Source organism: Weissella muntiaci (assembly GCF_008107635.1).
Lineage (GTDB): Bacteria > Bacillota > Bacilli > Lactobacillales > Lactobacillaceae > Weissella > Weissella muntiaci.
The window spans coordinates 17,721-69,652 of the sequence record NZ_SDGZ01000026.1; the positions used below are offsets into that span (position 1 = coordinate 17,721).

The window sequence follows — 51,932 nt, forward strand, 5'->3', positions numbered from 1 at the left end:
GCTGTTGTATCAGAAGCACCCGCAGCATCATCAGTTGCAACACAAACAGTGACAACTAATGATAATTCAGCAACGCAAACGACCACGAATACAGTCAGTGAAGGATCAGTTTATGATCAGTTCATTAGTGCTGGTGGAACACAGTCATTGTGGACAAGCATCGTGATGCCTGAGTCAGGTGGAAATCCGAATGCCTCAAATGGAATCTATCACGGTTTGGGACAAACTAATCAAAGTTGGGGTTATGGTTCAGTTGCATCACAGACGGCTGGAATGATTAACTATGCTGTGACCCGCTATGGTTCAATTGACGCAGCGGTTGCCTTCCGTTTGTCAAACGGTTGGTGGTAAAAACTAGGTAGTAGAAGAGCAATTAAATTAAGCTGAAATGGATTTTAAATAAATTCGTTTCAGCTTTTTTTTGAATTTACATGCATGAAAACGCTGACAGTTGTATAATAAGATTATGATTGTATCTTATTGCACAAGATAAGGCGTTTTATTGAACTGACGAGCGATAAATGTCAAGAAAGTGTAGCGGATATATATATAAATTGTGAATTTTGGTCAAAGGCTACTAAAATAAGTTATTATTTATATATTGAAATAAGGAAAACCTACATGGAGTGAGGAATATAGATGAATATTTTAATGATTGAAGATAATACATCAGTATCAGAGATGATGGGCATGTTCTTTAAAAAAGAAGGCTGGGATGTAACTTTCTCTTATGATGGTAATGAAGCTGTTGCGACATTTAATGAAAAGCCAGAATTCTGGGATTTGATCATTTTGGATCTGAATCTGCCCGGCTTAGATGGAATGCAAGTGGCTGTTAAAATTCGAGAAATCACTAAAACAACTCCGATTATCATGCTAACAGCTCGCGATTCAGAGTCTGATCAAGTGCTTGGCCTTGAGATGGGGGCTGATGATTATGTAACAAAGCCATTTAGTCCAATCACCTTGATTGCACGAATTAAGGCCTTACATCGTCGCGCAGAAGTTTCGACTGGGGCAACCCCTAACGTACAAAATTCCGAGATTCATGAAGACTTTGATGTGATAACACGGACGTTCAAGTTGAATTCAAATACACGTGAAGCTTACTTGAATGAAAAGTTGATCAAGGATCTAACACCAAAGGAATTCGATCTGCTACGTGTGTTGGCAAATAAGCAACGTCAAGTCTTTTCACGTGAACAACTTTTGCAACTTGTTTGGGATTATGAGTATTTTGGTGACGAGCGGACGGTTGATGCGCACGTTAAAAAGCTACGACAAAAGATTGAAAAGGTTGGACCACAAGTGATTCAGACGGTCTGGGGTGTTGGTTACAAGTTTGACGACTCAAATGTAGTTGAAGAGTAGGTCTGCATGCAAATTAGAATAATAATTAGTTTTTCAATGGACGGGCTGCGTGATTTAACGCGGCCCATTTGGTGTTAATAATGAAATTGATGTATCAACAAATGCTGGCCTTTTTGACAGTAACGATTACCGCTTTGGCGATCGTGGGTGTATTGTTTACTCAATTTACAACGAAAATGGTTGAGGATAATGCCTATTCACAGTTGAATCGTTTTGCGATTGCTGTTGCAGAAGAAACAATGCGTTTTGAGGAGTCGGATGGCAGTTTTGCCTACTTCGAAACGACAGAACTGGATACGGATTCCTCATTGCTTAAAGTTCAAGGAATTGACTTTACACTGTACGGAGCTGATCAACAGGCAGTTTATCCACATAAGGGTAAGGTTGCAACGGCTAAGATTACAGATGCCGAATGGCAGAGCTTAAAAAATCATAAGATTATTCAAAAGCGGAGTGCAGATAGTGATAGTGCACGAACGTTAGATGTCATTAAGCCGTTTTTTGATAAAAATAATAAATTAATTGCGGTTGTAGTTGCAAGAGAGGCTACATCATCGGTCTCTGATAATTTGATCATGCTACGGAAGAATCTGTTGGTTGCCTTTTTGATTTCAACGTTGGCAGTGATCATGCTTAGTTTTATTTTCTCTAGGCTGATTGTTAATCGCTTACGATTGATTCAAATTGTCACGCGACGAGTGGCGGACGGCGATTATACAGCTCGAGTGCATTTGAAGGGACGCGATGAGATTGTTTCATTGGCGGATGACGTTAACACGATGACGCTATCATTGCGTAGTCAAGAAGACGAGATTGAAGCGCAAGAGGAACGTCGAAAAGAGTTTATGGCAAATGCAAGCCATGAAATGCGAACACCGCTGACAACAATCTCGGGTATTATTGAGGGGCTACAATACGATGTGATTCCTGACGATGATAAGCAACACTCGTACGATTTGATTAAAACAGAAGCAGATCGTTTGTCGCGACTGGTGAAGGATAATCTTGACTACGAGCGATTGCGACAAAATAAACTGGTCTTGAAAAAAGAACATTTTGATGCGGTTTCTTTGTTAGAGGGCTTATTGGATCAGTTACGCAGTAAGGCGGATTTGGCAGGTGACACGTTGAAGTTTGATGGTTACGGGCAAGTGATGACCTATGCTGATCGTGATCGCTTTATTCAAATTATCTTTAACATCGTCAATAACGCAATTCAATTTACTGAAAATGGTGTGATTACGGTAGATGCTTGGCGCGAGACTGATCGCTCAGTGTTCACGGTAGCTGATACTGGGATCGGTATGTCAGATGATCAAGTTTCCAAAATTTGGGAACGTTACTATAAAGCAGATGAATCACGGACCAAGCGTGGTGAAACCGGTCTAGGAATGGCGATCATTCGCCAACTGGTGGAAGTACACGATGGTACGATTCAAGTTGAATCAACGCTTGGCGTAGGGACAACCTTTACGGTTACTTTGCCTGATCGGCCACAACGATAGGTTAGACATGCAATATAGATGAACCAGCGGATAGAATTTTATTCGCTGGTTTTTACTTTGGATAAGAAATCCTTTCTTTTCTAAAAAAAATGAGATATAATTGGTCTATACCAAAACTAAAAAAAGAGGTTCTTAAAATGACAACGCTGACGTTTGATACTTCTAAACTGAATGATTTTGTGCGTGATTACGAATTAGGCATGATGCAACCAATGGTTGATACTGCAGATAAGATGTTACGCGAAGGAACTGGGGCTGGAACTGAATATAGTGACTGGCTACACCTTCCTTCAAATTATGATCGAGATGAGTTTGCACGAATTCAAAAAGCCGCTAAGAAGATTCAAGGTAATTCGAAGGTCTTAGTTGTGATTGGAATTGGTGGTTCTTATCTTGGAGCACGAGCAGCGATTGATTTTTTGAATGACTACTTTAGTAATTTATATCCCGAAGAGCAACGTGATTTTCCACAAGTGTTGTTTGCTGGAAATTCAATTTCACCACAGTATTTGAACTCATTGATTAAGGTGATTGGCGACCGTGATTTCTCGGTTAATATTATTTCAAAGTCAGGTACAACAACTGAGCCAGCAATTGCCTTCCGTGTCTTCAAGGAGATGTTAGAGAAGAAATATGGCACAGAGGGAGCACGTGAGCGGATTTATGCGACGACTGATGCAAAGCGTGGTGCATTGAAAACACTTGCTGATGAAGAAGGTTATGAAGAGTTTATTGTTCCTGATGGAGTTGGCGGTCGGTTCTCAGTTTTGACAGCTGTAGGATTATTGCCAATTGCTGCTTCGGGTGCCGATATCGAACAATTAATGGCTGGTGCTGCGGCTGGTGAAGTTGCATATGCCTCCGCCGATTTGTCAGAAAATATGGCTTACCAATATGCCGCCTATCGGAATATTTTGTACCGTAAGGGCTATACAACAGAATTGTTAATCAACTACGAACCAACACTAGTACAGTTTGGTGAATGGTGGAAGCAACTTCAAGGTGAATCAGAAGGTAAGGATGGCAAGGGTATTTTCCCGGCAACTGGTAACTTCTCAACTGATTTGCATTCATTTGGACAATACATCCAGGATGGTCGTCGAAACTTGTTCGAGACTTTGGTCCGAGTGACTGAGCCTGTTACAGATGTTGTGATCCCTGAGGCAGAAGCTGATGATGGTTTGGCTTATCTCGAAGGTAAAACAATGGGTTACGTTAATCGTCGTGCATCAGAAGGCACAATGCTAGCGCACGTTGATGGTGGAGTTCCAAATATGATTGTGGAACTTGATCAGCAAAACGAATTTGCGCTAGGGCAAATGATCTACTTCTTTGAGGCCGCAGTTGCAATTTCTGGTTATCTAAACGGAATTAATCCGTTTGATCAACCAGGTGTTGAGGGCTACAAGCGTAATATGTTTGGCTTGTTGGGGAAGCCTGGCTATGAAGCTTTGACCACTGAACTTGAGGCACGTTTGTAAAATATTAAGGGCCAGCTAGTTGATCGTATATTAACTAGCTGGTTTTTACCTGTAATAAAATAATGATTTTCAATGGGCAAGACTAGTCAGCCCTGCTTCATTCTGTTATTATTACTTGAAGAAGATAAATCATAGGAGAATTAGATTCATGGCTACTATTGGTATGAACGATTTAAAGACTGGTTTGACAATTTTGTACAACCAATCAATCTGGCGTGTTTTGGAATTCCAACACGTTAAGCCTGGTAAAGGTGCTGCCTTTGTACGTTCAAAGTTGAAGAACTTGCGTACTGGTGCAGTTAACGAAGTTACTTTCCGACCTGGTGACAAGTTTGAGACAGCAAATATTGCACAAACAAGCATGCAATATTTGTATGAAGATGCTGGTAACCACGTGTTTATGGATACAGAGACTTACGATCAAGTTGAGATTCCAGCCGATAAGATTCAAGATTCATTGAAGTTCTTGTTGGAGAACATGGAAGTTAAGATTACGACCTATGAAGGCGAAATCTTAGACGTTGAATTGCCCAAGACAGTTACCTTGACGGTTGCCGAGACGCAACCAGGAATTAAGGGTGCAACTGCTAATGGTGGTGGAAAGCCTGCAACTATGGAGACAGGATTGGTTATTACTGTACCTGACTTCATTAATGCTGGTGACAAGCTAATTGTTAACACAGACGATGGTGGATCATACACGTCACGTGCCTAGTAGCAACGAATGATTAAGAGGAGCGTCGACCGGCTACCGGCCGGCGCTCTTTGATTACAATGCTCTGTGGCAAGATACAAAGGATGGGAGAATATCAAAATGGCTGAAGAAACAATTGTTTTAAATCATGCAAGTGATATTGCAGGCGAAACACGGATTAATACACGTGTCCTTGAACTTATTGCAGCATTGGCAACTAGCGAAGTAGACGGTGTTGCACGTTTACGTGAATCATTAACTAATTGGGCACAAGAGGCATTGGGGCGCAAGGTTCATGGTAAAGGTGTTGAACTGAAGCAAACTGAACATGGACTAGAAGCGGATGTATTCGTGTTTATCAGTTATGGTGTCAGTGTGCCGAAGGTAGCACGCAAAATTCAAGAGCATGTTACAACGCAAATTGCAGCGATGACAGAACTTAACCTAGCAATGGTGAATGTTCATGTGCAAGGGATGGTATCAAACAAACCAACTTTGTCTGTTGATCCCAATAATTTGTTTGGCGAAACAACCGAGCAAAAAGGAGCAGAAGAATAATGGTAGAACTTAACCGGCATCAGATTCGGCAAGCCGCTTTTCAAACGTTGTTTGGTTTAGCTGCCAACCCTGACGCAAAGGCAGCGCAAGTTGCAGAACAAGTCCTAGCGGGTGATCCAGAGATTGCCTGGGAGGGAGCAGTTCCAGCCGATTTAATGGCGTTTGTTGATGGAGTAACTGCTCATCTTGATGAGCTTGATTTAACGATCAGCGAGTACCTACAGACAGGATGGACGATCGATCGAATTAGTCGAACTGACTTAGTATTGATGCGTTTGGCGATTTACGAGGCGAAGCATACTGATGTCGATCCTAAGATTGCAGTAAATGAAGCCATGGAACTAGCTAAGAGTTTTACTGACGACAAGGGACGTAAGTTTATTAACGGCGTATTAAACAAGGCCTTGACCTTTTAATACTGCTTGTGTATAATAATTAATTGTTAAAGAAACTAAGTAATGGCACCCGCCATTCACCTCAGATAACGATTGTGTTATCGGGTTAATAACATTTACTATTGATGTTAAATGGCGGGTTCACGTGTGTCGCGTGAATTCGCCATTATTTGTTTCAAGTTTTATCGGAGGTAAGGACCATAGCAAACGCGCGCCAACCACAACAACAACAAGATTTGATTAATGATCGTATCCGTGCTCACGAAGTTCGTTTGATTACTGAGGACGGCGATCGTGGCATTATGTCTAAGGCTGATGCCCAACAGATTGCTGACGAAGCAGAGTTGGATTTGGTCTTGGTCCAGGCAAATGCTAAGCCACCGGTTGCTAAGATTATGGACTATGGTAAGTTCAAGTTTGATAATCAAAAAAAGCAACGTGAGCAACGCAAGAATCAAAAGATTGTAAGTATCAAAGAGATTCGCTTGAGTCCAACGATTGATGACAATGATTTTAATACTAAAAAGAACAATGCAATTAAGTTCTTGGAAAAGGGTAATAAAATTAAGGTTTCAATTCGTTTCCGTGGGCGTGCTATCACGCACAAGGAAATCGGACGAGAGGTAATGGAACGCTTAGCAACAGATCTAGAAGAAATCGCAAAGGTTGAAGCTAGAGCTAAGATGGAGGGTCGCAGCATGTTTATGGTGCTTGCACCCAAAGAAACTAAGTAATTAATACAGTTTGGGAGGATATATCAATGCCAAAGTTTAAGACACACCGCGCTTCAGCAAAGCGTTTTAAGAAGACTGCCAATGGTGGTTTGAAGTCAGGAAATGCTTACACATCTCACCGTTTCCACGGTAAGACAAAGAAGCAACGTCGCCAATTGCGTGGAACTTCAATGATGAACCACACGACTTTGAAGACATACGTTCACATGATGAGCCGTTAATCTAAAATTAACGAGTCTAGAATTTACAAAAACGAATTATTGGAGGATTAACCCATGCGAGTAAAGGGTACTAATACTACACGCGCACGTCGCAAGAAAATGATCAAGTTGGCCAAGGGATACCGTGGACAACGTCATATTAACTATAAGGTTGCTAAGCAACAAGTTTGGAAGTCATGGTTCTACGCTTTCCGTGATCGTAAGACTACTAAGCGTAACTTCCGTAAGTTGTGGATTGCGCGTATTAACGCCGCTGCACGTATGAACGGTTTGTCATACTCACGCTTCATGAACGGTTTGTCATTGATGGGTTCAACTTTGAACCGTAAGATGTTGGCTGACTTGGCGATTTCTGATGCTGCTGCATTTGCTTCATTGGCAACTGCTGCAAAGAAGGCTTTGGCTGATAACAACCAAATCGTTCACGAAATCACTCCTGCAACTACTGAGAAGGAAATTACAATTAACGTTGCTTCTCCAAAGGCTGCAAAGAAGGCTTCATCTGTAAAGCCAACTGACAAGAACACTGTTGCTGAAATTAAGGCATACTTGTCAGAAAATGGAATTGAATTCTCAGCTTCTGCAAAGAAGGCCGAGCTATTGGCATTGGTATAATTTAAATCTATTTTGGAAACAGTCGCTTATGGCGGCTGTTTTTTTGTTTTAAAATAGCTGGCAAAGATAGCCGAGAGTTAAAAATGGAACGAAAGCAATGCGTTTTTGATTAATTAACAAGCTCCAGATCATGGCTGTCGAGCTTGCGATTAATAAACCGCTCATCATTGCGGGTATCCCGAAATAACAGAAGCCTAAATAAGCAATATCGATATCGCCATTACCAAGCCAGGCTTCGTGATTTAAAATGTTAATTAATGAAACTAGCAGATAGAGGAAAAAATAACTCCAATTAAATGATGACGACAAAATGTGCATTAGTAGAGCTGGAAAGAGGAGTGGGTAAGTAATCGATTGATCGTAGATGTCTTGAACAGATAAGATTATGACGGTCAGGAAGAAAACAAGGCAAGCTTGGGGCATAAAAAACCTCCGTATGATAGTAGGAGTCAAATGGAAGTATAATAGCGAAAAATTAATGAAAACAAGGAATGATACGCCCGGAATTGTGGTTTAAAGCTTTGCGATTAAATCAGCATTTATCTTCATGAAAAGACTTGCATTAAAAATATAAGGCTGTTATACTAATCTTTGTGCTTTTGGAGAGCAACTGTTCGTATGGTTCATACGACGTGCTGAACTGCGAACCTGAGCGCCAATCTAGCCACATACCGGTTATTAAATGATACACCTGGATATGTGGACTAAAATAAATTATAGAAAATTTGAAAGGAGACTCTTAGACAATGCCTACTATTAACCAATTGGTTCGTAAGCCTCGTAAGTCAAAGAGCACGAAGTCAAAGTCACCTGCTTTGAACTTCGGTTATAACTCACAATCAAAGAAGACGACTAGTTTGTCATCACCACAAAAGCGTGGTGTTGCAACTCGTGTCGGAACTATGACACCTAAGAAGCCTAATTCAGCTTTGCGTAAGTACGCCCGTGTACGTTTGTCAAACTTGATTGAAGTTACTGCATATATCCCTGGAATCGGTCACAACTTGCAAGAACACTCAGTTGTTCTTATCCGTGGTGGTCGTGTTAAGGATTTGCCTGGTGTACGTTACCACATCATTCGTGGTGCTTTGGATACAGCCGGTGTCGATGGACGTATGCAATCACGTTCAAAGTACGGTGCAAAGCGCCCTAAGAAGAAGTAATTAAGGGAGGACATTAAGAATGCCACGTAAGGGTTACACTAAGCAGGCTGAAGTTCTGCCTGATCCAATTTATAACTCAAAGCTAGTTTCACGTTTAATCAATCGCTTGATGCTTGATGGTAAGCGTGGAACTGCTTCAACAATCTTGTACGATGCTTTTGATCGTATCAAGGAATCTACTGGTCAAGAGCCATTGACAGTTTTCGAAGAGGCATTGAACAACATCATGCCTGTTTTGGAAGTACGCGCACGTCGTGTTGGTGGATCTAACTATCAAGTTCCAGTCGAAGTTCGTCCAGAGCGTCGTGTGACTTTGGGATTGCGCTGGTTGGTGCAATACTCACGTCAACGCGGTGAGCATACAATGAACGAGCGTTTGGCTAAGGAAATCATGGATGCAGCCAATAACACTGGTTCAGCTGTGAAGAAGCGTGAAGACACACATAAGATGGCTGAAGCCAACCGTGCCTTTGCACATTACCGTTGGTAATAAATTTAGTGGCTATTGCTTTGTTGCACTAGCCACTTTTCTGTAATATACGGTATAATTATTTGTAGCATAGTCTTTTTAGACTAAAATTTATTCAAGGAGACAATTCACATGGCTAACAAGCGTGAATACCCATTGAACCGTACTCGTAATATTGGTATCATGGCGCACATTGATGCAGGTAAGACAACTGCAACTGAGCGTATCTTGTACTATACGGGTAAGATTCACAAGATTGGTGAGACTCACGATGGTGCATCTCAAATGGACTTTATGGATCAAGAAAAGGAACGTGGAATCACGATCCAGTCAGCTGCAACTACTGCGGTTTGGCATGGTTTCCATGATCAGTTCGCTAAGGAACCAATCCGTATTAACATCATTGATACACCAGGACACGTGGACTTCACAATCGAAGTTGAGCGTTCATTGCGTGTTTTGGATGGTGCCGTAGCTGTTTTGGATGGTGCCGCTGGTGTTGAGCCTCAAACAGAAACTGTTTGGCGCCAAGCTGAAACATATGAAGTACCTCGTATCGTTTTCGTTAACAAGATGGACAAGATGGGTGCTGACTTCCAAATGTCAGTTGACTCATTGAAGTCTCGTTTGGACGCAAACGCAAAGGCTATTCAATGGCCAATCGGTGCCGAAGATGATTTCGAAGCAATTATTGATTTGATCACTAAAGAAGCTTTGTACCCCGTTGATGAATTGGGTGAGAAGTGGGAGCCACGCGCAATCCCTGCTGATTATGTCGAATTAGCTGAAGAAAAGTACAACGAATTGGTTGAAGCCATCGCTGATGTTGATGACGATATCATGGAGAAGTACTTGGGCGGAGAAGAGATCTCTCAAGAGGACTTGAAGGCTGCCATTCGTCGTGCAACGATTTCATTGCAATTCTATCCTGTATTAGCTGGTTCAGCTTACAAGGATAAGGGTGTGCAAATGATGTTGGATGCAGTTGTTAACTACTTGCCATCACCACTAGACGTTAAGCCTTATGTTGCTAACGATCCAGATACTGATGAAGAAGTTGACTTGATGGCAAATGATGAAGATCCATTTGCTGCCTTGGCCTTTAAGGTTATGACTGATCCTTTCGTTGGTCGTTTGACATTTATGCGTGTCTATACTGGTGTCTTGGAAGCCGGTTCATACGTTTTGAACACATCACGTAACAAGCGTGAGCGTGTTGGTCGTTTGCTACAAATGCACGCCACAAACCGTACTGAAATCGAAGAAGTATTCTCAGGTGATATCGCTGCTGCGATCGGTTTGAAGGATACAACTACTGGTGACTCTTTGACAGCAATCGAGCGTCCATTGATTTTGGAATCAATGGAGTTCCCAGAGCCAGTTATCCAATTGGCAATTGAGCCAAAGACGAAGGCTGATCAAGATAAGATGTCAACAGCTTTGCAAAAGTTGGCTGAAGAAGATCCTTCATTCCGTGCTGAGACTAACCCTGAAACTGGTGATACTTTGATTTCTGGTATGGGTGAGTTGCACTTGGATATCATCGTTGACCGTTTGCGTCGTGAGTTTAACGTTGATGCCACTGTTGGTGCTCCACAAGTTGCCTACCGTGAGGCGTTCACTAAGACTGTTCAAGCTCGTGGATACTTCAAGCGTCAATCTGGTGGTAAGGGTCAATATGGTGATGTTTGGATTGAATTCTCACCAAATGATGAAGGAGCTGGTTACGAATTTGAGGATGCCATCGTTGGTGGTGTCGTTCCTCGTGAGTACATCCCTTCAGTTGATGCTGGATTGAAAGACTCAATGAATGCTGGTCCTTTGGCTGGCTTCCCATTGGTTGACTTGAAGGCCAAGTTGTATGATGGATCATATCATGATGTCGATTCTTCTGAAGCTGCCTTTAAGATCGCTGCTTCATTAGCTTTGCGTGAGGCTGCCAAGACTGCTGGTGCAGTTATCTTGGAACCAATCATGAAGGTTGATATCGTTGTTCCTGAGGATAACTTAGGTGATGCAATGGGTCACGTTTCAGCTCGTCGTGGTTTGCTAGAAGGTCAAGAGCAACGCGGAAACGCAATGACAGTGCACGCTAAGGTGCCACTATCAGAAATGTTTGGATATGCAACTACTTTGCGTTCATCAACGCAAGGTCGTGGTACTTTCCAAATGTCATTCGATCACTATGAAGCCGTTCCAAAGAACGTGCAAGAAGAGATCGTTAAGAAGTATGGTCGTTCAGACGCTGAATAAGCTCTGAATAAAGATTATATTGTAAAAGACGGACTTCCCATTTTTTGAGAAGTCCGTCTTTTTTTATTTTGTAATGCAAGCGCTTTCCTTTGGCGAAATTTTGTTCTATACTAAAAACACGGAAGGCGGGTATGTGATGATGGCAGAATATTATATTCAACTGAATGAGAATGATGAAATTCCATTGGAATTTAACCCAGCATATTTTGCAGGGTTCAATGTGTACCACCGCTTGAATGTCAGTCAATCTCCAGACGAAGCATTAGGCTATAGTGAACGACAGGAAGCCGAAAAGGTTGCTGCACAATTGACGGAAGTAGGTTTTTCCGTGGAAATTAAGCAGTAGAGAAACAGCCGAGTTAATAACTTGGCTATTTTTTTGCAAAGATTCTAGTTCTTGCTTATTGAGAGCATACATCACTATGTTAATTTGAAGGATTATGTAAAAAATGGGCTGACAAGCGGAGTATTGCAGTCTTTATCGCTCAGAATTCACTTTATTTTGCTAGATAATGACTATATAATTAAAGTTACTGTTAAGAAAGGTGGTATCCGTGATTGACGCAGCCAATTATTGAATTTAAGCACGTCGCTAAAAGTTTTGGCGATACACTTGTTTTGAAAAATGTGGATCTCGAAATTGAGGCGGGTAAATTCTATACCCTATTAGGGCCTTCTGGTTCAGGAAAAACAACTATTCTCCGTTTGATTTCGGGAATGATTGATGCAACAGAAGGCGATATTATGTTTGCCGGACGGCGGATTAATGATGTTCCTGCGGAGAAACGCCCAGTGAATACGGTTTTCCAAAACTACGCGCTTTTTCCAAATATGAATGTTTTTGACAACGTTGCTTTTGGAATGTCGATTAAAGGGAAACCTAAAAATGAAATAACTGCAAAGGTCACGGAAATGCTCGGCTTGGTAAAGTTATCCGGCTTAGAAAATCGTGAGATCAGTGAGTTGTCTGGTGGACAACAGCAACGAGTCGCGATTGCGCGGGCTTTGGCAAATGAACCCCAGGTTCTTTTGCTGGATGAGCCGTTATCCGCACTTGATTATAAGTTACGTAAACAAATGCAATATGAATTACGTGAGATTCAGCAGCGACTGGGAATCACATTCATCTTCGTAACACATGATCAAGAAGAAGCCCTGGCAATGTCTGATTGGATCTTTTTAACAAATGACGGTGAGATCGCTCAAAATGGAACTCCTGTCGATATCTACGATGAACCAATTAATCGTTTTGTTGCAGACTTCATTGGTGAGTCAAATATTATCCCTGGGATCATGAAGGCAGACTATCTGGTTCATTTTGTCGGCAAGGATTTTGAAAATGTCGATGGTGGTATGCGCCCAAATGAGCCGGTTGAAGTTGTACTACGACCTGAGGATCTTGATTTAGTCGAGGTTAGCGCTGGAAAACTAGTAGTTACGATCGACGATCAGTCATTTAGAGGCGATTATTATGAAATTACAGCCCATGATGATGATCAAAATGAGTGGCAAGTTCAAGCGACCAATCCGGCTGTAATTGGTGAACGTCGTGGTCTTTTCTTCGACCCAGAAGATATTCATATTATGCGATTAAATGAATCGGAAGATGAATTTGACGCACGGCTAGAGAAGTACGAAGAGGAGACAGAGGACGATGACCAATAAACGTCTAACAAGTTATACCTTGCCGTATTACTTGTGGGTGATGCTATTTGTTATTGCCCCGTTGATTTTATTGCTGATTCAGAGTTTTAAAAACTTTAATGGCAACTTCACGATATCGAACTATATCAATTTCTTCGACTCATGGACCTATATTCGGATGACTTTGAATTCGTTATGGATTGCAGCGATCGTCACGGCGGTAACTTTGTTAATTTCTTATCCGATGGCGTATTTTTTGACACGCTTGAAAAATCGACAATTCTGGCTATTGTTGGTGATTTTGCCAACATGGGTTAACCTATTACTTAAAACGTATGCATTTATTGGGTTATTTGCTCAGAATGGTTCAGTGAATAATTTTCTTGCATTTATTGGGTTAGGACGACAGCAGCTACTCTTTACGAATACATCATTTATTTTAGTAGCGGCTTATATCCAAATTCCTTTTATGATTATGCCAATCTTTAATGCGTTAATTGACCTAAATCCGAGTTTGGTGAATGCCGCTCGTGATTTGGGAGCAAGCCCTTGGCAGACTCTCCGACGAGTTGTTTTCCCACTTACTTGGGGAGGCGTGCGCTCAGGAATTCAAGCTGTGTTCATTCCGACGCTATCACTTTTCATGATTACAAGATTGATTGGTGGAAACAAGGTGATTACCTTGGGAACGGCAGTTGAGGAACATTTCTTAGTAACTCAAAACTGGGGAATGGGTTCAACAATCGGAATTGTCTTGATTATTGCAATGGCCTTAACGATGTATGTAACCCGCGATCGAAAGAAGCGAGGTGATCGCTAATGCAAGTAGCAAAACAATCAAAGTGGGCAAACTCATATTTAGTCTTTGTTTTCATTTTAATGTACGCACCAATTTTTTATTTGATCTTTTATTCTTTCAACGCTGGCGATTACATGCACGACTTTTCGGGCTTCTCGCTGACACATTATGCAGCAATGTTTAGTGATTTACGTTTGATGGGAATTTTAGTGAATACTTTTATCATTGCGCTATTGTCGGCATTGCTTGCAACCTTGATTGGGACTTTCGGTGCGCTGGGTATTTATAATACTCGACAAAAGAATCTGAAGGTAACCCTTTTGTCTTTTAACAATGTTTTAATGGTTTCGCCAGATGTCATCATTGGGGCTTCCTTTTTGATTCTATTTACCTTGATCGGTATAAAACTAGGCTTTCTAACGGTCTTATTATCACATATTGCCTTCTCGGTACCAATTGTCGTACTGATGGTCTTGCCTCGTTTGGAGGAGATGGATCGTGATTTGATCACGGCAGCTCGTGACTTAGGTGCTAACAGTCAGCAAGTGTTAAGTCGGATCATTTTGCCATATGCTTGGCCTGGAATTCTAGCGGGTTTCTTTATGGCAATTACTTATTCGCTAGATGATTTTGCGGTAACCTTCTTTGTGACTGGATCGGATTTTTCAACCTTGTCTGTGGAAATCTATTCTCGAGCTAGAACAGGGATTGATTTGTCGATTAACGCACTTTCGGCGCTGATGTTTGTAATCTCATTGGTTCTGGTTGTTGTGTATTACTTCATCTCTGTAAGAGGGATTCGTAGTAAAAATACGGGGGTGATGCGATAATGCGACGCTTGAGTATTTTTTCAATAATCATTGCTGTGGTTGTAACGGCTTTGGCCATTATTAGTTTTCAATTGGGTCAAGCTCAACAACCGACGCGTAAGGCCTCGCGGACGAATAATGTATTAACTATTTATAACTGGGGTGAATACATTGATCCTAGTTTGATTAGTAAGTTCGAGAAGCAAACGGGCTATCAAGTTAATTACGTGACCTTTGATTCAAACGAAGCAATGTACACGAAAGTAAAGCAAGGCGGAACTGCTTATGATATTACGGTTCCGTCGGATTATATGGTCGATAAGATGCGGCAAGAAGGTTTACTGAACCGTTTGGATTTGAGCAAAATTCCAAATCTTAAATACTATGATCCACAGTATATGAACTTAGCCTTTGATCCGCATAATCAATATTCCTTACCATATTTCTGGGGAACCTTGGGGATTGCCTATAATGATCAAAAAGTTAAGGCGGATGAGGTCAAAACATGGAATGACTTGTGGTCAGATAAGTGGCATGGCAAGATCATGTTGACGGATTCATCACGTGATATGTTGGGCGTTGCCCTTGCATCGGATAACTTATCGGTGAATACTACGAGTAACATGGCGTTAAACGTGGCGGCTAAGAAGTTGATGGCTTTGGCGCCCAATACTCAGGCTATTTTGGCCGATGAAATCATGAATTACATGGTGAACGGTGAGAGTAGCGTGGCAGTGGTTTATTCCGGCCAAGCGAAGGAAATGGCTGATCAGAACTCGCACATTAAATACGTTATTCCTGAAGGTATTGGGAATATGTGGGTGGACAATCTAGTGATTCCTAAAACGGCGGCGAATAAGCCTGCTGCATATGCGTTCCTGAATTTCATGTCGGACCCTCGAAATGCAGCTCAAAATGCAGAATGGGTTGGTTATTCGACACCGAATAAGGGGGCTTTGAAATATCTACCAAAGTCCCTGACTCAGGATCAAGAATGGTATCCATCAGGAGATAAATTGAAGGGTAAAGAGGTTTATCGTAATTTATCACCTTATTGGACTCAGCAGTATAATGATCTATGGTTGCAGGTTAAAATGCATCAATAACATAAAAAACCGAACAAGCGTGTTCCTGATTTGACAGGAGCTCACTTATTCGGCTTTTTTTATTGTGCGTCGGCTGGTAGACTAACCGGTGCGTCAGTTACGACTTGAACTTCGGTAACTTTAATTGCAGTTTTGGGCTTATCGCTACTAGAAACAGCGACTTTTGCAATTTTGTCAACGACATCCATGCCATCGATAACCTGACCAAAGACAGTGTAATCACCATCCAAACCAGGGTTACCACCGTTTTTATAGGCGTTATAAATCTTGGTTGGATAAGCGCTTTTTTTAATATTTGCACGTTGATCAGCTGGATTTTGATTGATGAAAAACTGTGAACCATTCGAACTACTTTGCCCGGTATTTGCCATGGCGAGGGCGCCACGAATGTTATACAAAGACGATGAGATTTCATTCTTAAAGCCAGTACCGCTATCAACTTTAGAATTTTTCCCATTCCAAATTGACTTACCACCGGTACCGTCTCCCTTAGGATCGCCACCTTGAATCATAAAGCCTTCAATTACGCGATGGAAGGTTGTATTGTTGTAATACCCCTCTTTGGCAAGTGTAACAAAATTGGTTACAGCAAGCGGTGCATACGTGTTGAATAATTTGATCTTAATATCACCATCAGATGTCTTGATGATTACAAGACTTTCATCAGAAGAGACGCTATCTGAAAGCTGTGGTAATGCAAGCTTGTTGAGGGCGGCTTGTGACTTACCATCATTTTGACTTGCTGACAATTTGGAGCTTGTATCCGAATTGTTTGAGTCTGAAGTTGATGTATTTGGACGAGTTAGCGCGAAAATCACTAATCCAATGATCGCAATAGTGATTAAACTGAGCGCCCAGATTTGAACGGGGATTTTTTTCATAATAGCTCCTATGTTAAATGTTAATTTATAAATGCACGATGTAAGGTTTTCAGAAATAAATAAAAACCGAACAACTATCTAATTTTAACATAGGTAGTTGTTCGGTCTTTATTTAAAAACAAATTTATTTAAATCGCAAGATGTAATGATTTATTGAACAATCAAAACGTCGACTGATGCATTTTGGATCACAAAAGCGGTTACGGAACCAACCAGTAAACGTTCCAAAGCGTTTAATCCAGACTTGCCAAGCATAATCAATTCATTGTCATGATCTTCTGGGAAATCGCGGGCAATCACGGTCTTTGGTGATCCGAAACGAACGTGAATATCAACGTCGGTAACGCCTTCTTTACTAGCGAGATCCTTGTATTCAGCCAATTTCTCCTCAGCGTCTTGAACTAATTGATAAACCACATCACCTGAAATTGACATACCAGCAAGTCCTGAAAGTGAGTTTGTATCAATTACATAGAGAAGGTCGAGGCGGGTGTTATTACGAACAGCAACGGCCGACGCTTTTTTAACAATCCGCTTTGAGATGTCTGACCCATCGACGGGGGCCAAAATGTTCTTGTAGCTCATACTGTCTGTTGCCATGATAAAATACCGTCCTTTTCAAATCTGTCTAATACTTATATTATAACTCATGAAAAAATAAATGAAAGCGGTTTATATCGAACAGAAGATGAACATTGTCTGAAAATATTGTTATAATATTAAGTTATGTAAAACGTTGGTTGGCCACTTTGATCTTTTGGTGCAATTTGTTTCAGAAGTGGTTGACCTTGTTGAGAGTGGGAGGGTTATTATTTATGGCAGTTAAAAATGAAGGAAGCCAGCATCTTTGGCTTACAATGACGGCGTTGGGATTGTTTACATTTATGTCGACTTTAGATGCATCAATCGTCAATATTGCTTTACCGATTATTTCACGGGACTTATCAATCCCAATGAATCAAGCAACTTGGACGGTTGCGATATACTTGATTGTTATTTCTGGGCTTTTAACGTTCTTTGGTCGTTTAGGCGATCAGGTCGGAAAAATTCGGATCTTCAAATGGGGAACCTATATTTTTACGTTGGGCTCACTTTTTGCCGGATTTAATCTTGGGCTACCTTTTTTGCTTTTTGCACGGGTTGTTCAAGCGGTCGGCGCTTCAATGACTATGAGTAATTCGTTTGGAATTACAACAGATTTGGCACCAACGGCAATGCGCGCAAGGGCGATGTCCTTTATTGCACTTTTTGTATCAATGGGTTCAATCGCTGGACCAGCATTGGGCGGAATTATTCTACAATATTTGCCTTGGTCTTATATCTTTTGGATCAACGTTCCTGTCGGATTGTTAGCGATTTTGGCCGGATCGTATTTCTTTCCAAAGAGTCGCCCACGTATGCAGCACATTGAGATTGACTGGATTGGATCAGGCTTATTCTTTAGCTTAATCGTTGTGTTCTTCTTAGGTGTTAATCTAGCTCAAATCATTGGCTTTGCGGCACCACTGGCTTTGGTGCTTGATGCGGTATCATTGGCCTTACTTGTAGCCTTTATTAGTTGGGAACGGCGTGTGTCAGAACCATTATTGGATTTATCGATATTTAAGACATCTTTGTTCACACTTTCGTTGATTGCCTCCGTGTTGGTCTTTACAACGAACTTCTTTTCGAATGTGCTGTTGCCGTTTTATCTAGAGAATTTACGAGGCTTTTCGACTGGTAAGTCTGGACTTTATATGATGACGATTCCGGTTGCAATGTTAATTGGTGCACCAATTGCTGGAATTGTAGCGGATAAATTTGATCGAGAATATGTGACCTTGGTTGCACTAAGTGGACTTGTTGTTGCAATGTTTGGCTGGCGAGCTGTTGTTGGTGATTCACCAATGGTGTTTGTAGTCTTGATGATGGCTTTGGCTGGACTAGGAACTGCATTCTTCCAAACTCCTAATAACGCTTTAATTATGACGGCGGCACCGCAAAGTCAGCTCGGAGTTGCTGGGGCTTTGAATGCGTTGGCCCGTAACTTGGGGATGATTATTGGTACCTCAGCGGTGACGACGGCCTTGTACTTATCAATGAGTAACACGTTAGGTCATAATGTTGTATCTTATCCGGTGGGGCATGATGCGGTCTTCGTTGATGGAATGCATACGGCCTTTACTTTAGGTGCAGTGCTCGTGTTAGTTGCATGGGGAATTACTTTTGTTCGAGTATTAATGCGAATTAAGGCAAAACAATCAGAGAAAAAAGCATAGGCTTGTCAGTTATAATGAATGCTGATATAATATTCCTTATGCGATGAGTCGAGAGATTTCAATTTATTGAAATTTTATAGCCACCTCTTGTAAACGACCGCATGTCGGAGAGGGCAGTTGGTGTTTGTGGAAATACCGCTGCTGCAGATGACTACGATAAGGGTAACTTTATTGCTGTATGGTGACTGATGGGCAACCATCACCGGAGCTATTGCCGGTCTTACAATAGCATGCCAAATTAAAACCGTTAGATCTTTTGATCTAACGGTTTTTCTTATTTTGTGGATAATGAATGATATTACCATCATTTAGATATGATCTTGTTTCGAGAGTAAATGAGAATATGGAAGTCGATATCTAATGTTAATGAGATTAATCATATACTATTTACGGCGAATTTCGAGATTATAAAAATAACTATATCATTTTTCTTTCCTGTGGTTTATAATTACTATTGTAATAAATTATATATAGAGAGAGTACGCGAAATGGAAAAATTAATTCAGATTCGTATTGAAGACGATGTAAAGAAGCGTGTTGATGATGTTTTTCGTAGCGAAGGGCTATCATCGCAACAGGCAGTGAAGATGTTTTTGACGCAAGTTGCAAACACAGGACATTCGCCATTTGAAGGTATGTTTGGCCCTCGCAGTAAATAAAAATTAACTGGTGGGTTTTGATTTTGAATGTGAAATTAGGCAATTCAAGTCGCGACTTGAATGAATGTTGATGAGCGATTATATTTTAAGTTTTAGGTCTTTTCATTATAATAATGAGAAGACCTTTTTTATTTTGAAATTAAATGGCTTTCAAAGCCAGTAGGTTCTTTGTTATACTAAGCGTGAGCACTAATTGAAAGGGCTTAAAATATGAAAGAAATAAAATTTAAAAGAATGCACTTTTTACAGCGATTGATTATCAATGCGATTACTTTGTTGGCCTTGGCTGGCTTTTTCTCGCAAGGACTACATATTGATTCGATATTTACAGCATTTATGGCGGCGTTGATTTTAGGGGTGCTAAATGCGTTGGTTCGCCCGGTACTACAGCTTTTGGCGTTGCCATTAACAATCCTGACCTTTGGAATATTTGGCTTGATTGTGAATGGAGCGGTGCTTTGGATGACCGCAGCGCTGGTCGGAAGTGGTTTTAGATTTGCTTCCTTTGGTTGGGCAGTGTTGATTTCAATTGTTATGTGGTTAGTAAATCTGATTGTATCAAGCTTCCTAGCTCGTAATGATTAACTTCGAAATTCAATAAGAAGGAAAGAACATATGGCAAATTCAGTGATTACGGTACGTGATTTATTGGCGCGTACGCATCTTGACCTGTTAACGGGTGCGGAGTATTTGGACCGCCCAATTGTGACGCCTGATATTTCACGACCCGGTTTAGAGATGACAGGATATTTTAACTATTATGCTGGAGAACGAGTTCAGCTTTTGGGAATTACGGAAACGTCATTCATGGAGCGAATGAACCATGATGAATTGTTGATGGTTGCAAGAAAGATGATGACAGATCGTACACCTGTGATTGTGGTCTCAACTGGACGTAAATTAAAGCAAGAATTTATGGATGTTGCAGCTGAAGCGCACATTCCGGTTTTGACAACCGAATTAACTTCATCACGAATCCTTTCAAATATGACCTATTTCTTGGGTGGAGCCTTAGCCGAACGTGAGTCGGTCCACGGTGTACTAGTTGATATCTTTGGTTTGGGAGTCTTGATTACGGGTGACTCAGGCGTTGGAAAGTCTGAAACGGCATTAGAATTGATTCAGAGAGGTCACCGACTAATTGCTGATGATCGTGTGGACATTTATGCGCAGGATGAGGAACATTTGGTTGGGGAGGCTCCTGCAATTTTACGGAACTTAATGGAGTTGCGTGGTGTTGGAATCATTGATGTTTTGAATTTATTTGGTGCTGGGGCTGTTCGTTCCCATGCGACAGTATCTTTTAATTTACACTTGCAAAAGTGGGAGGACGGGCAGCAAATTGATCGATTGGGTAATGGTGAAGACGCATTAAATATTAATAACGTCGCATTACCACGTTTGGTACTGCCCGTACAAAGTGGACGGAATTTGGCGGTGTTGATCGAGACAGCTGCTAAAAATTTCCGAGCTAAGAAGATGGGTTTTGATGCAACTGAGACCTTCAACAAGAACTTAAATTCGTTAATTGCGGAGAATTCGGCAGAGGCTAAATAGTCCTTTTAATGAGATCTTCAAGATGGGTTTAGGCGGTCTATTTAAGAATGTCGTTATTAAATAGAAGATATGGTAATATATTTATATTGTTAGATTCCAAACTATCTTACAATTTGAAACGGAGAATATGCTGTGAAAAAAGAAGTTATTGCAGTGTTGGGGGCTGGTTCTTGGGGAACCGCATTAGCACATGTAGCAGCTGAAAATGGACATGACGTTCGTTTATGGACATATAAACCAGCTCAAGTTAACGAAATTAACAATGAGCATCTTAATCGTGCTTACCTTGGTGAAGTAGCAATTGACCCAAACGTCGTTGCAACTGCTGATATGCAAGTAGCTGTGAAAGATGCCACGATTGTTTTAAGTGTTGTACCAACGAAGGCAACTCGTGAAGTTGCTCATCAATTGGCAGGCGTGCTAGATACGCTTGATCAAAAGGTGACGTTGGTGGCGGCAACCAAAGGAATTGAGCCAGATACCTACAAACGTCCTTCGGAGATGTTAACCGAAGAGGTAGCACCAAAGAATCGACGCGGAGTTGGAATTATCGCGGGTCCATCACATGCTGAAGGTGTGATCAAGCATGACCCAACATTGGTAACAATGGTATCAGAGAATATTCAGATTGCTGAACAAATGCAAGCTGCCTTTTCAAATCAGTTTTTCCGAGCTTATACGAATACCGATTTGGTTGGTTCGGAGTTTGGTGGAGCCCTTAAAAATGTGATTGCAATTGGCGCTGGAGCGATTGATGCTCTGGGGTATGATGCAAATGCAAAGGCAGCTCTCTTTACCCGAGGTCTCGCTGAGATTAGTCGATTAGGCCAAGCGTTTGGTGCAAATCCAATTACTTTCATGGGCTTAGCTGGTGTAGGTGATTTGTTTGTAACAGCGACTTCGGTGCATTCGCGTAATTTCCGAGCGGGTGTTCAGCTTGGTAAAGGTAAAAGTGTTGCCGAGGTGATTGCTGACATGGGAATGGTGATCGAAGGGATTTCAACCACTAAGGTGGTGCATGAACTTGGTCAATTAAAGCATGTACCAATGCCAATTACCGATGCAATTTATGATGTTTTATATGAAGGTAAGAATACTAAGGAAGTAGTTACGGCCTTGATGGATCGTGAACTACAGCAAGAAGGGAAATAAATAACCATGAAACCAGTACGTAAAGCCATTATTCCAGCCGCAGGATTGGGAACGCGTTTTCTACCAGCAACAAAGGCTTTGGCAAAAGAGATGTTGCCAATTGTTGATAAGCCAACGATTCAATTTATCATAGAAGAAGCACTTGCTTCAGGAATTGAAGACATTGTGATTGTTGATGGTAAGTCGAAGCGCTCAATCGAGGATCACTTCGATTCAAATCCTGAGTTGGAGAATAACTTGCGCGACAAGGGAAAGGACGAATTGTTGAAGATTGTTGAAGAGACAACTGACATTAATTTGTACTTTATCCGACAATCACATCCACGTGGGTTGGGTGATGCCGTCTTGACTGCAAAGTCATTTATTGGTGACGAGCCATTCGTGGTAATGCTTGGTGATGATTTGATGACTGATGATGTTCCGTTGACTAAGCAGTTGATTGAGCGTTATGAGAAGACTGGTGAGTCAACTTTGGCAGTCATGGAAGTTCCGCACGAACAAGTTTCCGAATATGGCGTTATTGCACCTGAAATGGAACTTGAAGATGGTTTGTATCAAGTAAACTCATTCGTTGAGAAGCCCAAGCCAGAGGATGCGCCTTCTAACTTGGCAATTATCGGACGATACTTGCTAACACCAGAAATCTTTGAAGAGTTGGAAAATACAGAACCTGGTAAGGGTAATGAGATTCAACTTACGGATGCAATCGACACTTTGAACAAGCGCCAACATGTTTATGCGCATAACTTCAAAGGACGTCGTTTTGACATTGGCTCAAAAATCGGTTTCTTGACTACAAATATTGAATTTGGTTTGCAACACCCGCAGACCAAGGATCAATTGAAGGCTTATTTGAAAGATTTAGCAGATAAGTTGGATTAAAACGGTTAATCTTTAAAACGGATGGCAGTAGTTTTACTGGCATCCGTTTTTTGATAGTAATTTTGATTATTATGGCGACTGCAACGTTCGGACGGTGAAAATTCCGGTACTGGTAAAAAAAGACTTTTCCGAGTAGAATAACTATATTATAACTAACAAATTGTTAGCAGTTACGTGGAGGTGACCATTTATGAAACACTACGATACAATTATTATTGGCGCAGGACCTGGTGGGATGACGGCGGCAACTTATACTTCACGGGCAAACATGTCTGTATTAATGATTGACCGTGGAATCTACGGTGGTCAAATGAATAACACGGCAGAAATCGAGAATTATCCTGGTTTTGACTTGGTACTTGGGCCAGATTTGTCTGAAAAAATGTATGCATCCGCAACTAAGTTTGGGGCAGAATATGCTTTTGGAACGGTGACACATGTTGAGGCACTTGAAAACGGGACATGGCATGTTGTAACTGACATGGATGAATATGAAAGTAACTCAGTCATTGTTGCGACAGGGGCAGCTTATAAAGAACTTGGAGTGCCAGGTGAGAAGGCTTTGTTGGGACGCGGTGTCTCTTACTGTGCGGTTTGTGATGGTGGGTTCTTCCGCGGTCAAGAAGTCGTAGTAGTAGGCGGCGGTGACTCAGCGATTGAAGAAGCAACCTATCTAGCAGGAATTGTAGATCATGTGACAGTGATTCATCGGCGTGATACTTTAAGAGCTCAGAAAATTCTACAAGACCGGGCCTTTGCAAATGAGAAGATTGATTTCGTTTGGAATACGGTTGTGGAAGAAATTGTAGATGCAGACAACAAGGTTGCCGGAGTCAATGTAGTTGACATGGTAACAAATGAAAAGAAGTTTATACCAGCAGCCGGAGTCTTTATTTATGTTGGTGTGTTACCTGTTTCTGAGCCGTTTACAGATTTGGGAGTAACTGATCAAGCTGGCTGGGTTATCACGGATGATGGAATGCGGACGAATAGACCTGGTTTATTCGCGATTGGAGATATTCGTGATAAGGCATTACGGCAAATCACAACTGCAGTCGGTGATGGTGCAATCGCCGGGCAGAATGCCTTTGCTCATAATGAAGAAGTAAAAAGCGCCCAATTACAAAACTAATTTAGATAATTTTCTGTAAAAAGGAGTTTGCATGACACGAGGCAGTAAAATACTCGCATCCGCCCATTATGTTCCAAACGATGTTATTACAAATGCTGATTTATCAGCAATCATGGATACCAATGATGAATGGATTCAAAAGCATACAGGCATTAAAACACGGCATATTTCGTTACGAGGTGAAAATACTTCCGACATTGCAACGAAAGCGGCGGAATTAGCCTTGCAAAAGACTGATTTAGCACCCGAAGATTTGGATTTGATTATTGTTGCGACCTTTACGCCGGATGGCTTAGCGCCCTCAACAGCTGCGTTAGTTCAGCGTAATTTGGCCGCTGAAGGGGCATGGGCGTATGATATTTCGACAGCTTGTGCGGGTTTTGTCTTCGCTTTGAGCACTGCTGACAAATTTTTGAAGTCGGGAGCCTATCAAAATGCCCTAGTGATTGCGGCGGAAGTTAATTCAAAGATGATGGATTTTACGGATCGGACATCGGCGGTCTTTTTTGGGGATGGAGCGGCTGCTTATGTTTTAACTGCAGCTGGTCAAGGAGAGTTAGTCGCCGAAGAAATGCATACAATTGGCAATGACCATGTGGTTCGCTCTGGGAAAATTGCACCACTCAAGGAATTGCGGGCTGATAGCTATCCATCAATTGAGGCCTTTCATCAAGAGGGACGTGAAGTTTTTGATGAGGTTACAACATTGATTCCGACACACATCGAGAACTTTTTAGCACAGCGCGGCTTGAAACCGACAGATATTGATTACTTTATTCCGCATCAAGCGAATTTGCGGCTTATTGAAGCGATTGCTACTGCCTTAGATCAACCGATGTCTAAGTTTGCCCAAAATGTTATTAAATATGGAAATACTTCTTCAGCTGGAATTGCGATTGGGCTCGATGAATATCGCGAAGCACATTCGTTGACTGGAAAACGAATTTTATTGACAGGTTTTGGGGCTGGGTTTACCTACGGATCAACCTTGCTAGAATTTTAAGATGTCAGCGAAAAATAGGTTTTTTGATTAGAATCGTGCTAGAATGATACTTTGTTATTGGAGGGTTGAACATGGATTTTAAAGCGCTTTTGGAGCAATTACATGCTGAGGAGATTGATGAATTTCAAGTGACGACGGACACCTATCGTGAATTTTATGATGTTTGGCGTGATTACCCTTATCAGAATACGATTCGGGGCATTGCTGACCTTGACGGAGTTGTCACTTATGTTCGTCAAACGGAAAGTTAATTAATTTTTAGATGATTTGCTTGTGAAAGACAGATGAAAGCGCTTGCGAATGGCTTGCAAACCTGTTAAAATTGTCTCATAGTCAAATTATTGGTTAATATTAAAATTTGACCTTCAATTACAAATAAAAACAGATCTAAAGGAGATTTTTATCATGGAATCACGCGAATTTAACATTGTAGCAGAAACAGGTATCCACGCTCGTCCAGCAACTTTGTTGGTACAAGCAGCTTCAAAGTTCTCATCAAACGTAACTTTGTCATACCAAGGTAAGGATGTAAACCTAAAGTCAATCATGGGTGTTATGTCACTTGGTGTTGGTCAAGGGGCCGATGTTAAGATTTCTGCAGAAGGTGATGATGAAGCAGCTGCCCTTGAGGCAATTGCTAACACTATGTCTGCCGAAGGTTTGACTGACTAATTTACCAAAAGACAATTTACTATTGAGGAAATAAACGATGGCAAATGAAATTAAAGGAATTGCAGCGTCAAACGGCGTTGCGATTGCGAAAGCATATAAGCTCGTTGATCCTGATTTGTCTTTTGAGCAACGTACAATTGGGGACGTTGAAGCAGAAAAAGGCCGCCTACGTGCGGCCTTTGATGCATCTAAGAAAGATTTAGAGCAGATCAGAGATAAAGCAACTGCAAGTATGGGTGAAGCAGAAGCGGAAGTTTTCACAGCACATATCATGGTTTTAGAGGATCCTGAATTATTAGGGGGAATCGAAGGTCAGATTGCTTCTGAACAAGTTAACGCGGAAGTTGCACTTAAGGCAACTACTGACATGTATATCGGTATGTTTGAAGGAATGGCTGATGACAATCCTTACATGGCAGAGCGTGCCGCTGATATTCGTGACGTAACCAAGCGGATTATGTCACATTTATTGGGCAAGCAGCTACCTAATCCAGCTTTGATCAATGAAGAAGTGATTATCGTCGCTAACGATATGACTCCTTCTGACACGGCCCAGTTGGATCGGCGCTTTGTTAAGGGATTTATTACTAACATTGGTGGTCGGACGGCGCATGCCGCAATTATGGCACGTACTTTAGAGATTCCGGCAATTGTTGGTTCCGAAGTTGCAACTGAACAGATTGCGGACGGACAGGCAATGATCTTGGACGGTCTTGACGGACTTGCAATCATTGAACCTTCAGATGAACAAATTAAGACCTACCGTGCAAAGGGTGATCGTTATTTGGAACAGAAGGTCGAATGGGCTAAGTTGAAGGACGAAAAGTCTGTTACAGCCGATGGTAAAGAGTTTGTAATTGGCGCTAACATTGGAACACCTAAGGATTTAGATGGTGTGACCGATAATGGCGGTGAGGGGATTGGTTTATATCGAACTGAATTCCTTTATATGGACTCGAAAGAATTGCCAACCGAGGAAGAGCAATTTAATGCTTATAAAGCGGTGCTTGAAGGTATGGATGGTAAGACGGTAACGGTTCGGACAATGGATATTGGTGGTGACAAGTATTTGCCATATCTACCATTACCCAAGGAAGAGAATCCGTTCCTAGGCTATCGAGCTATTCGAATTTCTTTGGATCGTGATGATATCTTTAGGACACAATTACGAGCCTTATTGAGGGCATCCGTTTATGGTGACCTATGGATTATGTTCCCAATGGTGGCAACATTACCTGAATTCCGAGCTGCTCGTGATATCTTCTATGAAGAAAAGGCTAAGCTACAAGCGCAAGGGACTGCAATTGCAGATGGCATCAAGTTGGGAATTATGATTGAAGTGCCTGCCGCAGCGGTTCTGGCTGATAAGTTTGCTCAGGAAGTTGACTTCTTCTCGATCGGAACAAATGATTTGATTGGTTATTCAATGGCTGCCGACCGTGGTAACGATAAAATCTCTTATCTATATCAACCATACAATCCATCGATTCTACGGTTAATTAAGAACGTGATTGATTCGGCTCATAAGTATGGCAAGTTTGCAGCGATGTGTGGTGAAATGGCTGGCGATCCAATTGCCTTACCAATTCTAGTTGGTATGGGCTTGGACGAGTTTTCAATGTCTGCAACGTCGATGCTACAAGCTCGTTCGTTGATGAAGAAATTGAATACGACTGAAATGGCCACATTAGCTGATCAAGCATTGGACGCGGAAACTAATGATGAAGTTAAAGCATTGGTTGAGCAGACAGTTCTTAATAAGTAATTTGACTTGGAATTAAATTTAACTGTAAAAACACTGTCCAATTTTTTGGAGAGTGTTTTTTATTAGTCATACCAACTGATAGCACACTACCTAGAAAGAATTAAAGTGTGGGAGCTTGTGGTTACCGACTGGAATAATTTATACTAATGTTAGAGCAGAATCTTGTTCGGATAATGATAAAGAATACTTACGCTTATTTAAAAGTGGGAGGCAGGTTGATAATGCGACGACCGATTGTAATTGCGAATTGGAAGATGAATAAATTACCCGGTGAAGTTACATCATACATTAAGGATGTTGCGGGTCAATTGGATAAATTTCCGAATGTAGATACGGTGTTAGCGGGCCAAGATGTATTATTGACATCAATGGTGACTGCTGCTGAGGGAACATCGATTAAAATTGGTGCTGAAAACGTCTATTGGGAAGACCGGGGAGCATACACTGGTGAAACCAGTCCCGCAGCTTTAGCTAATTTAGGTGTCAGTTATGTTATTATTGGACATTCTGAACGGCGAAATTATTTCCGTGAAACGGACGAAATGGTTAATTTGAAGGTCCTAGCAACATTACGGAATGGATTGGCACCAATCATTGCGATCGATGAGAATATCCAGCTAGTTTCGTCTGATGACCATATGCACTGGGTTGTAAATCAATTAATTGAGTCGTTAAAGGGGATTGACGAAACGACGGCCGCCCAATTGATGCTGGCCTATGAACCAACGCAAGCAATTGGTTCTGGACAAGCGATGAATGCTGAGAATGTTCAAAAAAGTTTGCATATTATGCGAGCAACGTTAGCTGACATGTACGGAGCTGAAGTTGCCGCCCAAATTAGAATTTTGTATGGTGGATCTGTTCGGCCAAATAACGCATTTGCATTATTAAGTCAGCCAGATGTCGATGGAGTTCTGGTAGGGGACGCTGCTTTGGATGCGGCAACTTTCGTTGAATTAGTTCAGCTTGCCGAACAAGCAAAGCGGATTGATGAATAAAATACAAGTGCAGTGCTTCGCAAACAAATGAAATATGTTATAATTCTTCAAAGGGAAGTACCCAAAATTTATAGTCACGTAAGGAGAAGACAAAATGTCTGCAATTACTGATATTTATGCACGCGAGGTATTAGACTCACGTGGTAACCCAACGGTTGAAGTTGAAGTTTACACTGAACTAGGTGGCTTCGGTCGCGGAATTGTTCCTTCAGGTGCCTCTACTGGTGTTAATGAAGCCGTAGAGCTACGTGATGGTGACAAGAGCCGTTTCCTAGGTAAAGGAACTTTGAAGGCTGTTGATAACGTAAACAAGATTATCAAGGACAAGTTGATCGGAATGGATGTTACGGACCAAGTTTTGTTGGATCGTACAATGATCGATTTGGACGGAACACCAAATAAGGGTAAGTTGGGTGCCAACGCTATCCTTGGTGTTTCAATCGCTGCTGCTCGCGCAGCTGCTGATGAGCTTGGAACACCTTTGTATAACTACCTTGGTGGATTCAACTCAAAGGTATTGCCTACTCCAATGATGAACGTTATCAATGGTGGTGCGCACGCAGATAACTCTGTTGATTTCCAAGAGTTCATGATCATGCCAGTTGGTGCCAAGACAGTTGCTGAAGCAATTCGTATGGGATCAGAAACCTTCCATGCTTTGCAAAAGCTATTGAAGGAATCAGGTCACTCAACTGCTGTTGGTGATGAAGGTGGATTCGCACCTAACTTTGCTTCAAACTCAGAGCCATTCGAATACTTGTTGAAGGCTATTGATGCTGCTGGTTACAAGGCTGGTAAGGATATTGCAATCGCCTTTGACGTTGCTTCATCAGAATTCTACAATGCTGAGACTGGTATCTATACTTTGGCCGGTGAGCCTGACAAGCAAGAGTACACGACTGACGAGTTCATCGAGTACCTTTCAGGTTTGGTTGAGAAGTACCCAGTTGTTTCAATCGAAGATCCTTTGGCAGAAGCTGCTGATTTGGATGACGAAGGACAATGGGATGCTTGGGCTAAGTTGACTGAGAAGTTGGGTAAGAAGGTTCAACTTGTTGGTGACGACTTCTTCGTTACAAATACGACTTTCTTGAAGAAGGGTATTGAGAAGAAGGCTGCTAATGCAATCTTGATCAAGGTTAACCAAATTGGTACTTTGACTGAGACTATGGAAGCTATCGAAATGGCTAAGGAAGCTGGTTACACTGCCATCGTTTCACACCGTTCAGGTGAGACCGAAGACACAACAATTGCTGACTTGGTTGTTGCTACTAACGCTGGTCAAATTAAGACGGGTTCAATGTCACGTACTGACCGTATCGCTAAGTACAACCAATTGATGCGGATCGAAGACTTGTTGACTGACAAGGTTGCCGAATACAAGGGTATTGACAGCTTTTATAACATCGATAAGGCTGCACGCGAGTCAATCGTTGACTTTAAGGCTTAATTAACAATAAAAATAGCTGATTTTAATCTTAAAATCAGCTGTTTTTTATTTTGCCAAGAAATGCTCAGTAGCATGATGAAAATTTGAAATGCCTAATTGACTATGCTAAAATGTTATAGTACTTGTGTAAGAGGAAAGGAGGAGCCCCATGTATAATATTTTGTTAACAGCGATGATCGTTGTCGGTGTCTTGATTATTATTGCCGTTTTGATGCAACCTTCAAAACAACAAGATGCGCTGTCTGCATTGTCAGGTGGTGGTGGGGATCTATTCGCCACACAAAAGTCTCGTGGATTTGAAGCAGTTATGCAACGGATTACTGCAATCTTGGGAGCCGTATGGTTTATCTTAGGTCTAGCCTTAGTTTACGTCGGTTCACATTAATAAATTGATCATTTATAGTGCCCTCTCGTGACCCAGTGTACGAGGGGGCTTTTTAGAAAAAAGAAATGGAAGTACTAATGGAAGTAAATGTATTACAAGACCAATTATTTGGTTTTCTAAAGGCTAACTCCACACAAGCTTTCTCAGCGCAAACATTGACGGAAGGTCTTCGATTAGATGACAGTCAAGCGTTCACAAAGGTTGTTCAGGCGTTAGCTGCACTCGAACGTGCACGAAAGGTATGGGTTACTCCTGCCGGTGATTTTCAATACAACGCGGATAGCGAAGGGATTATTGGAATCTTTAAGTCTAACGATAAAGGCTTTGGTTTCGTGCATTATGATGAAAATGAAGAAGATGTCTTCATTAACCCAGATAACACAATGCTCGCCCAACAAGGGGATGAAGTACGGGTAAAGTTATTGACAAAGGGTGATAGCACTAATAGTCGGGGTCCTGAAGGCCGGGTGCTTGAAGTAATCACTCGGAACTTCACTCAATTGGTGGGTGAGTTTAAACTGGGTTCTGAATATACCGGCTACATTGGTGAGGTTCGTCTGACTGACAAGAAATTGGCATCCTTTCAGTTGTTGATTAAGGATGGTGGTTTGAAGCCGACCGATGGTGAAATCGTTGTGGTGTCAGTTGCTGATTATCCAAGCCCAGCTGCCCCTAAGCGTTTTACAGGAGTTGTTACAGAAACAATCGGTTATAAAGATGAGCCAGGGGTTGATATTCTTCAAATTGTTTATCAACATGATGTACCGCATGTCTTTCCAGCAGATGTCTTAGAGCAAGCCGAAAAGATTCCGGCAGAAGTACAGGATGCCGAACGTGTAGGCCGTGAGGATATTACGGAACAGCCATTGGTAACAATTGATTCGATTGAGTCGAAGGATTTGGATGATGCTGTTGTTGTATGGCGCTTGCCAAATGGTAATTTCCATTTGGGAGTCCATATTGCAGATGTGTCACATTATGTTGTCGAGGGAACACCGTTGGATCGTGAAGCTTACACACGCGGTACGTCAGTTTACCTTACAGATCGCGTAATTCCAATGTTGCCTAGAAATATTTCAAACGGAATTGCTTCACTAAATCCAGGAGTTGATCGCTTGGCGATGTCAGCCGAACTGGAGTTCACGCCAGCGGGTGTGTTGGTTAATCATCGTTTGCACACTTCAGTGATGCGGTCACATGCTCGGATGACTTATAAGGCCGTCAATGCAATTTTGGCCGGTGAAGAAGAGGCGCGCGAAGAGTACCGTGATCTTGTACCAATGTTTGAAGACATGGCTGTGTTGCATGAAGCATTGGCTAATCAACGAACTAAGCGTGGAGCAATCGAATTTGACGCGCCAGAAGCAAAGATCATCGTCGATGAGCAAGGTAAGCCGACCGACATTCAGTTGCGTGAGCGTGGGCTATCCGAGCGAATTATTGAGTCATTTATGTTGGCGGCTAATGAAGCGGTTGCCATGCACTTTGATCATGCTAAAGTTCCATTCTTATATCGAATTCATGAATCACCAGATTTGGATCGTGTAACTAAGTTCTTTGAGTTTGTGAAGGCCTTAGGGGCACCAGTGCATGCCGATCCGAATAAGATTCAGTCAAGCGACTTGCAAGCTATTCATAATCATTTTGTAGGTCATCCCGAGGAACAAATGGTTTCAACGATGATGCTCCGAACGATGAAGCAGGCTAAGTATTCTGATCAACCGTTGGGACACTTTGGAATTGGAGCTGAGTACTACACTCACTTTACTTCGCCAATTCGACGTTATCCGGATTTGACGGTACACCGTTTGATCAAATGGTACGAACAAGCTGGTTTGGACGAGGCAGCTCAAGCCAAATATCGTGATAAGTTGGCTGAGATTGGTGCTGACACTTCTACACGAGAGCGACGCGCAATTGACACTGAGCGAGATACTGATGCAATGAAGAAGGCCGAATTCATGATGGACCGAGTTGGTGATGAATTTGATGCAGTTGTTAATGGTGTCTTGAAGTTCGGGATGTTCGTCTCGCTTGAGAATACAGTTGAAGGTTTGATTCACAATTCAAATTTGACTGATGATAACTATTATTTTGATGAGGGACATTTGGCATTGATCGGTCGACGTTCACATCATATCTATCAGATTGGTCAGAAGGTTCGAGTTCGACTGATTCGAGTTGATAAAGAACAATCATCACTTGATTTTGTATTGGTTGATCCAGAAGCAGCACCGATTACTGATATTAAAGTACCTGAGGAGCGTCGCCGTGGTAACTTTGGCGGGCGCAATCGGAATGAGCGTCGTCGAAATGACAAAGATGGTGCAAAGTCGGATAAGGTCCACAATGGTGGTAAGAACATGGGAACTTGGCAAGATCGTAAGCCGAGCGATCCACGTGCCGATGCTAATCGCAAAGGGCGTCACCGTTAAAACGGAGGGCAAATATGGCGAAGAAAAAGAAGAAGCAAGATCAAAACTATCTGGCGACGAATAATAAAGCGCGCTATAATTATGCGATTGCGGAGACTTTTGAAGCTGGTATGGAGTTAACGGGAACCGAGATTAAGTCGGTCAGGGCTAGTCAAATCAACATCGCGGATGGCTTCGTGCAAGTCCGCAATGGTCAGGCTTGGCTTGATAATGTGCATATTAGTCCTTTTGCACAAGGAAACCAATTCAATCACGATCCATTACGCTCGCGTCGCTTATTACTTCATAAAACTGAGATTAAAAAATTAGCGGAACTTTCTGCACAACAAGGAAAAACAATTGTGCCATTGAAGGTTTATCTAAAGCGAGGCTTTGCCAAAATTCTGATTGGTATTGGAAGTGGAAAGCATACTTATGATAAGCGTGAAACAATCAAGCGCCGTGATCAGGAACGTGATTTACGTCGGGTTGTTAAAAATAATAATCGTTGACTAGATTATGGCCTTAGAATAATAATCTAATTTTATGGAATGCGTTTTGCAAGGCATCTACAAGTGCCAATTAGACAATATTAATAGAATCGCTTATTTTACAACTTCAAACAATGTCAGAAAACCTGACATTGTTTTTTTATTGAAATGGCCCGTGCGTTATTATAAAAAACATAGAGTGTTCAGTGAACGTATAACTTATTAAATATTTTGAGGAGGAGCGTTATGCGTAAGTGGCTTTTTGGGTTTGTGATCGCAATCGCGACGATTATTACAGTTGGAGTGGGTGGCAGTCAGTCGGCAGAGGCGGCCAATCGTCCGCATTATACAATTACGACCGACACAACTTATCCGCCTTTTGAGTTTCAAACTGAAAGTGGTGAATTCAAAGGGATTGATATGGATCTGTTGAAGGCGATATCTAAGCGTGAGAATTTCACCTATACATTGAAGCCAATGAGCTTTAATTCAGGGGTTCAGTCAGTGCAGGCTGGACAAGCGGATGCAATCATTGCTGGAATGTCAATCACTGACGAACGACGCCAATCATTTGATTTCTCAGACCCTTATTACAAGTCAGGAATCGTAATTGCGACAAGTGATAAGAATAAGAAAATCAATTCTTTGGATGATTTAAAGGGCCAGAAAGTTGCTGTTAAAACAGGAACTGCCGGTGCGGACTATGCTCAATCGCTAGCATCGAAGTATAACTTGCAGATTGTATCATTTAATGATTCAAATACCATGTACGCTGACGTCATGGTTGGTAATGAGGTAGCGGCCTTTGAGGATCAGCCAGTCATGGCTTACGCAATTGCTCAAGGGACGAAAATGCGAATTATCACTGATCCCGCAAACGGTGGTAGTTATGGTTTCGCTGTTAAAAAGGGATCTAATGCAGAGTTGCTAAGTAAATTTAATAAAGGTTATGCAAGTCTTGTAGCAGACGGAACGTATGATAAAATTGTGCAGAGCTACCTAGGTAAAAATGCGTACAATTATAAGAAAAATGCCGCAAGCAGTGCTGATAATAATTCATATTGGGCAATCTTGAAGCAAAACAAGGATGCATTGCTAAGTGGATTATGGGCAACCATCCAATTGACGGTTGTAGGAATTGTTTTGGCATCAGTCTATGGAATGATTTTGGCGATTTTGGGAGTTTCACCATTCCGTTTCCTAAGAGCGATTTCAACGACCTTGATCTATGTTTTCCGTGGAATGCCAATGTTGGTACTAGCGTTCTTCATTTATATTGGATTGCCAAACTTGACTGGTGTTAAGATTCCAGCATTTACAGCTGGTGTAATTACGTTGATCTTAAATGAAGGAGCGTATATTGGTTCCTTCGTTAAGGGCGGATTCCTATCGGTTGATGCTGGACAGATGGAGGCAGCGCGTTCATTGGGAATGCCTTACGGACGTGCGATGCGGAAGGTTATTATGCCACAAGGAATTAAATTGACCGTGCCATCTTTCATTAATCAGTTTATTATTACTTTGAAGGATACTTCGATTTTGTCGGTAATTGGGCTGGTCGAATTGACACAGACGGGTACGTTGATCATTGCACGAAATCTACAAGGGTTTAAGGTTTGGTTGATGATTGCCGGTATGTACTTAATTGTAATTACCCTTTTGACTTGGGTTTCAAATTTTGTAGAAAAGAGGATTAAGTAATGACTGCAATTGTTGAAGTAAATAATGTTCACAAGAGTTTTGGTCAAAACGAAGTTCTAAAAGGAATTGACCTACATGTTGAGGAAGGTGAGTTGGTTGTAATGATTGGTCCATCTGGATCAGGAAAGTCAACCTTCTTACGGACTCTTAATCAACTTGAGACAATCGATGAGGGGCAAATTGTAATCGCAGGTTGGGATCTAAGTGATACCAAAACTAACATCAATAAGACCCGCGAGAATATTGGAATGGTCTTTCAACATTTTAATCTTTTTCCACATTTGACGGTTTTGGAAAATATGATGTTGGCCCCAGTTGAACTCGGTAAGGCCGACAAGGCAACCGCAAAAGAAAATGCTTATAAGCTATTGGATCGAGTTGGATTACGCGATAAAGCAGATGCTAGACCAGCAACGTTGTCTGGTGGTCAGAAGCAACGTGTAGCAATTGCTCGCGCGCTACAGATGAACCCGAAAATTATGCTTTTCGACGAACCAACATCAGCGTTAGATCCAGAAATGGTTGGTGATGTTTTGGATGTTATGAAGCAGCTTTCAAATGAGGGGATGACCATGATTGTGGTAACTCATGAAATGGGCTTTGCTCGTCAAGTTGCCGACCGAGTTGTGTTCTTTGCTGATGGGTATATTCGTGAGGCCGGTGAGCCAAATGAATTGTTCGCGCATCCCAAGGATCCACGATTGCAAGATTTCTTGAACAAAGTTTTGCATGCATAATAAAAAGCAATCAATCAGTAAAAGCTGGTTGATTGCTTTTTATTTATACATATTTAATTTGGTGGCATAGCGGCCAGCGTTTAAGGCAGAACGAATGCTAGCAATCTTAGTGTTGTGGTCGTTACGCCAACGTATTAGAAAAGCGACGGTTAAAATCAACGCTTGAGTATGGTGGTCATCGGTAATATTGACTGCTGATCGATAATTCTGATCCGGATAGGCCAGTGCAAGTTGGTGTTGAAGGTTACGAATTTGAATGACACTCGAACGGGTATTAGTCCAAGTGAGCCAGTTGGCACCAGTTATATAGATAATGGCATCTGTATATAAGGAAAGCCCGAAAGAGCCAAAATGGTTATTGGCTTCGTGGATTTCAAAGCGTGGGAAAATTCCGAGGGAGGTCTGAACAATGGAGACGTATTCTTGTCCTTGCCGATCCATTAAGCGGAATTTAGCACCTAAAAATCCTGTTTGACCGACAATATGATATTCGAACTCGCCAAGCTGGTTAGTAACGATCATTGAGGAGCCAGGTCGGGCACCGATTTGAGTTATATAAAATAGTTGCATAGGCCAAACCTCGTAAAAAGATTTAAATGCTTGTTTTTCTACTATTTTAGCATTTTTAGGGGTAATAGTAATTAGATCGTTGATTTATAGTAGTGTTTCAATGTATAATTAAGTGAATTTACTCACATTTTTATAAAAAGTAAGTAACTGAATGATTGTAATTGAAATTGAATAGCCGTATTATTAAGGCGAATTAAACTTATGAGGAACAGATGGAGGTTTCGACAGATGGAGCTTTTTGAGCAATTATCAGCAAAAATTAAGGGTCAAGATAAGACGCTGGTTTTCCCTGAGGGTGAAGATGTACGAGTTCAAGGTGCCGCAATTAGACTGGCTGCCGATGGCCTAATTAAGCCAATCCTGTTGGGAAATCAGGCAGAAATTAAGGCTGTTGCAACGAACAATGGATTTGACTTGGCAGCAGTTGAAGTGATCGATCCAGCTCAATATCCAAAGGAACAGTTTGAAACGATGGTTAATGCTTTGGTTGAGCGGCGTAATGGGAAAACTGATGCCGATACAGCTGCTAAGTGGTTGACTGACGTAAACTATTTTGGCACGATGCTTGTGTATATGGGTCAGGCTGATGGAATGGTTTCTGGAGCAACTCATCCAACTGGCGATACTGTTCGTCCTGCCTTGCAGATTATTAAGACTAAGCCAGGCTCATCAAGAATCTCAGGTGCTTTTGTGATGCAAAAGGGCGATCAGCGTTATATCTTTGCTGATGCCGCAATCAATATTGATATTGATGCACAGACAATGGCTGAGATTGCGATCCAATCAGCTCAAACAGCACAAGTATTCGGACTTGATCCAAAGGTGGCAATGCTGAGTTTCTCATCAAAGGGTTCTGCAAAGGCACCGCAAGTTGATAAAGTTGCGGAAGCAACTAAGCTAGCGCATGAAGCAGCTCCGGATTTGGCAATTGACGGTGAATTACAATTTGACGCCGCAATTGTTGAGTCAGTCGCCGCAGCAAAGGCTCCAGAATCAACCGTTGCGGGTCATGCAAATGTCTTTGTTTTCCCTGATTTGCAAGCCGGAAACATTGGCTACAAAATTGCGCAACGTCTTGGTGGTTTTGAGGCAATTGGTCCAGTTTTGCAAGGATTGGCTAAGCCAATTTCTGATCTTTCACGTGGTGCAAATGAAGAAGATGTCTATAAGGTGGCAATTATCACGGCTGCGCAAGCCCTATAACATTTAATTGAACTCAATACCCCAAGAGCCGAACGGCTTTTGGGGTATTATTTGTGTCGTTGAACATTTCTGGGGCCTAGAGTAGTCGATCCTTTATGGAACTGCGAGGGCGTGGCAAAAATGTTATACTAATGACTATGAGAATGATAGTAAATAATTTGGAAGAAACACAGAAAATTGCGGCAGATTTGGCCAATTTGGTTCAGGCTGGCGATACAATTCTCCTTGACGGTGAATTAGGTGCTGGTAAAACAACATTTACGCAGGGCTTTGCGCGTGCGTTAGGAATCAAGCGTCCACTGAGGAGTCCGACCTTCACACTTGTGCGTGAATACCAGACTACAAACTTCCCCTTATATCATCTTGATGTCTATCGTCTTGGTGAAGAGGGCGGTGGCGATGAATTGGGACTAGAGGATTACTTTAATGCGGACAGCGTGAGCTTTGTTGAATGGTCACAGTATATTGAGGCGCAGTTGCCTTTTGATGCATTGAAAGTTTCTCTGGAGCGCGTTGCAGATGATACAACTGGATTGCAACGGATGATCACGATCTCTGCACGCGGTGAGCGCTCGACGGCGTTATTAAAACAACTACAGGTAACTACTAATGGAAATTAATATTCGACCAGCTGAGGACACAGACGCAGCTGAACTTTTGATATTGATGCAAAAATTAATCGAAGAGTCTGACACGTTTACTGTAGAGCAAGACTTGGCGGGAATTACACCAGAACAGCAAGCGGGCAATATTGAATTGTTAAATAGCACCACAAATAATATTTTGTTGCTGGCTGCCGATGACGAAAATCAACTTTATGGTTTGTTATCTGCGGCGGCGGTTGCAGGAGAACCACGCACTGTTGAAATTGGGATGGCAGTTTTAAAAGAAGTGCAGGGATTTGGAATTGCCCAGGCTCTTTTAGCAGAACTTATGGACTGGGCAATCGATTTTAGTTCGGTTGAAAAGTTATTTTTAACTGTGCAGAGTCACAATCAGGTTGCAATTCATATTTATGAAAAAATGGGTTTTGTTAAGCTACCCAATTCCGAACGCCAATTAATGAACCAAAATAATGTTGCAGTGGCAGCATTCGACATGGTTAAGCGCTTAGTGAAAGGATGATAAATAATTATGAATTTTGTAGCAATGGATTTTGAAACAGCAAGTGCCGAGCGCCATAGTGCAGTTTCGATGGCCTTGGTGGTTGTACGTGACAATCAACTCGTCGATGAATTTTATACACTAATTCAGCCTGAATCACGCTTTGATCGAAGGAACATTGCAATTCATGGGATTCATCCAGCTGATGTGACAGCTGCGCCAAAGTTTCCGGATGTTTGGCAGGTGATTAAGCAGTTTTATACTGAAAACCAATTAGTAATTGCACATAATGCGCCTTTTGATAACGGTGTTTTAAAGGCAACGTTGAATCATTATGCGATTGCCACACCACATTATCTATCGCTAGATACGGTGAGAACATCTAAAAAACTATACCCGCAGTTACCAAATCATCGCTTAAATACGGTTGCAGATGCATTAGGAATTGACTTGGAACATCATCACAATGCACTTGATGATACTGTCGCTGCGGCGAAGATCTTAGTAACACAAGCAGAGCAGTTTGGGGTAGACCCCTTAAAAGCTTTTGTTAAATCAATTTAGGGGAGCACGAGCAAATATGGAAACATGGTCACTTTTAGAGACTTTTTCAAATTTTGATATCAAAAAGAATGAGCCACTTTCAGCTCACACGAATACTCGGGTAGGCGGACCGGCAGATTACGCTTTCTGGCCAACATCATTAGATGAGCTACGGCAGGTGGTCCGTTATGCAAAAGCCAATGAAATTCCTGTCACGGTTTTAGGAAATGCATCGAACCTAATTATCGGCGACCAAGGCCTGACCGGGGTCGTGATATTCTTGACCAAATTGAATCAAATTACGGTTCAAGGAACTGAGTTGCGGGCAGAAGCAGGTGCGATGATTATTGATTTAGCACAATTTGCACAAACAAAAGCTTTATCCGGTCTCGAATGGGCCGCCGGTATTCCAGGTTCAGTTGGTGGGGCGGTCTACATGAATGCCGGCGCGTATGGCGGTCAGGTAGATGGATGGCTCAAAACAGCTGAGGTTTTGACAACAGATGGTGAAATCAAAACATTAACGAATGATGATTTAGATTTTAGTTACCGCTACAGTTCAGTACAAACGACGGGCGATATCTTGATTGCAGCATCTTTTAGTTTACAGAATGGCAATGCAACTGAGATTTTGGCACAGATGGAGGATTTCAACGAGCGACGTGCGAGTCGGCAACCGCTTGAATTTCCTTCTTGTGGTTCTGTATTTAAGCGCCCAACGGGGTTCTTTGCAGGTCGTCTGATTATGGATGCGGGCCTTCAGGGCTATATGGTTGGTGGAGCACAAGTATCCATCAAGCATGCGGGCTTCATTGTAAATCGGGGGCAGGCAAGTGGAGCTGATTACATTGCGGTAATCAAGCACGTCCAGGCGGTTGTACGCGATAAATTCGATGTCAACTTGGAGCCAGAAGTACGTATTCTTGGAGAGTAAGCTGAAATGGAAGCGGAGATATGAACCTATTAGATACAGTTATTGGCTTAACCTTTTTAATCATATTAAGTAATGTTCTTTCGCACTTTATAAAGCGAGTACCGGTATCGCTAATTCAGATTGGTCTTGGTTTGCTGGCCGCCGAATTTTTTCATGTCGAAATTGCCCTACATACTGAATGGTTTCTACTATTATTCGTAGCTCCGTTAATTTATTCCGATGCTTGGCGGTTTCCCAAAAAAGAGTTGTGGGAGTTGCGCGGACCAATTTTTGGTAATGCGATCCTATTAGTATTTATCACAACAATTCTAGGCGGTTATTTAATTACGTGGATGATCCCAGAGGTTCCGTTGGTGGTTGGCTTTGCGATTGCGGCAATCTTGTCACCAACTGATCCAGTTGCGGTACAATCAATTGCCAAGCAAACAGCGCTGCCTAAACGGATTTTACATGTCGTTTCAGGTGAAAGTCTGATTAATGATGCAAGTGGTTTGGTGGGATTTAATGTGGCTGTACTAGCTGCAACAGTGGGGACGTTCTCGTTGGCGGATGCCGTTGGTGAGTTCTTCTACAGTTCGATTATGGGAGCTATTATTGGTCTCGTTGTGGGCTATTTAATTAATCGTTTGACTGACCTGTTAGTTAATCGTGGTAATAAGGATGTTGTATTCCAAGTCGCAATTCAGTTGGCGTCACCTTTCTTAATCTTTATGATCGCTGAAATATTTGCAGCTTCTGGTGTGATCGCAGTTGTGACTGGTGCAATTATTTCTAACCTACGCTCACAAAATGATCTGAATTATGCTGATGAGCTTTCGGTTGTTGGTTGGAATACGTGGTCAGTCTTTGCGTATTTTCTAAATGGCTTCTTATTCCTGATCTTAGGGATTGAACTACCAGTAGCGATTCAGTTCCATAGTAGTGGTAATCAGATTGGCCTGCCAATGATGCTGTTATTTGCCTTCGGAACTTGGTTGATTTTATCGGCGATTCGCTTTGTGTGGTTATACATCAATCAGTGGTTCTTACAATATCGGCATAACGATGGCAGCAAGGTATCATTGCGCGTGACCTTAATCTCGACATTATCAGGGGTTCGTGGCGCTATTACAATGGCGGGTGTAATGTCAGTGCCCTTATTGACTGATGCAGGCATGCCATTTCCACAACGACAGCTGATGTTGTTCATTGCGGCTGTCGTTGTGATAATTTCATTGTTAGTTGCAATTATTGTTTTACCCATGATTGCTGGGCATGACGTATCCTTGAATCAAAATATAAAGAATGATCAAAATAAATCAGAGCCAGGTGTGGCTCGCCATATGTCACAGGCTCGTGCGCAGATATACGCATTACAATCTGGAATTCGTGAGATTGAGAAGCAGCAATACGATGCTAATCAAGCAATCGCATATGAGTTGATTACGCGTTATCAGGCTCAAATTCGGCGGATTCAGTTAGAAAATCTACACTCAGATCGATTATCAGCAATGTTGAAGGCTGAATTTGATCTGCGAGATTTGACGTTGATTGCTGAACGTCGCCGACTGCAAAAGTTGTTTATTGATGGAAAGATTGTGTCATTGGTTTACATTAGTGAGAGTCGTCGTCTAGATCAAATCGAAGATAATTTACAGGATTTGGTTGCAAAGCGCCAAAATTGGTCACGGGCGAGTCTTCGCCGACTGATTCGGTATGTCTTTAGAAGTATTCGAATCTGGTTGAGCGATGAAGATTCGCGTCAGCTCCGTGAAGAGTATCAATTAGCGCGCCGCGAGACAGCACAGGCGGTCATTGATGAGTTGAATGACTTCTTAGAAAATCGTGGGCACAATATATCGCGTTTTGAACAACAGGCAGCATATAGTATTCTAGTAACGTATCAATTAAGATTAGCTGGGGCAACAAATTCGGATGACGACGCCGATTTTGATAGTACTACGGTACAGATGGAGTTGGAAGTTTTGGGCTTGAGTGCTCAGCGAATAGCTGTTCAAAATCTATACGACGCCCACTTTATTGATTATCAGACTGGTTTGAAATTACGCCAAACCATTAATTTTGCAGAAGCAGCTTTATTAACAGAGGAAGAATAGGAGGAACGACGTGGATATTGAAATGTTTCTACGAGAAATAAATTTAATGCGCGTGATTGACGTTCTCATCGTTTGGTGGATCCTTTATCGCTTGCTTTTGTTAATCAAAGGAACAAAAGCGGTTACGATTTTACGTGGGATAGCAATTTTGATTGCTGTTAAATTGGTTTCTTGGTATTTTGGCCTGTCAACGATTTCTTGGTTGACAGATCAAATTATCAATTGGGGAGTTGTCGCGTTAGTGATTATCTTCCAACCAGAGATTCGGCGAGGTCTCGAACATTTGGGACGTTCATCATTGTTTAAAAAGCAATATGCCTTTGAGGCTGAAAATCGATTGGTTGATGAACTCGATAATGCCATTCAATATATGTCGAAGCGTCATATTGGAGCTTTGATTACTATTCAGCAAGAGACTGGTTTGGAAGAGTATATCGAAACAGGAATTCCGATTGATGCTTTAATTACGAGTCAGTTATTGATTAATACCTTTATTCCGAATACACCCCTACATGATGGGGCGGTCATTATTCGCGACAATCGTTTAGCGGTTGCGGCGGCATATCTACCACTATCAGAAAACCCAACAATTCCAAAAGAACTCGGAACGCGACATCGAGCCGCAGTTGGGATTTCAGAAGTGACAGATGCCTTGACCATTGTTGTATCTGAAGAAACTGGTGGTGTCACGATTACGCGTAATTCAGAGCTAATGAAGGAATTGACGCGCGAAGACTATCGGAATTACCTAGTTAAACAGTTAGTGCCAACAGAGCCAGACGACACGAAAACGATTATTCGTCGAATTCGTCGTTTGATAAGGAGGAAGTAGCCATGAAAATTTCTTGGGAAAAACTATTTTACATCCTTGGTTCATTGCTGATGGCGATTTTATTGAGTGTTTATACGACGGGTCGAAGTGATACATATTCGACGAAGAGTACTAGCACGACTACTAGCAGAACAGGGTTACCTTCTTTTACAAGTAGTGAGACCGCAAAAATATCAGTGCCAGTTCAAATTAATGGGGCTGACAGTAATAAATATTTGATTGAAGGTGTGCCGAATACGGTTGATATTAGTATTACTGGATCGGCGGCCTTAGTTGCTGCTGCTAAGAACACGAAGAATTTTTCAGTTTATATTGACTTGAGTTCACTGAGTGAAGGTACGCATACTGTGCCACTCAAGGTACAGGGCCTGAATCGTAGTTTAACGTATAGTTTGAGTAAGAAAAATTTGAATATCGCAATTTACAAACGTTCAGTGGCTTACTACACAGTGCACCCAGAATACAATGAAAGTGCGATTGCATCAGGTTACAATGTTGGAACGGTAACCTCATCGGTAACGAACGTTGAGGTCATGGGACGAGCAAGCCTAGTTAATCAAGTTGATCGGGTTGTTGCAACTGTGCAACTGGGTCGCGACACGACCAGTACGACCAGTCATACTGTTGAGCTGAAAGCGCTGGATAGTGATGGAAATACCGTCGACGTTACGATTTCGCCAGAAGTTACAACAGTCCGTATTCCAGTGACTGCTGGGACTGGTGATAAAACGATTCCAATTAAATTTACAACAAAGAATGGAACAGCGAGTGACTTTGACATTACTGCCGATGTGAATGAATTTACGGTTCATGGCAAGATGAACGTCCTCAATAAACTAAGTGCGATTAATGTGACGGTCGACTTGAAGGATGTTACATCGACAAGTCAACAGACGGTACAGGTCGATACACCAGATGGGGCGGATAGTATAACGCCAAATACGATTAACGTGACGATTACACCTAAGGAGTAGAAATCAAAATGGTAGAATTACATTATTTTGGAACTGATGGAGTTCGCGGGATTGCGAATAAAGAATTAACTCCAGAATTGGCCTTTCGATTGGGGCGTATGGGCGGGGCAGTTTTGACCCGGCACGCTGAAGGACGACGTCCACGAGTGTTGGTTGGACGTGATACCCGCATTTCAGGACAGATGCTAGAACATGCTTTGATCGCGGGATTGCTTTCTGTTGGTATTGAGATTTTACGCCTTGGGGTGATTTCAACGCCTGGAGTGGCTTACTTGGTACGTGCACAACAAGCTGATGCAGGTGCGCAGATTACCGCTAGTCATAATCCAGCTGAGGATAATGGTATTAAGTTTTTTGGGGCCGATGGTTTTAAACTATCAGACGAGCTTGAGGGCGAAATTGAGGCCTTGTTGGATACGACTGAAGACACTTTGCCTCGACCAGCGGCTGAGGGTCTAGGGACAGTAACTGATTTTCCAGAGGGCGCTCCGAAATACCTCAAATTCTTGCAAACAACGACACCGGTTAATTTTGAAGGAATGAACTTGGCAATCGATGCTGCTAATGGAGCGACAGCTAATTTGGTTGCAACATTGTTTGCAGATCTCGATGCAGAATTTGTTACTATGGCGACGGCGCCTGACGGCTTGAATATCAACGCTGGTGTTGGATCAACTCATCCAGAGAAGTTAGCCGAATTAGTTGTTGAAAGTGGCTCAGAGGTTGGTTTGGCGTTTGATGGTGACGGTGACCGTCTGATCGCGGTGGACGAATTAGGAAACATCGTTGATGGCGATCAAATTATGTTCATCATCGGAAAATATCTATCTGAACGTGGTCGTTTAAAGCAAGAGACAATTGTGACAACCGTTATGTCAAATATCGGGATGTACAAAGCCATGGCTGAAAATGATATCTCGTCTGTAAAAACGGCCGTTGGAGATCGATATGTGGTCGAGGAAATGGTTAAGTCGGGCTATAATCTTGGCGGTGAACAATCAGGTCACGTGGTCTTTTTGGACTGGGCGACAACTGGTGATGGGATGCTAACGGCACTACAGTTATTAACGGTTGTACGGGAAACTGGGCGACACCTATCTGAGTTGGCAGCTGAAATGACCGTTTATCCGCAAAAGTTAGTTAATGTGATTGTGCAGGATAAAAAAGCGGCCTTAAATAATCAAGCAATTAAAGATGTGATTGAAGCTGTTGAAGATGAGATGGCTGGGGATGGACGCGTATTGGTACGTCCTTCTGGAACCCAGAATCTTTTGCGAGTGATGGCTGAGGCACCAACTGTTGAGCAAGTTAATGCTTACGTACAGCGGATCGTCGATGTCGTTGTTCGTGAAGTTGGTGTAGAATAACATTAGGTTCTAGGCTGGATAATCCCGCAGTGTGCGGATTTATCCAGCCTTTTGAAATGAATTTATAATCAAAGGGGTATTAGTTCAATGGCTGATAGGCAAACACTTGATATTATTGAAGAAATTACACGAATGGATGATTCGACATATCGGGAAATTGGTAACTTATTACAGAATGGTCAGGCTGAGTATGCGGTTGAACATGGCATGATTAAAGAAGTACGAATTATGAAAATTAATATTCCACGTTCATCAAATGTTGAGAAATATGAGGACTATGTAAATAGTAATTTTGAAATACCTAGCACAGTTGCGGTTGAACAGTGGACTGAATGGAAAAAGACGCCTGAGATGGAAGCCTTAGTTGAAGCCATTCTTAATGAAAATCAATTGAGCTAAATTAATAAATTTAGTAAGTTTGTTGCTTGCTTAATGCAAAAGTTGGTAAAATGGTTGGTAAGTTTATTATTGTTGGAAAGGGAATAAGTATGAATATTGGTTTTTTCACAGATACGTATTTCCCACAAGTTTCTGGGGTGGCTACGTCAATTCAAACATTACGTCGTCAATTAGAGGCTCAGGGACATCGAGTGTATATCTTTACATCAACCGATCCAAAAGTGAAGAAGGGGACGCTGGAGGCGAATATCTATCGGTTTTCAAGTCTGCCTTTTGCGGGCTTTAAGGATCGGCGGATTGCCTTTCGTGGAGCAATTCAAGCGCTTCAATTAGCGAAGCAATTTGATTTGGATATTATCCATACTCAGACGGAGTTTTCTCTAGGATTAATGGGAAAATTTGTTGCGCGACGTTTAAAAATACCGGTCGTACACACATACCATACTAATTACCAAGATTATTTGCATTATGTTGCTAATGGGAAAATTATTCGACCAGCAGGAGTCGCTGTGATGGCACGGGGCTTTATGGTTGGTATGACAGGTGTGATTGCACCTTCAATCCAGACGTTCAATGTGTTAACTGAATATCGGGTTGAATCACCAATTGAGATTATCCCAACTGGTGTGACCGTATCACACAATGAAACTGAAGATCATAGTGCTGAACTACGAACTAAATTGGGGCTGACTCCTGATACGCCAGTGGTGATATCAATTGGACGAATTGCCTTTGAAAAGAATATTGAAGATGCTTTGTCAGCATTTGCAGCCGTTCTAGAGGATATCCCATCAGCACACTTTGTGATTGTTGGTGGAGGGCCGGCCATGGCGACGTTGCAAGAACATGTGCAGGCTTTGGAAATCGAAGCAGCCGTTACCTTTGTGGGCGAAGTTAATCATGGTGAGGTTTACTCTTATTATCGATTAGGCGATGTCTTTTTATCAGCATCAACATCTGAAACACAAGGGTTGACCTTTATTGAGGCGATCACGGCTGATACACCGCTAGTAGCGATTGAGAGCCCCTATTTGAAAACGGTGGTGACTGACGTTGCGATTGGAACTTTGGTGGATGAGCCAGAGGAGTTGTATGAGCCCTTGAAGGCTTATTTGGAAGCTAAACTTGCTCAAGCCCCATTAGGTGATGCTCAAGCGCGTGAACGTGTTTTGTATGAAATTGACGAGCGAACCTTTGGTAGAAAGGTCTTGGACTTTTATAGTGAAGCGTTGGCTGTGTATAACGAAGAAGAAGACACAGAAGCGGCGGACGCCAAAGATGAAGAGTATGCACGTTCCTTTTTAAGGAATCCCTTCAGAAAAGAGAATCATGATTAAAATCAATATGTTTTCATCTGCCGAATCGGTTCCGGGTCAAGGCGTGGGTTCCGCATATCGGGAGTTAATTAATTTATTAAAATCGCATTTTGCTGACACGATGGCAATTCGCATTAATAAACTAAGCCGATCAGACATTAGTCATTATCACACGATTGACTTCTGGTTCTATCTATCAACATTTCTGCCAGGTAGAGGTCGCAAAATTGGCTATGTACATTTTCTACCTGAAACTTTAGAAGGATCAATTTTATTGCATTGGCCAGTTAAAAATATTTTTTATTGGTATGTAATGGCTTTTTATAAGCGCATGGACCATTTGGTAGTGGTGAATCCGACTTTCATCGACAAACTAGTCGAGTTAGGGGTTAAGCGGGAGAATGTCACGTACATTCCAAATTTCGTTACCAAGGAACAATTTCATCAGTTGCCAGCGACGCAAAAGCAGACTTTGCGGGTGGAACACGGCTTTGCTCAAGATGATTTTATCATTTTAGGAGTGGGTCAAATCCAAGAGCGAAAAGGTGTTTTTGACTTTATCGAGTTGGCCAAGGCAAACCCGCAATGGCAATTTGTCTGGGTAGGTGGTTTTTCGTTCGGTTCAATTACAGCCGGGTATGACGAATTAAAAGTCGTGGTGGAACATCCGCCAGCAAATCTCTCATTCCCGGGAATTGTTGATCGAAAAATTATTAATGAATATTATAATTTGGCAAGTGTATTCTTGTTGCCTAGCTTTGCCGAATTATTTCCAATGTCAGCTTTAGAAGCGTTTAGTACCGGAACACCAACGGTTTTACGTGATTTAGAGTTGTATCAAGCGATTATTGCGGGATATTATCTACCAGCTGTTGATCGAACTGCAATGCAAAGTGCGCTTGAACAGATTGCGACTGATCCAGCACTACAGGAGAAACTTTCGGTAGAAGCCCTTGCAGCTTCTGAACGATATTCTGCTGATAATGTCGCTGAGATCTGGGATGGTTTTTATCGGGAACAAGCAAAAAAGGGGTGATGTGATGTCAAGACGAAATCGCTACGTCTTCTCAGTCATGTTGATTGTTGGGATAGCAATTTTTTACTGGTCTTTTAGAACAGTAAATTTGAAGCAGGCATGGTTGATAATTGAAAATGCAAATTGGGGATGGTTGCTAGTTGCATTGTTGGCAATGGGCGTATACCTGTTAATGGAAGCAATTGTAGTGAAGGTTTTCGTTGATACGCAAAATGCGAAGTTGTCATGGGGACAGGCGCTACGAGTGCCACTAGTGGAACAATTTGGTAATGGAATTACGCCGTTTTCAACTGGTGGACAGCCAATGCAACTAATCGCATTGGCGCAAGCTGGCATTGATGCTGGTCGTGCGAGCTCAATTTTATTAATGAAATTTGTGGTTTATCAAGGTATGATTGTGGTCAACTTTATCCTTGCATTGATCGTCGGATATAATTATGTAGCCGACAAACTCCATGCTTGGGCCTTGTTCATTCTATTTGGCTTTGTAATTCATTTGGTTGTGATTGTTGGATTATTGCTTGTGATGTATTGGCCAGCATTTACACGGAGCATTGTGATGGCAATCTTAGCGCCGGTTAAATGGTTCAGTAAGCAGAAGCATCAAGCGTGGCAGCAACTTTTAGATGAAAAGATTGATAATTTTCACGAAGAAAGTCGCCGGATTTCACGAGACTGGGGCGCATTACTAAAGACGATTGGTTTGACGTTCGTCCAGTTGTTTTTCTACAATCTGATTCCTTATTTCATCCTATTAGGTCTAGGCGCCACCCATGCCCATATAATTTTGGTGACAGCACTAAATGTTATTATCGTGATGATTATTTCACTCTTCCCAATTCCGGGTGGAGCTGGTGGAGCTGAAATTGGCTTCGGTTTGTTGTTTAGTCCCTTCCTTTCATCGGCAGTTTTGATTTTGGCGATGATGATCTGGCGCTTAATTACTTATTACTTTGGCATGTTTGCCGGTATTATTGCCTTTAATATTGATGGGAAAAAAGAACGCAGTTAAGAAACTTTTATGTTACCTTTCAGAAATCTCGGTATAATTTAAAGTTAGCGTGTATTAGTAAATCGATGCAAAATAATTTATTTAGGAGTAAGAGCATGAAACGAGTATTTTCGGCTATAAAAAATTGGTGGCCAGGATTAAACTCAACGATGGGATTCTTCCTTCTGTCAGTTGCTTTAGTTTGGTTAAAAACATACTGGGCGTATAATACTAAGTTTAATCTTGGTGTTTCTGGTGGAATACAGGAGTTTCTATTATTTTTTAACCCAATTCCAACAGCTGTGATACTTTTAGGGATTGCCCTGTATTTCCGAGGTCGAATTGCCTACTGGTTGATGGTTTTAATTAATCTATTGCAATCTGTTTGGTTGTTCTCAAATATCTTGTATTATCGTGAATTCTCCGACTTCCTATCATTCTCAATTATGGGATCGGGTAGTTCCGTTGATAACAATCTATCGAAGGCAATTTCGGGGATTATCAACCCAACCGATTTTCTAGTTTTCATAGATATCATTATTTTGATAATCCTGTTGTTAATTAAGGTAATCAAAATTGACAAGCGGCGGACACCAAAGCGTGTGGCTGGATTAACAACGGTATTAGGAATCGCATTGATGTTAGTTGGCTACGGCGTATCTGTCTCAGATCGTTCAGGTCTACTAACACGGACCTTTGATAATAACTATATTGTTAAATATCTGGGGTTAAACGAATATGCAGCCTACAACGCCGTTAAAACAAAGCAAACCGCTGACGAACGTTCAAATGCAACAGCCGATCAGTTAGCACCAATTGAAAAGTTCGTAAAGCAATTAGACACAGACGCTGATCCAACTTATTTTGGCGCACTTAAAGGTAAGAATATTATTGTGATTCACCTTGAGTCGTTCCAACAATTCTTGGTGGATTATAAGGTTGACGGTCAAGAAGTAACGCCAAACATCAATAAGTTCTATCATAATCAAAATACGATTGGCTTCAGTAATTTTTATAATCAGGTTGGACAAGGAAAGACTTCCGATGCGGAAACGATGTTGGATAATTCGTTATTCGGTACGGCATCTGGATCGGTAATGACCAACTATGGTGCAACAAACACATTCCAATCATTCCAAGGTTATTTGGATCAAGATGGCTATACAACGGCGGCCTTCCATGGTGATGTACCGTCATTTTGGAATCGTGAGGCAACTTATAAATCATGGGGTTACGATTATTTCTTCAGTAAGTCGTACTATGCTAATGCTGACAATGCGTCTTACAACGTTGGATATGGTCTGAAGGATAAAATCTTCATGAAAGATACGGCTGAGTATTTGCAACAGCTACCGCAGCCTTACTTTGCTAAGGTGATCACTCTGACCAATCATTATCCTTATACATTGGATAAAGAAAACATTGATTTCCCAGCCACTAAGACTGGTGATAAGACGGTCGATGGTTATGTTCAGACAGCGCACTATTTGGATGAAGCTTTTGGTGAGTTCATGGCATATTTGCAAAAGTCAGGCATGGATCAGAATACCGCGGTCGTCTTATATGGTGATCACTATGGAATTTCTGAGAATCATAAGGCAGCCATCGCGAAGTTACTTGGTAAGTCATCTGTAACTAATTATGATTTAGCCAACTGGGAAAAGGTGCCATTTATGATTAATGCTCCTGGACTAAAGGGAGGCATCAATAATACGTACGGTGGCGAAATTGACGTTATGCCAACTTTGATGAACTTATTAGGGATTTCTGATAAGAATACGATTCACTTTGGCTCTGACTTGCTATCATCCGCCCATAAGCAGATTGTTGCTTTCCGTAATGGTGATTGGGTAACGAATGAGTATACGAAGCATAATGGACAGTATTTTGTCACGGCGACTGGAACTCAGATTACGCCAAGTGAAGATCCGCGGGTGGCGACATTTGTCAAAGAGACCCAAAGTTTTGTTAATAACACGTTGAGTTATTCAGATAAAGTTGTGACCGGCGATTTGTTGAGATTCTACAAGAATCCTGATTTTAAAAAGATCAATTCGAAGAAATATTCGTACAATAAGGCAAAGTCTTTGAAACAATTGAAGGCTGATCAGAAGAAGGGAACTTCTCTGATGGCTCAAAACAATAATCAAACGACAATTGGTGATTATATTACGAATGCTCCTGAACTGAGCGATTCTAGCAGTTCTTCAAGTAGTGATAGTCAAAGTTCTAATTAAAAATAAAAAGGTTGGATAGTTGTTAATTAACGACTATCCAACCTTTTTTGTAGTGTTTGGGTAAAGGCTTTAAAGATTTGTTTAAGCGTGAAATTCTCAAATGTATCAGTCGTTTTAAATTAATCGTATCTTGAATGATTTTCAATGAATGCTTATAACATCATAGACGATTGTTTTTATCTGCAATCGCGAAAAACAAATGAATTTTCTGTGACAATTTCTTGCGTTATTTAATAATATGGTCTTGACGGTCAATGAACTTTTCTGTAATATAATCCGAGTTGGCCAAGGTAGTTTAGTCTACCAAAGCCGTGATATATCAAAGTCATTGACATTTGCTTATGATAGAGATATGATATAAAAGTTGTCGAAAGGC

The 51,932-nt window shown here is 41.7% G+C and carries 54 protein-coding genes and 1 pseudogene; 51 read left to right on the forward strand and 4 right to left on the reverse strand.

Annotation, left to right across the window (positions count from 1 at the left end; all coding sequences use genetic code 11):
* The 11 genes and pseudogenes from ESZ50_RS11865 to ESZ50_RS11870 form a co-directional block, all read left to right on the forward strand.
* Window positions 1–351: aggregation-promoting factor C-terminal-like domain-containing protein (locus ESZ50_RS11865; protein WP_484444111.1), on the forward strand; the 351-nt coding region annotated here is incomplete at its 5' end.
* 288 nt (window positions 352–639) lie between these two features.
* Window positions 640–1,371 (forward strand): response regulator transcription factor, encoded by a 732-nt coding sequence (locus ESZ50_RS10465; protein WP_148623741.1) that lies wholly within the window; start codon window positions 640–642, stop codon window positions 1,369–1,371.
* An 80-nt stretch (window positions 1,372–1,451) separates the two neighbouring features.
* Entirely contained in the window at window positions 1,452–2,876 is a 1,425-nt protein-coding gene (locus ESZ50_RS10470; RefSeq protein WP_148623743.1) for a sensor histidine kinase, read from the forward strand.
* A 137-nt stretch (window positions 2,877–3,013) separates the two neighbouring features.
* Window positions 3,014–4,357 (forward strand): glucose-6-phosphate isomerase, encoded by a 1,344-nt coding sequence (locus ESZ50_RS10475; protein ID WP_148623745.1) that lies wholly within the window; start codon window positions 3,014–3,016, stop codon window positions 4,355–4,357.
* Between the two features lie 148 nt (window positions 4,358–4,505).
* Window positions 4,506–5,072, forward strand: a complete 567-nt coding sequence (gene efp / locus ESZ50_RS10480; RefSeq protein ID WP_148623747.1) for an elongation factor P — start codon at window positions 4,506–4,508, stop codon at window positions 5,070–5,072.
* A gap of 99 nt (window positions 5,073–5,171) precedes the next feature.
* A complete protein-coding gene (locus ESZ50_RS10485; protein WP_148623749.1) occupies window positions 5,172–5,609 on the forward strand; it encodes an Asp23/Gls24 family envelope stress response protein in 438 nt (145 codons plus the stop codon).
* A complete protein-coding gene (gene nusB, locus ESZ50_RS10490; protein ID WP_148623751.1) occupies window positions 5,609–6,025 on the forward strand; it encodes a transcription antitermination factor NusB in 417 nt (138 codons plus the stop codon). Before ESZ50_RS10485 ends, nusB begins: the two co-directional genes overlap by 1 nt.
* A 215-nt stretch (window positions 6,026–6,240) precedes the next feature.
* The gene (gene infC, locus ESZ50_RS10495; RefSeq protein WP_222860814.1) at window positions 6,241–6,738 is read left to right on the forward strand and encodes a translation initiation factor IF-3; all 498 of its coding nucleotides are present in this window, start codon (window positions 6,241–6,243) and stop codon (window positions 6,736–6,738) included.
* Between the two features lie 26 nt (window positions 6,739–6,764).
* Window positions 6,765–6,959 carry a 50S ribosomal protein L35 gene (gene rpmI / locus ESZ50_RS10500; protein ID WP_148623753.1) on the forward strand — a complete coding sequence of 65 codons (195 nt, stop codon included), beginning with the start codon at window positions 6,765–6,767 and terminating at the stop codon, window positions 6,957–6,959.
* Window positions 6,960–7,013: 54 nt separating this feature from the next.
* Window positions 7,014–7,427, forward strand: a pseudogene (rplT, locus tag ESZ50_RS10505) (50S ribosomal protein L20); the annotation flags it as partial.
* 69 nt (window positions 7,428–7,496) lie between these two features.
* On the forward strand, window positions 7,497–7,574 hold the full coding sequence (locus ESZ50_RS11870) for a HeH/LEM domain-containing protein (RefSeq protein WP_281282898.1): 78 nt from the start codon (window positions 7,497–7,499) through the stop codon (window positions 7,572–7,574).
* 48 nt (window positions 7,575–7,622) lie between these two features.
* On the opposite strand, the gene ESZ50_RS10510 is transcribed toward ESZ50_RS11870, so the two are convergent.
* Entirely contained in the window at window positions 7,623–7,997 is a 375-nt protein-coding gene (locus ESZ50_RS10510) for an A24 family peptidase (RefSeq protein WP_148623757.1), read from the reverse strand.
* Between the two features lie 323 nt (window positions 7,998–8,320).
* Between ESZ50_RS10510 and rpsL the strand changes: the two genes are divergently transcribed.
* The 8 genes from rpsL to ESZ50_RS10550 all read left to right on the forward strand — a co-directional run bounded on the left by rpsL (window position 8,321) and on the right by ESZ50_RS10550 (window position 15,817).
* Window positions 8,321–8,737 (forward strand): 30S ribosomal protein S12, encoded by a 417-nt coding sequence (gene rpsL / locus ESZ50_RS10515; protein ID WP_148623759.1) that lies wholly within the window; start codon window positions 8,321–8,323, stop codon window positions 8,735–8,737.
* A 19-nt stretch (window positions 8,738–8,756) separates the two neighbouring features.
* Window positions 8,757–9,227: a 30S ribosomal protein S7 gene (gene rpsG / locus ESZ50_RS10520; protein WP_148623761.1), complete on the forward strand. Its 471-nt coding sequence runs from the start codon at window positions 8,757–8,759 to the stop codon at window positions 9,225–9,227.
* Between the two features lie 111 nt (window positions 9,228–9,338).
* A complete protein-coding gene (gene fusA, locus ESZ50_RS10525) occupies window positions 9,339–11,459 on the forward strand; it encodes an elongation factor G (RefSeq protein ID WP_148623763.1) in 2,121 nt (706 codons plus the stop codon).
* A 136-nt stretch (window positions 11,460–11,595) separates the two neighbouring features.
* A complete protein-coding gene (locus ESZ50_RS10530) occupies window positions 11,596–11,805 on the forward strand; it encodes a ribosomal protein L7/L12 (RefSeq protein WP_148623765.1) in 210 nt (69 codons plus the stop codon).
* Window positions 11,806–12,017: 212 nt separating this feature from the next.
* Window positions 12,018–13,124: an ABC transporter ATP-binding protein gene (locus ESZ50_RS10535; protein WP_148623767.1), complete on the forward strand. Its 1,107-nt coding sequence runs from the start codon at window positions 12,018–12,020 to the stop codon at window positions 13,122–13,124.
* On the forward strand, window positions 13,114–13,923 hold the full coding sequence (locus ESZ50_RS10540) for an ABC transporter permease (protein WP_148623769.1): 810 nt from the start codon (window positions 13,114–13,116) through the stop codon (window positions 13,921–13,923). Before ESZ50_RS10535 ends, ESZ50_RS10540 begins: the two co-directional genes overlap by 11 nt.
* Window positions 13,923–14,732, forward strand: a complete 810-nt coding sequence (locus ESZ50_RS10545) for an ABC transporter permease (RefSeq protein WP_148623771.1) — start codon at window positions 13,923–13,925, stop codon at window positions 14,730–14,732. The genes ESZ50_RS10540 and ESZ50_RS10545 overlap by 1 nt, the downstream gene beginning before the upstream one ends.
* Window positions 14,732–15,817: an ABC transporter substrate-binding protein gene (locus ESZ50_RS10550; protein WP_148623773.1), complete on the forward strand. Its 1,086-nt coding sequence runs from the start codon at window positions 14,732–14,734 to the stop codon at window positions 15,815–15,817. The genes ESZ50_RS10545 and ESZ50_RS10550 overlap by 1 nt, the downstream gene beginning before the upstream one ends.
* A 59-nt stretch (window positions 15,818–15,876) precedes the next feature.
* Here the strand turns inward: ESZ50_RS10550 and ESZ50_RS10555 are convergent, their stop codons facing one another.
* Window positions 15,877–16,698, reverse strand: a complete 822-nt coding sequence (locus tag ESZ50_RS10555; protein ID WP_148623775.1) for a peptidylprolyl isomerase — start codon at window positions 16,696–16,698, stop codon at window positions 15,877–15,879.
* A gap of 150 nt (window positions 16,699–16,848) precedes the next feature.
* The gene (locus tag ESZ50_RS10560; RefSeq protein ID WP_148623777.1) at window positions 16,849–17,298 is read right to left on the reverse strand and encodes a universal stress protein; all 450 of its coding nucleotides are present in this window, start codon (window positions 17,296–17,298) and stop codon (window positions 16,849–16,851) included.
* A gap of 215 nt (window positions 17,299–17,513) precedes the next feature.
* Between ESZ50_RS10560 and ESZ50_RS10565 the strand changes: the two genes are divergently transcribed.
* The 18 genes from ESZ50_RS10565 (at window position 17,514) to ESZ50_RS10650 (ending at window position 35,954) form a co-directional block, all read left to right on the forward strand.
* On the forward strand, window positions 17,514–18,956 hold the full coding sequence (locus ESZ50_RS10565; RefSeq protein ID WP_148623779.1) for an MFS transporter: 1,443 nt from the start codon (window positions 17,514–17,516) through the stop codon (window positions 18,954–18,956).
* A 488-nt stretch (window positions 18,957–19,444) separates the two neighbouring features.
* Complete coding sequence (locus ESZ50_RS10570) at window positions 19,445–19,615, forward strand: type II toxin-antitoxin system RelB/DinJ family antitoxin (protein WP_148623781.1); 171 nt, start codon at window positions 19,445–19,447, stop codon at window positions 19,613–19,615.
* A gap of 210 nt (window positions 19,616–19,825) precedes the next feature.
* The gene (locus tag ESZ50_RS10575; RefSeq protein WP_187387627.1) at window positions 19,826–20,200 is read left to right on the forward strand and encodes a phage holin family protein; all 375 of its coding nucleotides are present in this window, start codon (window positions 19,826–19,828) and stop codon (window positions 20,198–20,200) included.
* A gap of 30 nt (window positions 20,201–20,230) precedes the next feature.
* On the forward strand, window positions 20,231–21,172 hold the full coding sequence (hprK, locus tag ESZ50_RS10580; protein WP_148623783.1) for an HPr(Ser) kinase/phosphatase: 942 nt from the start codon (window positions 20,231–20,233) through the stop codon (window positions 21,170–21,172).
* Window positions 21,173–21,304: 132 nt separating this feature from the next.
* Window positions 21,305–22,324, forward strand: a complete 1,020-nt coding sequence (locus ESZ50_RS10585) for an NAD(P)H-dependent glycerol-3-phosphate dehydrogenase (protein WP_148623785.1) — start codon at window positions 21,305–21,307, stop codon at window positions 22,322–22,324.
* Between the two features lie 6 nt (window positions 22,325–22,330).
* Window positions 22,331–23,206: a UTP--glucose-1-phosphate uridylyltransferase GalU gene (gene galU, locus ESZ50_RS10590; protein ID WP_148623786.1), complete on the forward strand. Its 876-nt coding sequence runs from the start codon at window positions 22,331–22,333 to the stop codon at window positions 23,204–23,206.
* Window positions 23,207–23,396: 190 nt separating this feature from the next.
* Complete coding sequence (trxB, locus tag ESZ50_RS10595; RefSeq protein WP_148623788.1) at window positions 23,397–24,338, forward strand: thioredoxin-disulfide reductase; 942 nt, start codon at window positions 23,397–23,399, stop codon at window positions 24,336–24,338.
* A gap of 31 nt (window positions 24,339–24,369) precedes the next feature.
* Entirely contained in the window at window positions 24,370–25,341 is a 972-nt protein-coding gene (locus ESZ50_RS10600; RefSeq protein ID WP_148623789.1) for a beta-ketoacyl-ACP synthase III, read from the forward strand.
* A gap of 71 nt (window positions 25,342–25,412) precedes the next feature.
* The gene (locus tag ESZ50_RS10605; protein ID WP_148623791.1) at window positions 25,413–25,592 is read left to right on the forward strand and encodes a hypothetical protein; all 180 of its coding nucleotides are present in this window, start codon (window positions 25,413–25,415) and stop codon (window positions 25,590–25,592) included.
* A gap of 154 nt (window positions 25,593–25,746) precedes the next feature.
* The gene (locus ESZ50_RS10610) at window positions 25,747–26,013 is read left to right on the forward strand and encodes a phosphocarrier protein HPr (protein WP_148623793.1); all 267 of its coding nucleotides are present in this window, start codon (window positions 25,747–25,749) and stop codon (window positions 26,011–26,013) included.
* Window positions 26,014–26,050: 37 nt separating this feature from the next.
* Window positions 26,051–27,778, forward strand: coding sequence for a phosphoenolpyruvate--protein phosphotransferase (ptsP, locus tag ESZ50_RS10615; RefSeq protein ID WP_148623795.1), 1,728 nt, complete (start codon window positions 26,051–26,053; stop codon window positions 27,776–27,778).
* A 221-nt stretch (window positions 27,779–27,999) separates the two neighbouring features.
* The gene (gene tpiA, locus ESZ50_RS10620; protein WP_148623797.1) at window positions 28,000–28,776 is read left to right on the forward strand and encodes a triose-phosphate isomerase; all 777 of its coding nucleotides are present in this window, start codon (window positions 28,000–28,002) and stop codon (window positions 28,774–28,776) included.
* Between the two features lie 94 nt (window positions 28,777–28,870).
* Window positions 28,871–30,226 carry a phosphopyruvate hydratase gene (eno, locus tag ESZ50_RS10625; RefSeq protein WP_148623799.1) on the forward strand — a complete coding sequence of 452 codons (1,356 nt, stop codon included), beginning with the start codon at window positions 28,871–28,873 and terminating at the stop codon, window positions 30,224–30,226.
* Window positions 30,227–30,374: 148 nt separating this feature from the next.
* Window positions 30,375–30,611, forward strand: coding sequence for a preprotein translocase subunit SecG (gene secG, locus ESZ50_RS10630; RefSeq protein WP_148623801.1), 237 nt, complete (start codon window positions 30,375–30,377; stop codon window positions 30,609–30,611).
* Window positions 30,612–30,688: 77 nt separating this feature from the next.
* The gene (gene rnr / locus ESZ50_RS10635; RefSeq protein ID WP_148623803.1) at window positions 30,689–33,046 is read left to right on the forward strand and encodes a ribonuclease R; all 2,358 of its coding nucleotides are present in this window, start codon (window positions 30,689–30,691) and stop codon (window positions 33,044–33,046) included.
* Window positions 33,047–33,060: 14 nt separating this feature from the next.
* Window positions 33,061–33,537 (forward strand): SsrA-binding protein SmpB, encoded by a 477-nt coding sequence (smpB, locus tag ESZ50_RS10640; RefSeq protein ID WP_148623805.1) that lies wholly within the window; start codon window positions 33,061–33,063, stop codon window positions 33,535–33,537.
* A gap of 225 nt (window positions 33,538–33,762) precedes the next feature.
* The gene (locus tag ESZ50_RS10645) at window positions 33,763–35,217 is read left to right on the forward strand and encodes an amino acid ABC transporter substrate-binding protein/permease (protein ID WP_148623807.1); all 1,455 of its coding nucleotides are present in this window, start codon (window positions 33,763–33,765) and stop codon (window positions 35,215–35,217) included.
* Window positions 35,217–35,954, forward strand: coding sequence for an amino acid ABC transporter ATP-binding protein (locus ESZ50_RS10650; protein ID WP_148623809.1), 738 nt, complete (start codon window positions 35,217–35,219; stop codon window positions 35,952–35,954). The genes ESZ50_RS10645 and ESZ50_RS10650 overlap by 1 nt, the downstream gene beginning before the upstream one ends.
* A 39-nt stretch (window positions 35,955–35,993) precedes the next feature.
* Here ESZ50_RS10650 and ESZ50_RS10655 read toward each other — a convergent pair whose 3' ends face one another.
* Window positions 35,994–36,524, reverse strand: coding sequence for an LURP-one-related/scramblase family protein (locus tag ESZ50_RS10655; protein ID WP_148623811.1), 531 nt, complete (start codon window positions 36,522–36,524; stop codon window positions 35,994–35,996).
* Window positions 36,525–36,752: 228 nt separating this feature from the next.
* Between ESZ50_RS10655 and pta the strand changes: the two genes are divergently transcribed.
* The 14 genes from pta to ESZ50_RS10725 all read left to right on the forward strand — a co-directional run bounded on the left by pta (window position 36,753) and on the right by ESZ50_RS10725 (window position 51,556).
* Window positions 36,753–37,727: a phosphate acetyltransferase gene (pta, locus tag ESZ50_RS10660; RefSeq protein ID WP_148623813.1), complete on the forward strand. Its 975-nt coding sequence runs from the start codon at window positions 36,753–36,755 to the stop codon at window positions 37,725–37,727.
* A gap of 137 nt (window positions 37,728–37,864) precedes the next feature.
* Window positions 37,865–38,347 carry a tRNA (adenosine(37)-N6)-threonylcarbamoyltransferase complex ATPase subunit type 1 TsaE gene (tsaE, locus tag ESZ50_RS10665; protein ID WP_148623815.1) on the forward strand — a complete coding sequence of 161 codons (483 nt, stop codon included), beginning with the start codon at window positions 37,865–37,867 and terminating at the stop codon, window positions 38,345–38,347.
* Entirely contained in the window at window positions 38,337–38,852 is a 516-nt protein-coding gene (locus ESZ50_RS10670; RefSeq protein WP_148623817.1) for a GNAT family N-acetyltransferase, read from the forward strand. The genes tsaE and ESZ50_RS10670 overlap by 11 nt, the downstream gene beginning before the upstream one ends.
* 9 nt (window positions 38,853–38,861) lie before the next feature.
* Entirely contained in the window at window positions 38,862–39,395 is a 534-nt protein-coding gene (locus tag ESZ50_RS10675; protein ID WP_148623819.1) for a 3'-5' exonuclease, read from the forward strand.
* A 16-nt stretch (window positions 39,396–39,411) separates the two neighbouring features.
* Window positions 39,412–40,308, forward strand: a complete 897-nt coding sequence (murB, locus tag ESZ50_RS10680) for a UDP-N-acetylmuramate dehydrogenase (protein ID WP_148623821.1) — start codon at window positions 39,412–39,414, stop codon at window positions 40,306–40,308.
* Between the two features lie 20 nt (window positions 40,309–40,328).
* A complete protein-coding gene (locus ESZ50_RS10685; protein WP_148623823.1) occupies window positions 40,329–42,404 on the forward strand; it encodes a Na+/H+ antiporter in 2,076 nt (691 codons plus the stop codon).
* A 22-nt stretch (window positions 42,405–42,426) separates the two neighbouring features.
* Window positions 42,427–43,236, forward strand: a complete 810-nt coding sequence (cdaA, locus tag ESZ50_RS10690) for a diadenylate cyclase CdaA (RefSeq protein ID WP_148623842.1) — start codon at window positions 42,427–42,429, stop codon at window positions 43,234–43,236.
* Between the two features lie 2 nt (window positions 43,237–43,238).
* Entirely contained in the window at window positions 43,239–44,210 is a 972-nt protein-coding gene (locus tag ESZ50_RS10695; protein WP_148623825.1) for a CdaR family protein, read from the forward strand.
* 8 nt (window positions 44,211–44,218) lie between these two features.
* Window positions 44,219–45,577, forward strand: coding sequence for a phosphoglucosamine mutase (gene glmM, locus ESZ50_RS10700; protein ID WP_148623827.1), 1,359 nt, complete (start codon window positions 44,219–44,221; stop codon window positions 45,575–45,577).
* A gap of 87 nt (window positions 45,578–45,664) precedes the next feature.
* A complete protein-coding gene (locus ESZ50_RS10705; RefSeq protein ID WP_148623828.1) occupies window positions 45,665–45,976 on the forward strand; it encodes a hypothetical protein in 312 nt (103 codons plus the stop codon).
* Window positions 45,977–46,065: 89 nt separating this feature from the next.
* Window positions 46,066–47,313: a glycosyltransferase gene (locus ESZ50_RS10710; protein WP_148623830.1), complete on the forward strand. Its 1,248-nt coding sequence runs from the start codon at window positions 46,066–46,068 to the stop codon at window positions 47,311–47,313.
* Window positions 47,306–48,328 carry a glycosyltransferase family 4 protein gene (locus ESZ50_RS10715; protein ID WP_148623832.1) on the forward strand — a complete coding sequence of 341 codons (1,023 nt, stop codon included), beginning with the start codon at window positions 47,306–47,308 and terminating at the stop codon, window positions 48,326–48,328. The genes ESZ50_RS10710 and ESZ50_RS10715 overlap by 8 nt, the downstream gene beginning before the upstream one ends.
* A gap of 4 nt (window positions 48,329–48,332) precedes the next feature.
* Complete coding sequence (locus ESZ50_RS10720; RefSeq protein WP_148623834.1) at window positions 48,333–49,340, forward strand: lysylphosphatidylglycerol synthase transmembrane domain-containing protein; 1,008 nt, start codon at window positions 48,333–48,335, stop codon at window positions 49,338–49,340.
* Window positions 49,341–49,435: 95 nt separating this feature from the next.
* Window positions 49,436–51,556: an LTA synthase family protein gene (locus ESZ50_RS10725; protein WP_148623836.1), complete on the forward strand. Its 2,121-nt coding sequence runs from the start codon at window positions 49,436–49,438 to the stop codon at window positions 51,554–51,556.
* The last annotated feature ends 376 nt before the right edge of the window (window positions 51,557–51,932 follow it).

Excerpts from the sequence above, each read along its gene's own strand:
- rpsG (WP_148623761.1), top strand. The coding sequence starts at position 8,757 with ATGCCACGTAAGGGTTACACTAAGCAGGCTGAAGTTCTGCCTGATCCA.
- ESZ50_RS10555 (WP_148623775.1), bottom strand. The coding sequence starts at position 16,698 with ATGAAAAAAATCCCCGTTCAAATCTGGGCGCTCAGTTTAATCACTATT.
- ESZ50_RS10560 (WP_148623777.1), bottom strand. The coding sequence starts at position 17,298 with ATGGCAACAGACAGTATGAGCTACAAGAACATTTTGGCCCCCGTCGAT.
- fusA (WP_148623763.1), top strand. The coding sequence starts at position 9,339 with ATGGCTAACAAGCGTGAATACCCATTGAACCGTACTCGTAATATTGGT.
- ESZ50_RS10720 (WP_148623834.1), top strand. The coding sequence starts at position 48,333 with ATGTCAAGACGAAATCGCTACGTCTTCTCAGTCATGTTGATTGTTGGG.
- ESZ50_RS10545 (WP_148623771.1), top strand. The coding sequence starts at position 13,923 with ATGCAAGTAGCAAAACAATCAAAGTGGGCAAACTCATATTTAGTCTTT.
- rpmI (WP_148623753.1), top strand. The coding sequence starts at position 6,765 with ATGCCAAAGTTTAAGACACACCGCGCTTCAGCAAAGCGTTTTAAGAAG.
- ESZ50_RS10475 (WP_148623745.1), top strand. The coding sequence starts at position 3,014 with ATGACAACGCTGACGTTTGATACTTCTAAACTGAATGATTTTGTGCGT.
- ESZ50_RS10710 (WP_148623830.1), top strand. The coding sequence starts at position 46,066 with ATGAATATTGGTTTTTTCACAGATACGTATTTCCCACAAGTTTCTGGG.
- ESZ50_RS10575 (WP_187387627.1), top strand. The coding sequence starts at position 19,826 with ATGAAAGAAATAAAATTTAAAAGAATGCACTTTTTACAGCGATTGATT.
- ESZ50_RS10600 (WP_148623789.1), top strand. The coding sequence starts at position 24,370 with ATGACACGAGGCAGTAAAATACTCGCATCCGCCCATTATGTTCCAAAC.
- ESZ50_RS10485 (WP_148623749.1), top strand. The coding sequence starts at position 5,172 with ATGGCTGAAGAAACAATTGTTTTAAATCATGCAAGTGATATTGCAGGC.
- cdaA (WP_148623842.1), top strand. The coding sequence starts at position 42,427 with ATGTTTCTACGAGAAATAAATTTAATGCGCGTGATTGACGTTCTCATC.
- ESZ50_RS10565 (WP_148623779.1), top strand. The coding sequence starts at position 17,514 with ATGGCAGTTAAAAATGAAGGAAGCCAGCATCTTTGGCTTACAATGACG.
- ESZ50_RS10570 (WP_148623781.1), top strand. The coding sequence starts at position 19,445 with ATGGAAAAATTAATTCAGATTCGTATTGAAGACGATGTAAAGAAGCGT.
- ptsP (WP_148623795.1), top strand. The coding sequence starts at position 26,051 with ATGGCAAATGAAATTAAAGGAATTGCAGCGTCAAACGGCGTTGCGATT.
- secG (WP_148623801.1), top strand. The coding sequence starts at position 30,375 with ATGTATAATATTTTGTTAACAGCGATGATCGTTGTCGGTGTCTTGATT.
- ESZ50_RS10550 (WP_148623773.1), top strand. The coding sequence starts at position 14,732 with ATGCGACGCTTGAGTATTTTTTCAATAATCATTGCTGTGGTTGTAACG.
- ESZ50_RS10675 (WP_148623819.1), top strand. The coding sequence starts at position 38,862 with ATGAATTTTGTAGCAATGGATTTTGAAACAGCAAGTGCCGAGCGCCAT.
- glmM (WP_148623827.1), top strand. The coding sequence starts at position 44,219 with ATGGTAGAATTACATTATTTTGGAACTGATGGAGTTCGCGGGATTGCG.
- ESZ50_RS10540 (WP_148623769.1), top strand. The coding sequence starts at position 13,114 with ATGACCAATAAACGTCTAACAAGTTATACCTTGCCGTATTACTTGTGG.
- smpB (WP_148623805.1), top strand. The coding sequence starts at position 33,061 with ATGGCGAAGAAAAAGAAGAAGCAAGATCAAAACTATCTGGCGACGAAT.
- pta (WP_148623813.1), top strand. The coding sequence starts at position 36,753 with ATGGAGCTTTTTGAGCAATTATCAGCAAAAATTAAGGGTCAAGATAAG.
- ESZ50_RS10670 (WP_148623817.1), top strand. The coding sequence starts at position 38,337 with ATGGAAATTAATATTCGACCAGCTGAGGACACAGACGCAGCTGAACTT.
- efp (WP_148623747.1), top strand. The coding sequence starts at position 4,506 with ATGGCTACTATTGGTATGAACGATTTAAAGACTGGTTTGACAATTTTG.
- ESZ50_RS10530 (WP_148623765.1), top strand. The coding sequence starts at position 11,596 with ATGATGGCAGAATATTATATTCAACTGAATGAGAATGATGAAATTCCA.
- ESZ50_RS10645 (WP_148623807.1), top strand. The coding sequence starts at position 33,763 with ATGCGTAAGTGGCTTTTTGGGTTTGTGATCGCAATCGCGACGATTATT.
- rpsL (WP_148623759.1), top strand. The coding sequence starts at position 8,321 with ATGCCTACTATTAACCAATTGGTTCGTAAGCCTCGTAAGTCAAAGAGC.
- ESZ50_RS10650 (WP_148623809.1), top strand. The coding sequence starts at position 35,217 with ATGACTGCAATTGTTGAAGTAAATAATGTTCACAAGAGTTTTGGTCAA.
- tsaE (WP_148623815.1), top strand. The coding sequence starts at position 37,865 with ATGAGAATGATAGTAAATAATTTGGAAGAAACACAGAAAATTGCGGCA.
- hprK (WP_148623783.1), top strand. The coding sequence starts at position 20,231 with ATGGCAAATTCAGTGATTACGGTACGTGATTTATTGGCGCGTACGCAT.
- trxB (WP_148623788.1), top strand. The coding sequence starts at position 23,397 with ATGAAACACTACGATACAATTATTATTGGCGCAGGACCTGGTGGGATG.
- galU (WP_148623786.1), top strand. The coding sequence starts at position 22,331 with ATGAAACCAGTACGTAAAGCCATTATTCCAGCCGCAGGATTGGGAACG.
- ESZ50_RS10605 (WP_148623791.1), top strand. The coding sequence starts at position 25,413 with ATGGATTTTAAAGCGCTTTTGGAGCAATTACATGCTGAGGAGATTGAT.
- rnr (WP_148623803.1), top strand. The coding sequence starts at position 30,689 with ATGGAAGTAAATGTATTACAAGACCAATTATTTGGTTTTCTAAAGGCT.
- ESZ50_RS10610 (WP_148623793.1), top strand. The coding sequence starts at position 25,747 with ATGGAATCACGCGAATTTAACATTGTAGCAGAAACAGGTATCCACGCT.
- nusB (WP_148623751.1), top strand. The coding sequence starts at position 5,609 with ATGGTAGAACTTAACCGGCATCAGATTCGGCAAGCCGCTTTTCAAACG.
- ESZ50_RS10715 (WP_148623832.1), top strand. The coding sequence starts at position 47,306 with ATGATTAAAATCAATATGTTTTCATCTGCCGAATCGGTTCCGGGTCAA.
- ESZ50_RS10705 (WP_148623828.1), top strand. The coding sequence starts at position 45,665 with ATGGCTGATAGGCAAACACTTGATATTATTGAAGAAATTACACGAATG.
- ESZ50_RS10465 (WP_148623741.1), top strand. The coding sequence starts at position 640 with ATGAATATTTTAATGATTGAAGATAATACATCAGTATCAGAGATGATG.
- ESZ50_RS10510 (WP_148623757.1), bottom strand. The coding sequence starts at position 7,997 with ATGCCCCAAGCTTGCCTTGTTTTCTTCCTGACCGTCATAATCTTATCT.
- ESZ50_RS10685 (WP_148623823.1), top strand. The coding sequence starts at position 40,329 with ATGAACCTATTAGATACAGTTATTGGCTTAACCTTTTTAATCATATTA.
- ESZ50_RS10725 (WP_148623836.1), top strand. The coding sequence starts at position 49,436 with ATGAAACGAGTATTTTCGGCTATAAAAAATTGGTGGCCAGGATTAAAC.
- murB (WP_148623821.1), top strand. The coding sequence starts at position 39,412 with ATGGAAACATGGTCACTTTTAGAGACTTTTTCAAATTTTGATATCAAA.
- eno (WP_148623799.1), top strand. The coding sequence starts at position 28,871 with ATGTCTGCAATTACTGATATTTATGCACGCGAGGTATTAGACTCACGT.
- ESZ50_RS10470 (WP_148623743.1), top strand. The coding sequence starts at position 1,452 with ATGAAATTGATGTATCAACAAATGCTGGCCTTTTTGACAGTAACGATT.
- tpiA (WP_148623797.1), top strand. The coding sequence starts at position 28,000 with ATGCGACGACCGATTGTAATTGCGAATTGGAAGATGAATAAATTACCC.
- ESZ50_RS10655 (WP_148623811.1), bottom strand. The coding sequence starts at position 36,524 with ATGCAACTATTTTATATAACTCAAATCGGTGCCCGACCTGGCTCCTCA.
- ESZ50_RS10695 (WP_148623825.1), top strand. The coding sequence starts at position 43,239 with ATGAAAATTTCTTGGGAAAAACTATTTTACATCCTTGGTTCATTGCTG.